This window comes from Granulicella aggregans (genome assembly GCF_025685565.1).
Lineage (GTDB): Bacteria > Acidobacteriota > Terriglobia > Terriglobales > Acidobacteriaceae > Edaphobacter > Edaphobacter aggregans_B.
Map to the genome: position 1 here is coordinate 692,059 of NZ_JAGSYE010000003.1, position 57,671 is coordinate 749,729.

Below are 57,671 nucleotides of genomic sequence, written 5' to 3' on the forward strand. Positions count from 1 at the left end.
TCTCGCAGCAGGCCCGCATCCTCCCACATGATCTTCCGCACTTCAGCAATCCAGACCTCCACCTTCGCAGCGTCCAGCTCAACCAATGGCTCAGCCAACGCAACTTCTCCTTTCTCCCTGATCCCTTCTTCCTGCATCATCGCCTCCGCCGCCAGAGCCCCAAATACCAGCCCTTCCAACAGAGAATTACTAGCCAGCCGATTCGCTCCATGGACACCCGTGCAAGCCGCTTCACCCGCCGCAAACAACCCCGGCAGCGACGTCCGTCCATCCACGTCCGTCTTGATCCCACCCATCAGATAATGTGCCGCCGGTCGCACCGGGATCAGGTCGCGATTCAACTCCAACCCATATCCCTCAAGAAACTTCGAGATCCCCGGAAACCGCGCCTTCATGTCGCGCGTAATATGCCGCATGTCGAGATACACCGGCCCATCGATCGCCTCACGCGTGATCGCCCGGGCCACTACATCGCGCGGCGCAAGCTCCAGCATCTCGTGATACTTGTGCATGAAGCAGTCGCCCTTCGTATTGCGCAGCCACGCACCTTCGCCGCGCAGAGCCTCGCTCAACAAAAATCGCGGCGCGCCTTCCTTTGCAAACGCGGTCGGATGGAACTGGTAGAACTCCATATCGCTCAGCGCTGCTCCCGCGCGGTACGCCATCGCGATGCCATCGCCCGTCGCTACCTTAGGATTCGTAGTGTCGCTGTAGACCTGCCCCGCTCCTCCGCTCGCAATCAGCACCGCGCGCGCATAGACGTTGTGCAGCTTGCCCTCGCGATCGAGCAGCACCGCTCCTACCACCGTCTTCACGCCGTCGATCACCTCCGTGATCAGGTCGACCGTCGTCGTGAACTCCATCAGCGTGATGCCCTTCGTCTCCCGTGCATGGCGCAGCAGCGAGACCGCAATCTCCCGCCCCGTGGCATCGCCATTCGCATGAAGAATCCGCGACCGGCTATGCGCTCCCTCGCGCGTTCGCATCAACTCTCCACCCTCCGCCGCGCTCGCCCGGTCAAACTCCGTCCCCCAAGCCAGCAGCTCCTCGACGCGCCTCGGTCCCTGCTCGACGAGCACTGCCGCCGCCTCTCGATTCACCAGCCCATCGCCCGCATTCACCGTGTCTTCCAGATGCTCGGCGACATCCTCGCCGCCGCCCATCGCCACCGCGATCCCACCCTGTGCATAAGCCGTATTCGACTCCGCCAGCTCTTCCTTCGTCACCACCAGCACCGTATCCACAGCCGCCAGCCGGACCGCCGCGCTCAGCCCCGCGATCCCACCACCTATCACCAGAAACCCAACCTCTTCCATATCAAGATGCTACTCTTTCAGCTCCATCGAATCGCCTGCGATACGATGGAACTACTGTGCCGCAACAAACTTCACGCCGGACCTCCGTTACACTCACAACACCTTCCGCCAGCTACGAGATCGTCATCGCCGCAGGCTTGCTCAACACCCTCGAAATGCGCCTGAAAAAGTTGACCAGCGGGAAGCTTTCGAAGATCTTCGTCGTCACCTCGCCCGAGATATGGGGGCTCTGGTCGAAGACCGTCCTGAGCTCCTTCAAAGAGTCTCCAACAGTCCTCTTCCTTCCACCCGGCGAGCGCCACAAGCGCATGGCCTCGGTCGAATCTCTCGCGCAGCAGCTGGCCGAATCCGGCGCCGACCGCGACTCGCTCCTGCTCGCCCTCGGCGGCGGCGTCATCGGCGACATCACCGGTTTCCTCGCCGCCATCTACATGCGCGGCATCCGCTACGTGCAGCTCCCCACCACGCTGCTCGCGCAGGTAGACTCCGCCCTAGGCGGCAAGACCGGCGTGAACCTCCTCGCCGGCAAGAACCTCATCGGCAGCTTCCACCATCCGCTAGCCGTCCTCGCCGACACCAACACGCTCGCCACTTTGCCCCCTGCGGAGCTGCGGGCAGGACTACAGGAGTCCATCAAGTCCGGCGTCATCTACGACGCCAAGCTCTTCCGCTTCATGGAACAGAACTCCGACGCCATCCTCTCCGGAGATGCAGCCGCGTTGACCCGCGTAGTCACCGCCTCCGTCCGCGTCAAAGCCGACGTAGTCAGCAAAGACGAGCGCGAGTCCGGCCTACGCATGATCCTCAACTTCGGCCACACCCTGGGCCACGCCATCGAGGCCGCCACAGGCTATAAGAAACTCCTGCACGGAGAAGCCGTAGGCTGGGGCTCCATCGCCGCCACGTATGTGTCGCTCCATCGCGGCACGGTCACGCAGAAGGAAGCCGACCGCATCATCTCGACCATCCTGATGTATGGCCCGCTCCCGCGCTTCACCGCCAAAGCCGAAAAGCTGGTCGCCCTTACCTACAGCGACAAGAAGACCCGCAGCGGCAAACGCGCCTTCGTCCTGGCCAAGGGTATCGGCGCAACCGAGATCGCCTTCGACGTCACCGACGAAGAACTCCTCATCGCCGCCAACGAAATGCTCACCCTCATGAAGTCGCAAACCGCATGATCGCCAAGCCCGAACACGAACTCACCACCGGCGCCCGCCCCGTCGGCACGCTCACCGAGACCGACGCCGCCGCAAACGTCCAGCAGATGTTCGACACCATCGCGCCCAGCTACGACAAGCTGAACCACATCCTCTCCGCGGGGATCGATCGCTGGTGGTGGTGGCGCGCGGCGCGCAACTTCCGCGCCGTCCTCGCCCGCCCCGAAGCCGTCATCCTCGACCTCTGCTGCGGCACCGGCGACATGACCATGGCCCTTTACAAACACCGGCCTAAGTCCTCGAACGATGCGCCGATTCTGGCCCTCGACTTCTCGCACCAGATGCTCTCGCGCGGAGCGCAGAAGTTCTCCCCACACAACATCCTCGCTATCGAAGCCGACGCACTCCATCTCCCACTCGCCGACAACTCCGTCGACCTCGTCACCGCCGCCTTCGGCTTCCGCAACCTCGCCAACTACGAGGAAGGCCTAACCGAGCTCCACCGCGTTCTTCGCCCCGGCGGCCAGATCGGCATCCTCGAGTGCAACCAGCCCGAAGGGCTCACCGGCGCGCTGTACTCCCTCTACTTCCGAAAGATCCTGCCCCTGTTAGGCGGCATGATCTCCGGCGACCGGAGCGCCTACACCTACCTTCCCGAGTCCGTAGCCCGCTTTCCGCGCCCGCCACGGATGAAGCAGCTCATCACCGCCGCCGGCTTCACGGACGCGCAATGGACCGGCTACACCTTCGGCACCGCTGGGCTTTATCGCGCCACGAAACCTTAGCCGTAGCGCTCTATCCGGGATTTGCGGCGGACAAAATGCGGGGGTCTCTCCACTGCGCCACGCGATGAAGCCGCGTGGCTTCGGTCGAGATGACGTTTTCGTTATCACACCGTGTGCCCCATTCATCGCGGCTGTACCGCGATGAGTGGGACCGCCACAAAGCTACCCTGAGCGAATCAAGATCGCATCACCGCTGCCACAAGATCTCCCCCGCCTCCAACGGCACCGAAGCCCCCTTGAAATACGGCACAACGCGCGGAATATAAGCCTCCACCGGAAGGTCCGCCGCCACCGAACCGGTAAACACCGTCGCCCCCGCGCTTCCCGTTTCCGTGCTCCTCTCAAGCGCCACAGGTTCCACCGTCACTGCCCAACCCGGCGCGACATATACCTCCACCTTGAAGCTCTCTGGGCTCAGATCCCCCGCGAAGACCTCGATCTTGAACTCATACCGAGTGCCCACGGCCGTCATCTCGAAGGCTCCAAACCGCAGGCCGGCCCACTTCTTATCGATCTCCCCACGCCACGCCACCATCGCAACGCCCATCGCTGAGCCATTCGCTGACCGCTCCGCATATCCATGCGCCGCCGGAATGTAGTGCTCCTCCGTGTACTCCCGAATCGTCCTCGCCGCCGAGAACCGCTCCGTCAACTGCGCCATGCTCTCCCGCATCCGGGCCACCCATCCAGCGGGCGGCGCAATTCCTTCCCGAGTGTAAAAGTCCGCCGCAACCTCAGTCTCCAGCGTCCGGTACATCGCATCGGCCTCCACCGCATCCAGTTCAGCGACCGCCGAATCTCCGGCCTGGTGCTCCTTGCCGTCGCCCAGCGCCCATCCCACCTCGGGCACATACGCCTCGGCCCACCATCCATCGAGCTCCGATAGATTCAACCCGCCATTGACCAGGATCTTCATCCCGCTCGTGCCCGAAGCCTCCCATGGCCTCCGCGGCGTGTTGATCCACAGGTCGATCCCCTGCACCATCTCCTTGGCCACGCGCATGTCGTAGTCGCTCAGAAAGACGATCTTCGACCGCGCATCCTCGCGCTTCAGGAACTTGTTCCACTTCTCGATCAGCGCCTGCCCCGCCATGTCCGCCGGATGCGCCTTGCCCGCAAGGACAAGCTGCATCGGCCGTTCCGGATTTGTCAGCAGCCGCAACAGACGCTCCGGGTCATGCAGCAGTAGGTCAGGCCGCTTGTAGGTCGCAAACCTCCGCGCAAATCCGATCGTCAGCACATCTTCGCGAAAGATGAAGGCAGCCTGTGCAGGATCTTCGCCGTCCAGCGCAAGCTGCCGCGCGTACCGCTCCCGCAGCCATTCGATCAGACCCTTGCGGCACTCCGTCCTCATGGCCCACAGGGCCTCGTCACTCATGCCGCGTATATCTTCCTCCTTGCAAGGAGTGCCTAGCCAGCGCTCATCCCCGCAGGAACCGCTCCACAACTCATCCGCCGCCTTCGACTCCCACGTCGGCACATGTACCCCGTTCGTGACCGAGCCGACCGGCACCTCTTCCTTCGGCCAGCGCAGAAACAGCGGCCCGAAGATCTCCCGGCTCACCTCGCCATGCAGCTTGCTCACCGCGTTCGCCTGGCCGCTCCCGTGCATCGCCAGGTACGCCATGTTGAACGGCTCCTTCGAGTTCGGCGGCTCCGGAGCTCCGGTGTTCGCTCGCCCCATCGCCAGCAGCTCGTTGATCGAGATCCCCAGGCGCGAAGCATACGTTGTCATATAACGCCGGATCAGCTCCGGATCGAAGCGGTCGAAGCCCGCCGCAACCGCAGTGTGCGTCGTAAACAGGTTTCCCGCCCGCGTTACGCTCAACGCCACGTCGAACCCCACGCCGTGGTCCTGCATGTAACTCCGCGCCCGCTCCAGCACCGCGAACGCCGCATGCCCCTCGTTCAGATGGCACACCTCCGGCTGGATGCCGATGGCACGCAGCAGCCTCCATCCACCGATCCCCAGCACTAGCTCCTGCTTCAGGCGCATCTCCGCGTCGCCGCCGTACAACTGGCTGGTGACGCAGCGGTGCTCAGGAGCGTTGGCGAAGTCATTGCTGTCCAGCAGGTAGAGTTTCGCTCGACCAACCGAAACCTCCCAGCAGCGCAGCCAGATCGTCACGCCCGGAATCGGCACCTTCAACCTCAGCCACTCGCCGTTCGCCCGGCGTAATGGCCGGATCGGCAACTGCCCCGGATCGTTCACCGGATACAACGCCCGCTGTCGCCCCGCGCTGTCGAACTGCTGGCGAAAGTATCCCTGCCCGTACAACAGGCCAACTCCGACAACGGGAACGCCGAGATCGCTCGCAGCCTTCATCTGGTCGCCGGCCACATTCCCCAGGCCGCCCGAATAGATCGGTAGCGCTTCGCTCAACATGAACTCCATGCTGAAGTAAGCCACCGCATTCAACCCCGAATCCCTGTGCGTCTTCTGAAACCACGCGTCGCCCTCGTAAGCCGCGCGGTCCGACGCAAGCACCTCGGCCAGCCGCTGTGAGAACTCGGGCTCGCCCAGCGCCTTCACGATGGTCTCCTTCGAAACCGTCTGCAGGATCACCCAGGGGTCCTGTGTCGCCTCCCACAGCTCCGCATCCAGCCGCTCCCAAAGCTCCTCCGAAGCACGGCTCCACGACCAGTGCAGGTTCAACGCCAGGTCCTTAAGATCCCCAAATCCCTTACGTTCCAGATCCCCATTCACGACTTCATTCGTCTTCACACACCCTCACAATCCCCACTAAGTTCAGCAAAAAAAGTCATCTCGACCGGCTCACTTCTACTATCCACATGAACCCGTCATCTCGATCGAAGCATTGCGGTCTCATCGCGATGCGGAGTGGAGAGACCCCCGCATTTCGTTCTTCTCTCAACTTTCAAATCGGCAATACTCCCCATTCAGCCAGAGCACTACGATACAGAAGCCACATGATTCTCAGCCCCTCTCTTTTTTCACCCTGTAAACTCAACTCTATGGAAGTTGCCGTGCCACCGGACAAACTCGCGCCGAAGCCCCCGGTAACTTCGCCGGAGTCGGAACGCGCTGCCCAAAAGCGCTCCGCCGCGCTCGGCTCGGTCATCGCCGCCCTCGGCATCACCCTCCTGAAGCTCGTCACCGGCCTGCTCACCGGCTCCCTGGGGATGTTGTCGGAAGCCGCCCACTCCGGCATCGACTGCGTCGCCGCCGCCCTCACCCTCTTCTCCGTCCAGGTCTCCGACCGCCCCGCCGACGCCGACCACAACTACGGCCACGGCAAGGTTGAAAGCCTCTCCGCCTTTGTCGAAACCGGCCTCATGCTCGCCTCCTGCCTCTGGATCATCGTCGAGGCCCTCCGCCGCATCATCGCCCGCGAGCACCTCGCCGTCGCCCTATCCGTCTGGCCCTTCCTCGTCCTCATCCTCTCCATCGCCGTCGACTTTACCCGCTCCCGCAACCTCCGCAAGGTGGCCCGCCAATACGGCAGCGAGGCCCTCGAAGCCGACGCCCTCCACTTCGGTACCGATATCTGGTCCTCCTTCGCCGTCCTGCTGGGCCTCGCCGCTACGGCTGCAGGGGAGCACTTCCACCTCCCCTGGCTCGAGTTCGCCGACCCCATCGCCGCTCTCGTCGTCTCCGTCATCATCGCCAAGGTCTGCTGGCACCTGGCGACGCAAACCGTAGACGCCCTGCTCGACGCCACCCCCGCCGATGCCAGCGGACAGACTCGCCGCGAAGTCCGCGACGGCCTCATCCGCGATCTCGCCGCCATCGACGGCGTCCTCTCCGTCGACCGCGTCCGCACCCGCCGCTCCGGCTCCAGCTACTTCGCCGACCTCACCCTCGGCATGCCCCGCAACCTCACTTTCCAGCGGTCGGAACAGATCACCATGGCCGCCACCGAGGCCGTCCAGCGCGTCCTTCCCGGCGCCGACGTCGTCGTCCACTCCGTTCCCATGGCCTCGCTCGCCGAAAGCGTCCACGACCGCATCCGAGCCGTTGCATCCCGCGCCAACCTCAACATCCACGACGTCAGCATCCAGCAGTACAACCACGCTCTCCACCTCGAACAGCACCTCGAAGTCGATGAGACCATGACGCTCTCTGCCGCTCACGCTCTCGTCACCCAGCTCGAATCCGAGATTCGCAAAGAAGTCCCAGGCATCGCCACTATCCTCACCCACATCGAGAGTGAACCCGCCACAATCGAGCGCCCCGCTTCGCTCGAACGCGACCGCCAGCTCGAAAGCCGCCTCCGCAACGTCGCCCGCGCCTTCCCGGAGATCCTCGACATCCACGAGGTCATCGTCACCCGCCTCGGCGGCACCTCCAGCCCCAACTCCGATGGCATCCACGAAGACATCGCCCGCGTCCAGGTCACTTGCCACTGCACCCTCCCCGACGACCTGCCCATGTCCCGCGTCCACGCCGTCATCACCGCGCTCGAAAACGACTTCAAGCTCGACTCCCCCGAGGTAAGCCGCCTCCTCATCCATCCAGAACCCGCCACCGACAACCAGCGGTGACCGTTGCTTAACCCCTTGTCATCCTTCGCCGCAGGCGGAGGATCTGCTGTTGCGCTTGCCTTTGCCTTCACTCCCCCAAAAACCGTCATCTCGACCGAAGCGCAGCGAAGTGGAGAGACCCCCGCATTTCTTTTCCTTAGCGATAAAATCCGTGCCCATTCATCGCGACTCTGAGATGTGGAAAGAAGAGCGTATCCGTCCCACAATCATCCGCCCCTAGCGATCTTCATACTCGCGCATCGCATCACCCCACCCGGCACGATATCCTGAACCCGACCATGCGTCGCTTCTTCAACATCGCTCTCGGCGCTCTCGCCATGATCGCCGTCGCTATGATGTCGGCTTTCATCACCATGCGCCTCGCCATCCACGGCCGCGAGGTCGAGGTGCCCAGCGTAGCCGGACTCACCGTGGACGAAGCCCGCTCGCTGGCCGAAGGCCTCGGTCTGAACATGGACCTCGAAAGCCAGTTCTACTCGACAACCATCCCCTCCGGCCACATCCTCTCGCAGTCCCCCACCCCCGGCACCAAGGTCCGCCGCGACTGGGTCCTGCGCGTCGCCGAGAGCATCGGCCCGCAAAAGGTCTCCATCCCCAACGTTGTCGGCCAGACCGAACGTGAGGCCACGGTCACCATCCGCCGCCTCGCTCTCGATCTGGGCACCATCGCTTACGTCCCCTCACCAGGGCCGCCGGGCATCGTCGTCTCGCAGTCCCCCACGCCCGACGCCGCCGGCGTAGACGGCCCGCGCATCAGCCTCCTCGTCAGCGAGCCCATCCCCACCCCCAAACCCCACGTCGCCACATTCGACGACGCCCCCGGCACACCCAGCACCGCACCGGCCTCGAGCGACGACAGTGACTCCGCATCCACCGACACAACCTCAGAGCCCAACGCCGAAGCCTACGTGATGCCCGACCTCATCGGCCTCACGCTGACTGCTGCCTCATCCCGCGTCGCCGCCATGGGGCTGAAGATCTCCAGCATGAATGTTGTTCCCGCCAAGGTCAAAGCGGTCGCCCCGATAGGAGGCTTCACCTCCCCAGCTCCCACGCTGAACGGTCAGCCAGCCCCCATCCGTCCCATCGCGCCGATAGCTCCCATCACCCCCATCGACACCGTCATCGCGCAAAAACCCGCCGCGGGTGCCCGCGTCACCGCGAACGACAAGATCCACATCACCCTAAGCCACTAGACGGCTACAGAACGCTCCACCACCACCGCATAAAAACCATCGCACCCATGCACGCCGGGCAGAGTCCTAAGCGCGCCATCCCGCACCACCGCGCCCAACTCCCCTGAAACCACCCCTGAATCAAGCAAAGAAGTCACCAGTCCCTCCATCGGAACCCGTCGAAATTCGCTACCAGCAAGCACGGCCTCCACCACCCGCTCGTTCTCCTCCGGCTCCAGCGAGCAAGTTGAATACACCAGCCGCCCACCCTCCGCCAGCCGCGACAGAGCCCCCTTCAAGATCAGCTTCTGCCGGTCGGATTGCCTTAGAAACTCCTCGGGTTTGAGGCGATGCCGAATCTCCGGATTCTCCGCCAGCGTCCCCGTCCCACTGCAAGGCACATCGCACAGGATCAGATCGAACTTCTCATCGTTCTTCAACACCGGAACCGCGGCATCGAGCACGAAACACTTCACCTTCTCCGCCAAGCTCGACCGCTTCATCCGGCTCTGCATCTGCGCCGTCCGCTTCGTGCTCACATCCGTCGCGAAGATCTCCGCCTCCGGCTCGCGCATTGCCAGAATCAGCGTCTTCCCTCCCGGGGCCGCGCAGCAATCCCAAACCCGCTTCGCTCCTGGTACAGCCGCCGCCGCAAGCTCCGCCACCAGCCGCGACCCATCGTCCATTAGCGGAATCTCACCGCCCACCTCGGCAAAGATCGACCCCGCCGGATGCTCCAACTGGTCGGCCTCGCAGATCTTCAGCGCAGCCTCGCGCCCATACGCCGCGACCCAACGCTCCACCAGCCACTTCGGATGCCCGAGCCGCTCGGCAAACGCCGCCGTCGACTCAAAGATCCTCGCCGAAGGCTTCTGCGCCGCCGCAACCTTGCGCAGAATCGCATTCACCATCCCGGTCGCATGAGGCTCACCCGCAGCCCGGCAAAGCTCCACGCTCTCACTCAAAGCCGCATGGGCCGGAATCCGATCCATATGCAGCAACTGAAACGCGCCCATCCGCAGAGCCAGTGCGACAGGCTCCGCCAGCCGCTGGTCGGGCCGCTGAAGCAATGTTTTGATGCGGGCATCGAGCGCGATCTGCCACCGGAGCACGCCCATCACCAGAGCCGTCGCAAGATTGCGGTCCTCGCCCGACAACCCATCCGTTAGCGCCGAGTGCAGCAGCTCATCGCTATGCCCCTTGTTCTGCCCCACCAATGTAAGAATTTCGAAGGCCGCCCGCCGCGCCGGTGTCACCTTCGCCAGCGCCTCCTCAGACGAAAGCGTGGGCCCCGCGCTAGCCGGCCTCCCCCGCACCGGCGGTTTTGGCTTCCCTACTCCCTTATCCCGGATCCCTTTTCCCTGCTCTCTCATCCCAGCCGCTCGCCGCTCTTCACCTGGTACCCGCGCAGAAACTCCGCGGCGGCCATCCGCTTCTTGCCTTCCATCTGTACCTCGATCAGCTCCAGCGACGTGGTCTCGCCGCACCCAACAATCAACCGCTCGCCGTCGACAAGCAGCTCGCCCTGCGCAACGTTCACGCCCTCAGCCACCTTCATGCGATGCACAATCAGCTTCTTTCCACGCAACGTCGTATGCGCTCCAGGCCACGGCTGAAACCCACGCCACCGGTCGTAACTCTGCTTCGCCGTCCGGGCAAAATCGATCAGCCCATCCTCCCGCGTCAGAATCGGCGCAAGCGTAGCCAGCGAGTGGTCCTGCTCCACCGGCTTCACGCTGCCATCCTCTAACCCAGCAAGTGTCTCGACCATCAACTCAGCCCCAATCGCCGCAAGCGACACAAACAGATCTTCCGAAGTCTCTTCCTCCGCCACCGGCACCGACCGCGCCAGCAGCATCGGCCCGGTATCGAGCCCCGCCTCCAGCACCATCGTCGTCACGCCGGTCACCAGCTCGCCGTTCGCGACAGCCCACTGGATCGGAGCCGCGCCCCGGTACTTCGGCAACAAAGACCCATGCAGATTGATGTTCCCGAACCGCGGCAGCTCCAGCATCCACTGCGGAATGATCCGCCCATACGCGACCACAAGAATCGCATCCGGCGCAATCCCTTCAAGCCGCTCCCGCAGCTCCAGATTGTTCTTGATCTTCTCCGGCTGCACGACCTCGATGCCATGCTTCAGCGCCGTCACCTTCACCGGCGAGAGATGCACCTCAAGCCCACGCCCTGCCGCGCGGTCCGGCTGCGTCACTACCAGCGCCACCTCATGCCCGGCAGCGATCACCGCCTCCAGCACCGGCACCGCAAACGCCGGCGTCCCACAAAATACGAGCCTCAAAGCAGTGCCTCGCAGTCTTCTCCCTTATCCCTGGGCCCTTCTCTCTGCACTATCACCACTCGCCATTCTTCTGCATCTTCTTGATCTTCCGCAGCACCAACTCGCGCTTCAAACGGCTCAAGTGATCAATGAACAAAATGCCGTCCAAATGGTCGATCTCATGCTGCATACACCGCCCGAGCAGCTCCGTCCCTTCAATCTCGAAGGTCTTGCCATCGGCATCCTGAGCTCGCACCTTAACCCACTCCGCGCGGCTTACCTTCTCGCGGATGTCCGGCAGGCTCAGGCATCCCTCTTCCTCGAGCTGCTTGCCCGTCCGGTCCACAATCTCCGGATTGATCAGCACGATCTTGTCCTTCGGGTTCTTCTTGAAGCTCACGTCGATCACGGTAATCCGCTTCGAGATATTGATCTGCGGCGCGGCCAGCCCAATCCCCTGCGCGATGTACATCGATTCAAACATCTCATTGACCAGCTTCTTCAACTCCGCGTCAAAGACCGTCACCTCCTCGCCGCGCTTCGCCAGCACGGGGTCGGGATACTTCACCACCTCATGAATCTTCACCGGATTCTTCGCCATCTTCTTCGTCGTCACTTTAGAAATTCCGTATCTGTTCGCAATACCCGTCGTAGTTCCGCTTCAACTCCCGCAGCGAATCCCCGCCAAACTTATCGATCACCAGCCGGGCAATCGTCAGCGCGACCATCGCCTCGGCCGCCACTCCCGCCGCCGGCACCACACAAACATCGCTGCGCTCATAAGCCGCCTTGGTCGCCTCGCGCGTCTCGAAGCTCACCGAACCCAGCGGCCTGCGCAGCGTCGAGATCGGCTTCAGATATCCACGCACCACAACATCCTCGCCATTCGAGATCCCGCCTTCAATCCCGCCAGCGTTGTTCTTCTCCCGCGAAAACTTCGTAAACCCTTCCGCCTGGCCCTCATACGCAATCGCATCATGCACGGTCGAGCCCATCGACTCCGCCGCCGTCACTCCGCGCCCAAGCTCCACAGCCTTCACCGCCTGCAGACTCATCACCGCCTGGGCCAGCAGCCCATCCATACGCTCGTCCCAATTGACATGAGTCCCGACTCCGGGAGCCAGCCCATGCACCACAACCTCGAACACACCGCCAACCGTATCGCCCGTCCGCAGCGCGACATCCACCTCAGCCTTCATACGAGCCTCGGCCTCGGCATCGACGCAGTTCAGAAAGACCTCTTCCTTCGCATTCGCCGCCGCAATCTCTTCCCACTTCGCGTCGCGCCCCAGCTCCGCCTTACCCACGCGGATCACATGCGACCCAACCTCGATCCCCAGTTCCCGCAGCAGCAACTTCGCCAGCGCCCCGCAAGCCACCCTGGCCGCGCTCTCCCGAGCCGAGGCGCGCTCCAGCACGTACCGCGCATCCTTAAAGTCATACTTCAGCGCCCCAGCAAGATCCGCATGTCCCGGCCTCGGCGAAGCCACGGCCTTATGCTTCTCCGCATCGCCCGCTTCGACCGGCAGAATCTCCGTCCAGTTCTTCCAATCGTTATTGGCCAGCGTCATCGCCACCGGCGACCCGATCGTCTTGCCATGCCTGATGCCGCTCAAAATATGCGCCGAGTCCCGCTCGATCCGCATCCTTCCGCCGCGCCCATAGCCCTGCTGCCGCCGCCAAAGTTCGCGGTCCACAAACTCCTGCGCTACCGGAATCCCAGCCGGCAGCCCACTCACCAACGCCACCAGGCTCTCCCCGTGGCTCTCTCCCGCAGTCGAAAAACGAAGCATCGATCTCCCGTGCAACTTATTCAGCCAAACGTAAATTGTAACAACTCGGACAAGACCGCTCGAAGCCTCCTATCACTTCCACAATCGCCATCAAGCCAGTCTGGTAAACATTTACGTAGAGGTCTCATGCCCACCATCCGCGCGTTTGCCCTGATTCTGTTTGCCTCGACCCTTACCGTCACCGCCCAATCCGAGGACAAGCCCGTCCGAGTGGTCGCCGATCGTGCCGTTCCCGTTACCCTTGCAGGTGGAAGCGCACTCTTGCCCGTCAACATGACACTGGACGGACGAAACATCGATCTCTCCCACGTTCAGCCCAGCGTCACCCGCGTCATCATCCTCTTCCACGGCCTCAAGCGCAACGTCGAAACCACCAACACCGCCGGACTCGACGCCATCGCCGACGCGGGGCCTGAGCGGCAGACCACTCTGCTTATCGTTCCCCAGTTCCTTGAACAAGTCGACATCGACGCGCACCATCTTCCCGGCAACATCCTCCGCTGGGCACCCGAAGCCTGGATGAACGGCGCCGACGCCATCAACGCCCCGGTCAGCACCTTCACCGCCATCGACAGCCTGCTCGCCCTCGTCGCCAACCGGGCAGTCTTCCCCAACCTCAAGACCGTCATCGTCGCCGGCCACTCTGCCGGCGGCCAGCTCACCCAGCGCTACGCCGTCGCCACTCACGGCAATGATTCCCTAACGCGCAACGGCGTCCATCTCCGCTTCGTGATCGCAAACCGTTCATCATTGGTCTACTTCTCGCCCGAGCGGCCTGTCCTCAGCAACCTATCAGAGTTCACCTTCGCCATTCCCTCCGCAACCTGCTCCGGCAAGTACAACCACTGGAAGTACGGCCTGGTTGATCCGCCGCCTTACCTCGCCAGCGAAGATCTCAGCCAGCTCGAGTCACACTACATCGCCCGCGACATCATCTACCTGCTCGGCACTGCGGACAATGACCCCAACCACCCCGAACTCGACAAGAGCTGCCCCGGAGAGCTCGAAGGCCCCTATCGCTTCTATCGCGGCAAAGCTTATTTCCGCTATCTGCAGGGCCGCCACCACGACCTGACCCAACAGTTGTGGACCGTCCCCGGCGTCGCGCATGACAGCGCAAAGATGTTCGGCTCCGTCTGTGGCCTCGCCGCGCTCTTCGACTCCGGAAGTTGCCCAACATCTTTGCCCGATCCAAAACCTTGAGCCCCCGCCGTCCTTCGCAAACTCCGCCCGGACTTTCTACTCGCTCAATCAAGACGTCACCGCGACCGAAGCCTAGCAGCCTCACGCGAGAGGAGCAGCTGAAAGGCCCTCGCAGTTCGCTCCAACCCGTCACAATCCCCAAACGAAAAGGCCGGACGCTCCCAGCGTCCGGCCCGTTCCCTATTGATTGAGCAATTCCTCAATCTTCGGAGCGTCCGGAAACACCGTCGACAGCGTCAGCTCGCGAAACTTCGCCGCCTCCTCCGCGCGTTCCGTCTCGACGTTATTTACGCGGCTCTCGGCATCCTTCCCAAGGATCAGCCGCTTCGGAACGTCCTCCGAGTTCGCCAGCTTCAACACCACCTCGGCAATCCTCTTCGGATCGCCCTCGGAATGGCCTCGGACCTTGGCCAGCAGTTTGTAGATCATGCCGACCGAAGCCTCATAGTCCGGCATCACCTCCGGCGACTTCTCGGCCGCCTTTGCCGCCCAGTTCGTGCGAATCCCGCCGGGCTCAAGCGTGCACACTTTCACACCAAACGGAGCGACCTCACCCGCCAGCGAGTCGCTGAACCCGCCAACCGCCCACTTCGCCGCGTGATAGGGCGTGTTGCCCGGCATCGCCATCCGGCCACCGACCGAAGACACCTGGAAGATGTGCCCGCTCTTCTGCTTCCGCATCACCGGAACCGCCGCCCGCGTCGTGTACACCACGCCGAACAGGCATGTCTCGATCACGTCGCGGAACTCCTCCGGGGTCATCTGCTCAAACGGCGCAAAGTGCCCATATCCGGCGTTATTCACCAGCACGTCCAGCCGGCCATACGTGTCCAAAGCAGCTTGCACCGCAGCTTTCGCCGCCTCTTCCTCCCGCACGTCGAGCTTCAACGGCTTGATGCGCGCGCCGTACTGTTCTACCAGGGGATTCAGCTCTTCCAGCCGCCGCGCGCCCGCAACCACGCTGTCTCCCGCCGCGAGCGCGGCCTCCGCGATGTCGCGCCCCAACCCATTTCCACTTCCCGTAATCAACCAGACTTTAGCCATTTCTTGGCCTCCTGAAGATCAGATTCATAAATGAGCGAGTGGTTGCTCATTTATTAACGCCAGCAAGAAATTATTTGGCCATCCGCCAGAACGCTTCAAATCCTTTCTCTACCAGCAGCGCCCTCTGCCGCGGCTTCCGTGCGACCGTATCCATCACCGCCTCCTGCATCGCCGCCATCGCCGAAGACGCAAACCCTGCCGGAAGCTCCTTGAACACTCCTCGCGTCTCCACCTCGTTCATCGTCTGCTCCAAAGCTCCGCGTTGCGATCCAATTCGTTCCCGCGTGGCCGCCGTAACCACGTCCGAGACGTTCAATTGCACCGACGCCCTGCGCTCTTCCGGCCTATCGATCGCCCAGGATAGATACTCCGTCCAAATATGCCGCGCACGTTCCCGCAATGCGGCCTTGTACGGAAACTCCGCATTGATCCGCCGGTATGCCTCGCCCTTCAGCTCCAGGTACAGCTCATTCAGCAGTTCATCCTTCGTTGGGAAGTAGGTGAACAAAGTGCCTTCAGCCAGATCCGCGCTCTTGGCGATCTTCGCCGTCGAAGCCCCCAGCCCTGAAGCCGCAATCTCGCGCGCCGCCGCCTGCAGAATCGCCTGCCGCTTCTCCGGACTCTTCGCCCTCGCCATAAGACGATGCTATCCCAGCCACCCCTCTGTATTCCCTTCTGTGCCCCATTCATCGCGGCACCATCGCGATGAGTGGGTCTCGCCACGACTACCGGCTACTCCTCCGCCAGAAACGCCTTCGAGTTCAGCAGCGGACGATCCATGCTCCTCACCCACTCCGTCATCCCCGAGCCGCTCTTCCCATTCGCCAGCTCCTTTGCGAACTCCGCCCGCATGTTCTGCATCTTCGCCTCAAGATCATCGAGCGCGCTCAACAGGATCGCCTCCGGAGTCATCGGCAGCTTCGGCGACCCGAACTCATACTTGCCGTGGTGGCTCAGAATCATGTGCTCCACCAACACCCGCAGCTTCGCCGGAAACGGCTCGAGACCGATCAGTTTCTCGCGCAGCATCCCCTGCGCAATCGAGATGTGCCCGATCATCTGTCCTTCCAGCGTGTACGAGAAACTGCTCTTCCAGGCCAGCTCCTTGATCTTGCCGATGTCATGCAGAATCGCCCCGGTCACCAGCAGGTCCGCATCCACCTCGGGATAAAACGGGACGGTAGCGCGGCAGACGCGAACGAGAGTGAGCACATGCTCCAGCAGGCCGCCCAGCCACGCATGGTGCAGCGACTTCGCCGCCGGAGCCACCCGATACGCTCCGCCAATCTCCTCATCATCCAAAAAGGCAAACACCAGCCGCTTCAAATCCTCATTCGCGAACGCCGAGACGTACCCACGCAGCTCCGCCCACATCTCGTCCACGTCATACCGCGTCGAAGGCTGGTAGTCCCCCGCATCGATCTCCGACTCCGCCGCAAACCGCATCTTCTGCAGCGTGATTTGATACTTACCCTGGTACTTCGAAATCTGCCCCTGCACCTTCACGTAGCAGCCCTCGGCGCAGCTGGCCAGCGCGTCGGCGAACTCGTCCCACATCCGCGCTTCCATCGTGCCGGTCTTGTCCGAAAGCATCAGCGCCAGGAACTGTCCACCCTGCTTCTTCTCCCTCACCTGCAACGTCGACAGCACAAAGTAGCTCGTCACCATCTCGTTATCGAACTTCGCCGCATCCGCAATAAAAAAATCTTTCATAGAGGAACAGGATAGTTCGTTTTCTACAAAAACATCTCAGTCGTACCGGACTACTGAAGATAAGGATCGGTATCAGCTTTGGAAAGAGATTCCCACTCTGCATGAAAGCCGTCGCGCCAGCGCAGTAGTGTGTCATAAAAATCGTCTTGAGCGAGCCAGACGTCGCGCAGGCTTGCTGGGTCAAAGAGAGAATCCGCACGTCGACTAAACGCGATCAAGCGTACTTTATCGTCAACATCGAACTGCAACACGTTACTTGAGTCATCGAACGCCTCGTCACCGTCGGGAGCCCAAACAAGTCGTCTGGAATAAACCAGCTCTTTGAACTGAAGGTCGTACATCCCCAAAAATAACTCGTCCCGATCGTGGTCAGAATAAATTGCCCGGCTAAACGCCATCGCTACATCTTCTGCATGTGCATTGGAGATGGCCGAAGCCTCATGTGTCCCGCGCGCAGCGATCCTTCGGCCCACCTCGTCAAACGAGCATGCAAGCAAAGTCGCGTCCCATGACTTAACTCCATAGCTCCGCCCGCCGACATGTAGGGCGAAGAACCCAAGCGCACGATGGCTCAACCGCTCATAGGCGATGCTTATCTCTGACTCTATGGCCAAGGTTTGGGGGTTACCGACAATCAATTAAGGCTCTCTTCGGATATCTAAAACGACTAATGCTCTCTTCGGATATCTACAACGACAACACCCTTGGTCGGTTTGGCTAACGCGGAAGGCCCTGCTTCTCGCGCACTTCCGCAAAAGAGTCAGCCAGAGAGCGAACACGACCGGCCTTGAAGTCCGCGTATCCACGCCGGATGCCTTCTACCGCCTCTTCGCGATCCAGACGTTCCCAGTCCAAAGCATCGGCCACAATCTCATCGAGGACGGTGCCGGGATCCTGCCCATGACGCTGCGCGTAGTCGGTAAGCTGGGCCTGACGCTCGGGCGAGAGTTGCAATTCCGTACTTCGAGCGTAGGAACAAGCGCGGATCGTGTCAAACAAATTCCACGCGCCGAAGTCCTGCCGTCAGCAAAATCGTCGTGGGTGCCCCATCCATCGCGTCTCTGTTCTTCGCGATGGGTGGGTATCGAGCGCAGCGAGACCGCGATGGGGCATCCGGCGCAGGGGTGACCCGGAGGCCGAGAGACAGACAAATGCGGTGGTCTCTCCACTTCGCTGCGCTCCGGTCGAGATGACGGGTCTAAGAGCTTGTTCAATAAGTCGAAACAAGGCCGAAAAGCGTACCTCAGCGGCTAAAGCCGCATGGCAATCGCAGCACTTACGGCACGGCTAAAGCCGTGACCTTAAGCAAAACAGGTTTTTTTCAGTAAGCTCCTAAGCGTCCCGAGCGGAACCAGCGCACCAGCGATATCCCTGTATCCTTAAGCTTACGACCACAATGAACCGACATCACCGCACAAACCTCCCTGCTTTGCTTCTGCTCTTCGTTCTCGCGACTGCCGCGCTCGCCCAATCCACTCCGCCACCCGCACCGGGCCAGCCCCGCCCCCGAGTCATCGTCTTCGTCCACGGCATCCACGGCGACCGCAACAGCTTCCGCGCCCCCAACGGCGCCTACTGGCCCGACCTCATCCGCTCCGACCCCCGCTTCGCCTACTCCGACGTCGAGGTCGCCGAGTATCCCTCACCCGCCTCGAACGGCAAGATGTCCAGCGTCCAGCTCGCTGACCTCCTCTGGAGCAACCTCCAGAAAGACCACGTCTGGGAACACCGCGAGGTCGTCTTCCTCGCCCATAGTTTGGGCGGCATCCTCGTTGAAGAGATGCTTCTCCGTCACCCCGCCGACGCCGCAAAGGTTCGCTTCATCGTCTCCTACGGCACCCCGCACGAGGGGTCCACCGTCGCGCGAATCGCCTCGCTCTACGACAAAGATCCCTTGCTCAACGACCTCAGCGACGCCAGCAGCAACAACTTCCTCACCCAGCTCGAACACAACTGGCGCAGCCACGACACCGTCAACGGGATCCATCGCTTCTGCGCCTACGAGAACCAGGACACCGTGGACGACGAGGGCTTCATCCGCTTCTTCAAGCCCCACACTCGCGTCGTAAGCTACTTCAGCGCTACCTACGGCTGCGACGTCACCACCCCGCCGCAGGAGATCCCCGCCGACCACATCAGCATGGTCCGCCCCATCAACCGCGCCACCGCCGCCTACGACTTCTTCCGCCGCGTCTACCGCGACAACCCCGTCCTCGAAGAGCAGGTCGTCACCCGCGACATCGTCGTTGGCGGCCTGACTGCAACCTGCACCCAGCCCAGCCAAAGCCCCGACCTCCAGGTCCCCGTCGCCATCGACCCCACCTTCCACGAGCGCGTCGTCTCCGCAACCGCAACGCTTATCGACACGGTCGACGTCCACGACATCAGCCCCAGCCCACCCGTCGTCACCCACATCGACCCCAACGGCGTCGCCCACATCAACTACAGCTTCAAAGGCCCCAGCAAGAAGCTCCTGGTTTGCCTCGGGACTGCGCGTGCCTCGCTGAAGGTCACATTCTCCATCGACCGCCAGGTCCCCCTCCGCGAGCCCCAGAGCTGAGCATCAGACAGCCACCACTCCGGGTGCCCCACATCAGGCAGTTCCACCGCCAGATGTGGGATGGAGCGCCGCCCCTCCTTCACGACAGCGCCACCTAGGCATTGCTAGAATTCCCCCGTCGTCAAACTCGCAAATCTCATCACCCTCAATGAAGGCCGTACAAAGGGAGTTCATGCTCAAGCACCTCATCTGCTGCATCTCCGCCACAGCTCTAGCCGGAACCGCTCTCGCCCAGACACCCCCCGCGAAGCCGCCAGACCCCACCCGCCCCGGCTTCACCAGCTTCTCCTCGCCCAAGCCCGATCTCATCCCCGGCAAGCCCATCGACCATCGCGACCCGGAACTCAAGGGTGACCACCCCGCCTTCCCCGGCCAGACTCGCGCGCCCTACGCGCCGACCACCGCGCCGAAGGTCACCCTCATCACCGACCAGCTGCACAGCCCCTGGGGCCTCGGCTTCCTTCCCGACGGCAAGATGATCGTCACCGAAAAGGAAGGCAAGATCCGCATCGTCTCGCAGGACGGCACCCTCTCCGCCCCGATCACCGGCGTCCCTGAAGTCCTGATGCGCGCTCAACTCGGCCTGCTCGACATCGAACTCGATCCCAAGTTCGCATCGAACCACACGATCTACTTCACCTTCAACGAGCCCGAACCCAACGACACCAGCGCCGTCGTCGCGGCCCGCGCCAAACTCGACGAAGACAAACTCGCTTTGACCGACGTCAACGTCATCTTCCGCGCCAAGCCCGCTCTGCCGCGCGATCACGCCGTCAACGCCGGCAGCCGAATCGCCATCGATCGCCAGGGCAATCTCTTTGTTAGCATCGGCGACCGCTCACAATCGCCGCCGTGGGATTACGCCCAGAAGCTCGACAACGACCTCGGCAAGATGATCCACATCACACCCGAGGGCAAGCCCGCGCCGAACAACCCGTATCTCCACACTCCGGGTGTGCTGCCGGAGATCTGGTCGCGAGGCCACCGCACCCCGCAGGGCCTGACCATCAATCCCGCCACCGGCGAGCTATGGGAGGTCGAGCACGGTCCTCGCGGCGGCGACGAGATCAACAAGCCCGAGGCCGGCAAGAACTACGGCTGGCCCGTCATCACCCACGGTATCGACTATCCCGGCGACCTCATCGGCGCTGGCATCACCGAGCAGGCGGGCATGGAACAGCCTCTTTACTACTGGGACCCCGTCATCGCCCCGTCAGGCCTGCTCTTCTACACCGGCGACAAGTTTCCGCAGTGGAAGAACAACCTCTTCGTCGGCGGCCTGCGTTCAGAGATGCTTGATCGCATCGTCCTCGACGGGACTACAGTCGTCTCCGAGGAGCCGCTGCTGCTCGACCAGAACAGCCGCATCCGCGACGTAAGACAAGGCCCCGAAGGCTTCCTCTACGTTCTCGGCGACAACGGAAAGCTATTCCGCCTGACCCCGCAGTAAGCAAAGAACCGGGTAACCCATCCATGCGGTCTTATCGCATGGGTGGGTTGGCTAACAGCTCAGGACAGCTCATACTCCAGATCGTAAGAGTGCTTTCCCTCCGCGATCGTGATCACGAACGTGCCGGAGATCCCCTTCAACTCCCCCGTCCCCGACCCCGGAACCACCACTACTTCCATCTTCATTCCGCTCGAGCTCATCGTCGCCATCTGCTGCAAGGCAAAGCTCCCCTTTTTGCCGTCGAGCGTCCCGGTCACAACCTCAATCGCCACATACCCCGCCGTGCCCGCCTTCGGATCGCCCCCCGAAAACATCTCGCCCTTGGTCGTGGCCTCGAGATCCCCATGGATCTCCTTGTCGATCGAGAACCGCGCCAGCCCCTCCGCCGGTGCCGGAGTCAGCGGCACGATCTTCACCGTAAACGTTCCCTTTGCGTGATGTATTGCCATGTCCCGAATTCTACTCGGCAGGCCTGCCGTCAGCGAGCAACGAGTTGCGTTGTCCTCCGCCTACCTCGAGATGATCTTGTAGGTCTGCGTCGAAATGGAGACGCTGTTGTTCGATAAAAACGGAATGTTCAGCTTCTGGTTCCAGCTCGCCTGTACGCACACCACGTTGCCAACCACGTTCAAGCTGCTGTTCACCGGGGGGAGGCAAAGATTTGTCGAGCTGGACGAGAGATTGCTTGCATTGAAGTAGTTGACCGAGATCGTAGGCGTGATCGATGCATTCAGGAATAGGCCAGACTGCACCATCGACTGGATCTGCGGCGATGTGCTGGGAGCGAGGCTTGTCGTGCTATGCAGGCTGGCGTAACGCGCCGCATTGCGACAGGCATAGGTGGCGTTGCAATAGGTCTCTAGAAGCAGCGAAGACTGGATCACCCCGAAGACAATGGCGAGGAAGAGCGGCATAGCGAGTGCCAGTTCAAGCGCCGCCTGGCCCGTCTCCGCTTTCAGCCCAGCCAATCTAATGCAAAGCTTCCCACTTCCGTTCCAGGAAGAGGCTACGTGTGCAGTCTGGTTTAGAGGTCCTCTCATGGCGTCACTTCCACCCGGTAGGTTGCTGATCCGCCCAGAGCAAGGCTTGATGAGATTCCACGAAAGCCCAGCAAAGCCCCCTGGGTCGCGCTCGTCGTCACCTTCACGTAGTGGTAAGGAGCGCCGGTGGGGCAGGAGGTCGTCGCCGTCACCTGGGCACCGCCTGGGGAACACGTCCAGAAGTTCGTCGGGGTGACAGTAAACCACGCCGCCCCGCTCGTCGAACCGGTGGCGATATAGTTCGCCAGACTCGTCATCTGGGACGTGTTTGCCGCCTTGCCCGGCATCGCGCCATACGCCGCCGCGGCCATGGCAGCGTCTTGCAGTTGCATCGCCTTCTGTATCCATAAGGCGTAATCCACCATGTACGCCAGCATGAGAACCAGCGGCGGCAGGAGCAGAGCGAACTCGATCAGGATCGATCCGTCTTCGGATTGGGACAGCTTCTTCATCTCGCTTCGCAAGCAGGCTATCCCAAGACCAGAACGGGGGTAACTGACGCTTCCGTTCAATCGATATCACTCAAGTGTCATTTGACCTTAGTCCAGGCGGCAGTAAAGGCGTTGCGAATGTAGACCTTCGTGGTATCACCGAGAGTTTACTTTAGCGATAAAGTAATGGACGGAGAGAGCCACGAGCCATGCTCGAAACAGTTTCCAAGATGAGGGAATTTCCGCCTCCATATAGGGAGGGGCGATGATCCCGCTCTACGCGGTCGTTCTGCCTGTCCTTGTCCTCTTTTGCGGACTCTCCATCGACATTGGCATGCTTGAACTGAAAAAGCTGCAGATGCAGTCCGCAACGGACGCCGCTGCGCTTGGCGCAGAGCTTGAAGCCGAACGCGGCACGAACAACTGGGTCAACATCGGTATCGCCGAAGCGGGCGTCAACGGCTTCACCAACGGATCGAATAACACCACGGTAAGCATCGTGGAGCAAGCCACCTCTGGCGCCTATAACGGTCGTTACGACGCCATCCAGGCCACCATCACTCAGAGTGTCAACACCATCTTTATGGGCGCGTTCAACGGGGGCAAGTTCACTCTGACCACACAAAGCTCCGCTCTCATGACGCCCTGCGTCTACACCCTTGGCAACGGCACGCTCCAGAACCAGAGCCTCGAGGTCTACACCGGCTCCCTGCTCGGCGACAGTTGTCCCATCTACGCGACCACACTGGACGACGAGTCCAGCGGCAATATCGCCGTCGAATCCGTTGACATCTCCGGCTCCTCCAGTACATCGATGGTGGGTGGCTTCGTCTACCCGTCCCCTGTCTACAACGTCCCCACGCTCACCGATCCCCTCGCATCCACCGCATCGCCCACCGCCTTCAACGGAACCTGCAATCACACCAGCTACAGCATCACCAGCGGCTCTGCCACACTCAACCCTGGTAACTACTGCAAGGGACTCAATATCTCGAACGCGACCGTGACTCTCAATCCAGGCCTCTACACCATCACCGGAGGGGCAAGCTGGTCGGGTGCCACGGTCAGCGGCACTGGAGTCACCCTGTTCTTCACCACGGGCGGCGGAGGGGGATACGGACAGTTACTCGTCCTAAGTGGCTCAACCGTCACCTTGTCCGCCGCAAACGATTCGTCCACCGGTACGATTCCTGCGACCCCCGCGATCCTCGTCTTCGCCGATCGCAACTGGACCACCACAGCCGCACAGGACTTCCAGGTCAGGAACTCCAGCTTCACGGGCGACGGCATCTGGTACATCCCGAAGGCAGGACTCAATGTCTGGTCTGATACCGCATTTACCGGAACGAACTACCTTGGCATCGTCGCCGACAACCTCTTTACCGGCGGCACCCAGATAAAGCTCCTTAACAACTACTCCTACATCACCACCGGAAACCCGTTCCGCAAGCTCGGCACGCTCGTTCAATAGATCGAAGCCAGCATCCTTCGCGTGCTGCTCTCCGTGCCGTCTCATCGCAAGGATGGGACATCGGCGCGACGCACGAACAACTCTCGCGATGCAACTTGGCCGGTTGGCCTATCTTCGCGACGGCTTCATCGTCGCTAAGGAGAGACATTCGTGCGCAGCACGAACCGTCTTCATCACCAACCCGCACCCGTGAACCCTGTATCGTTCTTACAGGCATCACCCGGAGCTCCCTTGCCCTACATCTACATCGACAAGATCCTCAACGAGCTCCGCTCCGAACTCCTCTCGGCCATGCACGCCGCCGTCGACCGCGAGGTCCGCGCGGGCCAAAAGGTCGATGTCCAGCGCCTCTACCGCGCCTTTACCCGCGCCGCTGTCGGCCAATGCGCCAACCCCGTCCGCGTCTCCGAGAAATGTGTCGAAACCAACATGTCGCGCCCCAACAAGGGTGCCGGAAAATCAGGAAGCCATGACCACGAACTCTAAGCCCACGAAGTCTAAGTCCTCCAAGTCGATCGCCGCCGTTTCCGAAGCCCCCACCGCCACGCCGGACTCGACACCGATCCCTGCGCTCCCCGGCCACACCACCTTTCGCACTGCCCGCGAGCGCATGGCCCTTGGCCAGGCCCGGCGCAAGCAGATGAAGCGCCTCGCCCACGCTCTCTGGTCCGCCAAAGACCGGAAGCGCGATCCCCTCGACCTGTTGAGAAAATCCACGCAGGGCCGCGTCCCGAAGCTGGTCGCCCTCAAGAACGAGCGCATGGCCTGCTCGCCCTTCGGCTACTTCCGCGGAGCTGTCCCGGTCATGGCCTACGACCTCTCGCTGATCCCCAACACCGGCCTTCTCACCCAGCTCTGCGGCGACGCCCACGTCCGCAACCTCGGCGCCTACGCCGGTCCCGACGGCCGCCTTGTCTTCGACATCAACGACTTCGACGAAACCCTTGTCGCCCCCTTTGAGTGGGACGTCAAGCGCATGGCCACCTCGCTGATCCTCGCCGGCCGCGAAGCCGCCGTCGGCAACCCGCACTGCCGCGAGGCCGCTGCAGCCTTCCTCGCCCGCTACCGGCGCATGATGCACCTCTTCGCCACGATGCCTGTGCTCGAGGTCGCACGCTACCAGGTGCATCGGTTAGGCGAAGTTGGCCCCGTCTCCGCCATCCTGCTCGCCGCAAAGCGCAGCACGCCGCTCACCAGCCTCGCCAGCCTTACTCAGCGCATTCCGGCTCATCCCCAGCAGCGCATCTTCAACCACAACCCGCCCGTGCTTGAGCGCATCACCGGCAAGGAAGCCGATCAGATCGTCGCCTCTCTCGTTCCTTACGCCGAGACCCTCCTGCCCGAACGCCGCCGCTTCCTCGCCCAGTACCGCGTCGTCGACGTCGCCTTCAAGGTCGTCGGCACCGGCTCTGTCGGTCTGCGCGATTACTGCGTCTACCTCGAAGGCAACGGCCGCAAAGATCCCCTGTTCATCCAAATCAAAGAGGAAGCCGTCTCTGCCTACGCCCCTTACGTCACCCGCAACGCGCTGAAGACCTACCATCAGGGACGTCGCGTTGTGGAAGGCGAACGCTCCATGCAGCTTCAGTCAGACCCCTTCCTCGGCTGGACAAAGATCGAGGGCCGCGACTACCTCGTCCGCCAGCTCAACGACCACAAGGGCTCGCTCGACATGGCCACCCTGAAGCCCTCCGGCCTGATGGAGTACGCGTCGGTATGCGGAGAACTATTGGCAAGAGGCCATGCCCGAGGCGGCGACTGCGCGCTCCTCGCCGGCTATATTGGCAACTCTGAACGCTTCGACGAAGCCATCCTCCAGTTCGCCTCCACCTACGCCGACCAGACCGAAAGAGACCACGCCCAGCTCGTGAAGTCCCTCAAGGCCAAAGCATGAAGGTAGTGCAGGCCGTCTTCGGCGTCTTCCATCACTTCGAGCTGGCCCACCAGCTCCGCCGCCGAGGCCATCTCCAGCGTCTTTACTCCACCTGGCCCTGGGCCCGCCTCAAACGCGAAGGCCTGCCGCACTCTCTCGTCCACACATTTCCGTTGCTCCATACGTCCGAGTACCTCCTCGGCCGCACCGGCCACGCCCCGCCAGGGCTGCTCTCGAAGCTCGCTGCCTGGAATGCCCTGGCCTTCGACCGTTACACCCGGTCCCAGATCCCTCGCGACCCTGACGGATATCCCGACGCGTTCATCGCCATCTCTGGCGCCGGACTCCTCACCGGAGCCGATGTCCAGCAGCACGGCGGTGTCTTCATCTGCGATCGCGGTTCAACCCACCAGCGCTTCCAGAACCAGGTCGTCCACGCTGAATACAAACGCTGGGGCCTTCCACTGCCTCTCTCGAAACCCCACATTTTGGCCCGCGAAGAGGCCATCTACGCCCAGGCCGACGCCATCACCGTCCCCTCCACCGTCGCCAAACGCTCCTTCATCCAGATGGGCGTTGCCAGTGAAAAAGTCCACGTCATCCCCTACGGCGTCCGCCTCGACAAGTTCATTGCGGTCGCCGAGCCTCCGTCACAAGATGCCTTCAATCTCCTATTCGCCGGCGGAGTCTCGCTCCGCAAAGGTGTCCCGTACTTGTTGCAGGCCTTCGCCGCCCTTCGTCACCCGCGCAAGCACCTCGCCGTCGTCGGCCATATCTCGGACGAGATCCGCGCCCTGCTCCCCCGCCTGCCCACCGAAGACGTCACCTTCACCGGCTCGCTCCCACAATCCGAATTAGCTCGTCTCATGGCTCGGAGCCACGCCCTCGCCCTGCCGTCGATCGAAGAAGGTCTTGCCCTGGTCCAGGGTCAGGCGATGGCCTGCGGTTGCCCGGTCATCGCCACCGCCGCTACCGGCGCCGAAGACTTGTTCACCAACGGCATCGAAGGCTTCATCCTCCCACAATCGGACGACCCCACCCAGGCCCTCACCGCCCGCCTGCAGCAGCTGGCCGACGACCCCGCCCTCCAACTGGCAATGCGCTCCGCTGCTTTGGTTCGAGTCCACCAGCTAGGCGGCTGGGACCACTACGGCGGCCTCTGGGAATCTCTTCTCCAATCCCTTACCCGAGCCTGACCCACCTCATTCGCCACGCCCCTGTCATCCCGGGGCCGCCCGCCTCATCCTTCGCAGAGCGCCCTTGTGATCCTTCGCGAAGCGGAGGATCTGCTGCTGCCCTTGCTTTTACGGTTGTTCGTTCTTACCCTCTTTGAATCCGTCATCTCGACCGAAGCGAAGCGCAGTGGAGAGCCACCCGCATTTGCATTGTCTGCCTATCCACCCGCAATCGGATCCAGAGCACAAGCCCTTGTCAAGCCCAAACCCTTCCAAAACCTCTCATAAACCCCTACATATCAGCCACTTACCATCCAAAGAAAGTTGCCCAAAGGATCACCTCAACCTGATAGCCTTAAATGAGGATTAGGAAAAAGAAAAAGTGCTAGGAGCTTGCGCCTTTCAGTTTCAGCAAAGCCTTTAGTATGAGCAACTTGAAATAACTCACTCACTTTCAGTCACTTAGAGGCCAGGAGATCCCCTAAGCCTCTATTTTTGAGGACTTTACCCCAAAAATCGCATTTTTTTATTTTTTTCGCCGTCAGCCCGATCTCAGCTTGCCCGGATTGAAATGAAAAAGGGCCAACCCATACCGGATTGGCCCTACTCCTTTTCACTTTCCCCCGCCTTAGAAAGGATTGATCTTCGCCAATCCCTTCTTCTTCTTATGCTTATTCGACGACTCCTCGTTCTTGTCGAACTCCGGCTTCGCCTTCTTTCCGTTCGCCGGAGCAGCAGCCGCAGGCGGTGCCTGTCCAGGTTGAATGTCGTTGACCGTATCCGGAGCATCCGCAGGCTTCTCGATCGCCGGTAGCGGAGTGCTGTCCGCCGGTCCCTTCGGCTTCATGCCGTCGATCGGCGCGGACGAGCCAGGGCTTACGATTTCGATGCCTGTTGAAGCTGCCGGAACTCCGCCGCCGCTCGTCACCGGAGCGACCGTCATCGTCGAACCCGATGCGCCTGTGCTAGTACCGGCTGTTGGAACATCCTGAAACGCCAACGGAGCTGCTGGAGCTTCACTGGCCGGAGCCGTACCCGATCCGTCGGTCACCGGAGCCGCCGGTGTATCCCCAGCAGCGGCTGCCGGAGCGGGCCGCGCATTCGGATTCATCGCCAGCGTAAAGTCCTTCACAATCTGCCGCGTCACGTCCGGCGCGACCGTTGGCTTCGGGTCCACCAGCGTCGGCTCGCCCGTCCTGGCCGCCGTTACCACGTCCGGCTGATGCATCACCAGCAATCTCGCGCGGTCGGAGATTTTATACTGAGCGCGGCTATTTTCAATCTCTTCGCTCCGCGCAATCTGCTCTGCCGTCGGCTTCGGAATGTCGGCGTGAAGCGCGATCAGGCGGTCCTTTGCGTCCTCGACTCCACGCGAAGCCGCGTGCTCGGTCACAATCTTCGAGTACGCTGCGATCGCCTGGTCGTCGTACACCTTCTCCAGCCGCGCCTTGCCGGCCTCGGGCAGCTTCAGGCTGCGTACATACTTCGCTTCGGCCTCGTAGCCATCGCCCAGCCCCAGCAGCACATCGTCCATGTGGCTGTACTGCGGATAGGTGTCCGCCACCGTCTGATACCGGGCAATCGTTGCCGGCCAGTTCGAGTGCGTCGAATAAAACTCCGCAATCGAACTCTCACGCGTCGCCAGAACCTCCTGCACCTCGCGCAGACGCTGCTTCGCGTCCGGCACCAGCGTCGAGTCCGGGAACTGCTGGAGCATCGTGCGGTACTCCTGCTCCGCGTGGACGGCCTTCGCGTAGTCACGGTCCGGCTTGTCCATCTGCCGGAAGTAAATGTCGCCCACGCGCATCTGTGCTTCGGCCGCTTCAGGAGCGTTCGGGAAGAAGGTGATGAAGTCCTTGTACTCCTGCTCCGCCTGGGTCAGGGCCGCGGTTCCGCCCTCCTTGTACCAGGAGTCCGCAATCGCCAGCTTCGCGCGCATCTGGTACTGCGAGTCAGGATAGGTATTCAGCAGCGTCTGCAGATCGAGGCGCGACAGGTCGAAGCGGCCATGCTTGGTCGCATCGAGCGCCTTGTCGTAAAGCTGCTTGTCTGGGAGGCTCGCGTCTTTCCCGGCGAGAGGATCAATCTTCTTGCCCTTCTTGAACGCCGCGCGCGTGTCCTTTGACTGGACGACCTTGTTCGCCTTGCTGTTCTCTTCCTTCTTCTCCGCCTTCTTCTCTTCCTTGGCCTTCTTCTTATCCGCCTTGGTCGTGGGGACGATCTGCCCGGGAGCGGAAACTGGTGCCAGCGGCGCATTCGCCGCCGGAGCCTGGGTCGTAGCAGGAGCCGGCGCGGCATCCTGCGCCCGCAATACGCCCGAAGCGCTGATCATGCCTGCCACGACGAAGCCTGCGGAAACTGCCGCTCGGAAGCTGGGAAAGAAAATACGGCGGCTAGGGAAAAAGGTACGGGAACTCGTCATCCAATCCACTCCATCTGCCCCGCGCGTCGGCGCGAAACATGACACCATTCTAATCGTCCCAGGCAACTCGTGCCTGCCACAGCCCGACGAAAGGCTCCCAGGCCACAAACTCTCTTCTCGGCCGGTTGCCCCATATCTGGCAGCTTCATCGCCAGATGTGGGAACCCAGCCACCAGGGGGTGCCCCATTCATCGCGGTAGTATCGCGATGAGTGAGCCGTCACAAGCCCTCACCCATGCGAGTGCTCGTGTTCGTCTTCTTCATCCATCCGGGCCTCAGCCTCTCTTGCCGCCGCCAGAAAACTTTTCCCGTTGGCCTCTGCCCCGCCCGGACCAAAGATGGCCGACCCCGCCACCAGCATCTCCGCTCCTGCTTCGACGACCGAGCCCACCGTATCGTGAGCCACTCCACCATCGACTTCTATGCGGAAGTTCAACTCCATCTCATGCCGCAACTCGGCGAGATACGCCATCTTCTCCAGTGAAAACGGCAGAAACTTCTGCCCGCCAAACCCCGGGTTCACGCTCATCACCAGAACGTGATGCACCATGGGCAAAACCTCGATCAGCGAGTCCACCGGCGTCCCCGGATTGATCACCACCCCGGGCTTCATCCCATGGTCGGCGATCAACTGCAGCGACCGATGCAGATGCCGGCAGACCTCCTGGTGTACCGAGATCATGTCCGCCCCCGCCGCCGCAAACTCCGGAATGTATGCGTCCGGATTCTCGATCATCAGGTGGCAATCGAGTGGCAGCTTCGTCACCTTTCGCACAGCCTTCACCACCGGCGGCCCAAAGGTGATGTTCGGCACAAAGTGCCCATCCATCACGTCCACGTGCACGATCGTCCCACCACCCCGCTCCGCCGCGGCAATCTCATCCGCCAAATGCGCAAAGTCCGCTGCCAATATCGAAAACGCCAGCTCAACCATCGTCTCTCACCCCTTCAACCTCTACCGGCAAAGTGTATCAGCGCCGCGTCGCTGGAAACTTTCATCAACACCGAAGCGCAGATCAGCGAGTATGGTCGCGTCACTCTACAGTTATGGGCGCTCAACGGGCACTCCGGAGGCACACAAGTTTCGCCCTGAAAAGCGAAACGCCGCGGGGAGCAACCCCGAGGCGGGTTATCAATACTCTGCTATAACCGGTTCACGATGAGGTCCGAAACAATCACACAAGAGAGAGTCGCCCAGATCGACTGGCACGACGATTGCTACCTGTATTGTATTTTCCGTGACTTTGAAATCTGGCCGACCGAGATCGATTCAATTTTCAACAGCTGCTCCTTCGCCAATCTCGACTGGTATGCAGGGTTGTTCAACTGCTGCGTTCTAATCGAATGCACCTTTGAGAATTGTCTTTTTCAGGGCACCGCTTTCACGGATTGCAAGTTTGTTTAGTGCTGTTTCACCAACTGCCGTTTCGTGAAAGACAATATGGATTCCGATTGTCACTTCAACGGGTCAGTCGCATATGCCTGCACATTCAACAATAATGACGGATGCAACATAGCAAACGGATAGACCCTTCGCCCACATCCGGCATGGCAGAAATCTACGACATCGCCATCCGGTAAGCGCGACCGCCCCCACGCGGAGCACTCTCCGAACTGGCGCCATCCACCAGCCGCCCCAGCCCCTCAGCCAGCATCCGCATCTGCTCCGACTGCGCATTCAACTCTTCCGCACCTGACGCGCTCTCTTCCGCCGCCGCTGCGCTCTTCTGGGTCGCCTGCTCCATCTTTACCAGAGCGCGGCCGATCTGGTCGATCGCCTGGCTCTGCTCCCGGCTGTTGCCGACGATCTGCTCCACCAGCGGCTTCATCTGCGAGAAGACCGAACTCACGCTCTTGCTGGCATCCGTCAGGACGCCGATCTTGGTCTTCCCCGCCGCCGCATTGCCCAGCGACTGCTCGATCAGCACGGAGATCTCTTCCGACGCAGCCGAGCAACGCTGCGCCAGGCTGCGCACCTCATCGGCCACCACTGAGAATCCCATTCCCGCCTCACCGGCGCGCGCCGCTTCAACCGAAGCATTCAACGCGAGGATGTTGGTCTGGAAGGCAATCTGAGTAATCACCTGCAAGGTCTTCGCGATGTCGTTGCTGGATTGGCCGATCGCGTTCATCGCAGCGTTGCAGTCTTCCATCGCGCGGTCAGTAAACTCGATATTCTTGACTGCCTCTACGACGAGTCCGGTAGCGGCCCGCGCACTCTCCGCGCTTTGCGAAGCCATCGCGCCGATCTCTACCGCCGATGCAGAAGTCTCCTCAATCATGGCCGCCTGCTGCGAGGCATCGCGAGCCACATCCTGGCTCACTGCCGCCACCTGGGTGGCCGCGTCCGAGACCTGCTCCGATCCGCCTCGCAACTCACTCGTCAACGTGCGCAGGCTCGAATTGATCTGTCGAACGATCACCGCAGCCATCAACCCGGAGACGCAGAACCCAGTCAGGAAGATCACCAGATTGCTGGTCATCGAACTCTGCAGGCTATCGATAATCGACTTCCTCGAACTCCCGCTGACCGTCGAGCACAGCACCTCGAGTTTGCCGGCATCGCCAACCATGATCGCGCCCTTGGCCGCCCAATCCTTCACCTGTGCATCGTACGCATCGCCATGCAGCGTGCCGGACTGGACCATCTTCAGGGTCGCTTCAAGCGCCGGCCTGTAAGCATCCAGATCTCTACCCAGTTGCTCGGCGCCCGGCCGCAGCTCACGCAACTCCTCGCTGCCATTCACAAACGTCAGCAGGTCTTTTTGCTGCTTCTCCGCCTGGTTATATCGTTCCCAGCCCTTGTCCAGAGAGCCGGGCTTTTGGATCGTTACGAAATAGATGAAGAAGATGCGGGCGTTCAGAACGTCACGCTCAAAGTCCGTGGCCATCTGCGTCGCAGGCACATAGCTTTTGGCGTGCGCGTTCTCGCTTGCCAGCACCGAACGCATCGTATGGATCGCCAGCCCGCACAAGCAGGCCATGAAGACCAGCACCAGAGCGAAGCCGGCGGAGATACGAAGCGAGATAGACCAGTTTTTCACGAATCTCTATCGGCACTTTTGCTGGGATTTTTCAGCTCGAGCATCAGTATTCTTCGGCAGAGCCCCTATGAATCCAGCGTGGCATCTATCTTCCGCCCGACCTGCGGCTGGTAAATGGCTCTAGCGACGGGACTTTTTTCAGCGACCTCGACCACCCGCTCCACATCCGGCCTCCCTTCGTGGAGCACCTTGATCTTCGCTCCAGCGTTGATCTTCTTCGCCCCTTCGCGGTCGGTCTCGGCCATCGCCATGGGCTCGCCCAGGGCCATCCGTGCCGCGCCACGCAGAATCCGACGCACCGGCCATCCGCCGTCCGCATAGGGAAAGAACACCTCGCCCGAACGCTGCTTCTCCGGACGGTAGTACCACCGCCGCAGCAGGGAGAGATGATCGCTCAGCAATGCCATATCCGACGGCACTCCCGCCTTGGCTTGGAGCCGCGCCAGCACTTCGCTCGCCCGCACCTCTGGGCTCTCCACCGCCTCAGTCGCTGAGCCCTCAAGCGGCACCGCCTGCAACATCAGCGGCTGCGCAAACAGCGAGCTACCCACGCTCGTCTGCTCCTTGACCGCGCGAACGCCGAGGGTCGACATGCGCTCCGGCCCCGCGATGCACCCCGCCTGAACCATGAAGACCGCAGCCTCCTGCAAGTCGTCCGCTTCTGTCCTAGCAGGCGCTGCCTTTTGCACCACTACCGCCCGCACTTCGAGCACGGGCCTGACGAGTTCGTCCGCCAGCGCGGCGGCCGCTTTCACCTTCTGATACTTCTCGTGCAGAGCCGCCGCCTGTTCGAACTCCATCGCCTCGGCTGCGACCTCGCGCTCGGCTGCGATCTTCGCCATCAGGCTCTCGCCCCGCGTCGCGAAGAAGGCGTCCACCGCGTCCGCTTCCGCCTTATACTCCTCCGCCGTGCAGGCGATGTTGCACGGCGCGAGACACTTCTTCATCTCTTGATACACACAACCAGGATGCTCTGGATAGGGCTTCAGATCCTCATAACACCGGCGAATCTTGAACAGATCAAGCACCGCATCGCAGTACCGCTCCGCAGCCGCACGCGAAGGAAATGGCCCATACATCTGCGCCAGCCCGCGCTTGCTCAAACGGTTCGTCGCGTAGACGCGGGGAAACGCGTTCTCCGCCGTGAACCGCAGAAAGTATGGCGTGTGCAGCTTCAATCTTCGCCGCGCCTCAGCAAGTCCGAAGAGTGCCGCAGCGGCCTCATACAACACCAGCGACGACTCGAACTCCGACCCGGTCACGGTGTACTCGATCCGCGCCACGCGCTCGCGAAGATTCAGGCGCTTCGACTGCGACTCCGGAGGGTCGAGCAACCGCCGCATCCTGCGCCGCAGGTCCGCTGTCCGGGTAAGGTAAGGTTCGTCTGTCTCCTTGAATCCACGAAGAGCGAACACCCCCGGCCCAGCCGGTACGGAGCGCAGAATCTCCTCAGCCCGCGAAGGTTCGAACGATGCCGCTACCGCGAATTGAAAGCTCGCCGCCACAGACAGATTGTAGCCGCGCGACCATTTCGTCGGCGTCGGCGATAATCTCCACCAGCGTCGACGGCGGCATACGGTTTGGCGTCACGGACCACTCCGCCAGCGTGGGAACCACTTTCGGTCTCATCCTTGGCAGGAAATTTCGCGGCAAATCCTATTAATTTTTTGTATCCAATCTCGTCTACAATTCTCAGCATGGTTGAAACTGTACCTGCGCCGAGCCGAGTTCGCGCCATTGATTCCCATACCGAGGGCGAGCCGACGCGCGTCATCGTCGAAGGCGGCCCGGATCTGGGTACCGGCACTCTGGCCGAGCGCGTACAGATCTTCAAGACGCGCTTCGACCACTTCCGCTCGGGCACGGTCTGCGAGCCACGCGGTTCCGAAGTCGTCGTCGGGGCTCTGCTCTGCGAACCTCAAGACCAAGCAGCCGTCGCTGGAGTCATCTTCTTCAACGATGTCGGCTACCTGGGCATGTGCGGCCACGGGACGATGGGAGTCGTCCGCACGCTGGCGTATCTTGGCCGCATTGGGCCCGGCAGTCATCTCCTCGAAACGCCCGTCGGCATGGTGCAGGCAGAGCTGCACAGCGACATGAGCGTCTCGGTCCGCAACGTTCCCAGCTATCGTTACCGCGCTTCAGTACCGGTTGAAGTGCCCGGCATCGGCCCGTTGCCCGGCGATATCGCATGGGGCGGAAACTGGTTCTTCCTCATCGGCGAACATCCCTTCGAGCTGGTGGCCAAGAACCGCGATCAGCTTGTCGGAGCGACCAAGGCGATCCGTTCCGCGCTCGAGCAGCAAGGCATCACAGGCAAGGACGGCGCGCCCATCGACCACATCGAACTCTTCGCTGCGCCCGTTTCATCGGTAGCCTCAAGCCGAAACTTTGTACTCTGTCCCGGAGCGTCCTTCGACCGCTCGCCCTGCGGCACCGGCACCAGTGCAAAGATGGCCTGCCTCTACGCCGATGGAAGGCTGGCAGCGGGCGAGGTGTGGCAGCAGGAGGGCATCCTCGGGACATGCTTTACCGGTTCCGTGCAGCCCGAAGGAGATTGCGTGCTGCCCACCATCACTGGCCGCGCATGGATCACAGCGGACACCACCCTGATCTTCGATTCATCCGATCCCTTCGCGGGAGGCATCGACTTCTGATGGAATCACGCGTTGCTATCGAGACTTTCGACGTCCTGATTCTAGGGGCAGGCATCGTCGGTTCAGCCTGCGCGCTGGAGTGCGCGCAGGCGGGGCTTCGCGTTGGCATCGTGGAGTGCGCGGTCCCCGGCGGCGCGACTACGGCTGCCGGCATGGGCCACGTCGTAGTGATGGACGACTCTTCCGCACAGTTCGCGCTTACCTGCTACTCGCGCAGTCTTTGGCAGACACTCGCTCCACGCCTTCCGCAAAACGTGGAGTACGAGCAGTGTGGCACGTTGTGGGTAGCCAATGACGACGAGGAGATGGCCGAGGTCGAATCGAAGCATTGCGCTTACCGTCGCTGCGGAATTACCGCAGAGATATTGACCTCGGTGGACGTGGCGCAGGAGGAACCGAACCTGCGCGCGGGCCTCGCGGGCGGTCTTCTGGTGCCGGACGACGGGGTGATCTATCCTCCGCCAGCAGCGGAGTTCTTTCTTGCCTCTGCTCAGCTTCTGGGCGCGGTCCTGCTTAGGGGTAAAGCCGCTGCCGCGCTCGACGCCGGCGACGTCGTCCTCGAAGATGGGACACGGCTGGCGGCCAGGCAGATCGTCGTCGCGACAGGCACGGACCTCCGGCTTCTGCCATGGCTGCCGCTGCAGAAGCGTAAGGGGCACCTCGTCATCACGGACCGCTATCCGGGATTTGTCCGCCATCAACTTGTGGAGCTTGGCTACCTGAGGAGCGCGCACAAGTCGACCGCAGACTCGGTTGCCTTCAACGTGCAGCCGCGACGCACCGGACAGTTGCTGCTTGGCTCGTCGCGGCAGTACGGCGATGAAGATCCGGGGATCGACACGGGCATCCTGAACCGCATGATCGAGCGCGCGCAGAGCTACATGCCCGGGCTCGCCAACCTCTCGAGCCTGCGCGTGTGGACTGGCTTCCGCGCCGCCACTCCGGACAAACTTCCGCTGATCGGGCCAACGGATGAGCCGGGTGTCTTCGTCGCCGTTGGGTTTGAAGGTCTCGGCATCACCAACGCCCCGGGAGCAGCACGGCTGTTGACCGATCATCTGCTGGGGCGGCCATCGGTGATCGACCCGACGCCTTACCTGCCGTGCCGTGTGCATGCGATGGGGGCGAGCCATGACTAAACGCGCCGTCTTTACCGTCTGGCTGAACGGCGCAGCAGTCCGCGTGCCGGCAGGGACGATGGCGAGCTCAGTATTTCTAAACTCCAGCACCCCCTCGCGCGTCTCCATCCTTGGGGAGAGGCGTGCGGCCCTCTGCGGCATGGGCATATGCTTCGAGTGTCGCGCGGTTGTCGATGGCGTTCCGCATCGTCGTACCTGCCAGCTTCTGTGTTGTGAAGGCATGAGGCTGGAGTCGCAGCCATGACCGCAACTGTGGCCTTCGCGAGAGAGGTGGATGTACTGGTCGTGGGCGCAGGTCCGGCAGGACTTGCCGCCGCGACGGCTGCGGCTAACAGCGGGGCCGAGGTGCTGGTGCTCGACGACAACTCTGCAGCGGGCGGACAAATCTGGCGTAACGGTATCGACATCTCAAAGAAGAGCGGCTCGTCTCTGCGTAGCAAGACCATCGCGGAATTTCAACGCTCGGAGGCTGAAGTTCTCTATGGCAGAGCGGTCTTCGACGCGCCCCATGCGAAGACGCTGCGGACCTACTGTGAGGCATCCGGCGAGATCGAGACATACGTGTGGAAGCGGTTGATTCTTGCGACCGGAGCGCGGGAGCGTTTCCTTCCCTTCCCCGGCTGGACACTGCCTGGGGTCTTCGGCGCGGGTGGTCTACAGGCGCTGGTGAAGGGCGGCTACTCGGTTGCGGGAAGGCGCATCGTCGTAGCGGGCACCGGGCCGCTGCTACTCGCGATCGCTGTCTATCTGCAGGATGCAGGAGCGGAGATCGTCGCCGTGGCGGAGCAGGCTAGTCTGAGCGCTCTTGTTCCATTTGCCGCCGGTTTGCTTGGCCAGCCTTCAAAGCTGTTACAGGGGGCGCGCTATCGTGCCGCACTTGGCAACGTGCCGTATCAAACCGGCTGTTGGCCCGTCGCCGCAGAAGCCAACACTGCGCTAAGAGCTGTACGGCTTACCGATGGCAACGAGACATGGACTGAGCCCTGCGATCTGCTCGCGTGCGGCTTTCACCTGGTTCCCAACACGGAGCTCGCAGTGATGCTGGGATGCGCTCTTGCCGGGGACTTCGTCGCGGTCAATGACACGCAAAAGACGTCCCAGGAGCCTATCTATTGCGTGGGAGAGCCAACGGGTATCGCCGGCCTTGATGCGGCGCTGGTGCAGGGACGGATCGCCGGTCTGGCCGCAACTGACAAGCTCGACGAGGCGACAGCACTCTATGGACTCCGTGACCGCGAGCAGAGCTTCGGCCGTAGACTTGACCGCGCCTTTACGCTGCGCCCGGAGCTTCTCAACCTTGCGCAGCCGGACACCATCGTCTGCCGCTGCGAGGACGTCCGCTACAAACAGCTTCAGCCCTATTCCACATGGACGGACGCGAAGCTGCAGACACGCTGTGGCATGGGCCCGTGCCAGGGGCGCATCTGCGGACCGGCGGTGCAGACGCTCTTCGGCTGGCGCAACACCTCGGTGCGACCACCTCTCTTTCCTATCCCTCTTGCGGCGTTGACGACCTCCGCCTCTACAACATCACACGAAATCACTGAACTTCAGGAGACTTTATGAACTGGTACGGCGTTATGCCCGCAATGACGACTCCCTTCAACAGCGACCTCACCGTCGATCACGCCTTCCTCGCGCAGCACGCCGCATGGCTGCTGGAGAATGGCTGCACTGGCCTGGTCATGCTGGGCTCGCTTGGCGAAGGCGCGACGCTTGAGCATGAGGAGAAGCTCGCCATTCTGAAGACCGCCGTAGAGGTCTCCGAGACGACGAAGACGCCGGTCGTTGCGGCGATCTCAGCACTGTCCACCAAACATGCCGTGCAGCTTGCGCGGGAGGCTGAAGCGGCCGGATGCAGCGGCCTGATGGTGTTGCCGCCTTATGTCTACACCTCCGACTGGCGCGAGATGAAGCACCACGTCTCCACCGTCATCGCCGCGACGAAGCTGCCTTGCATGCTTTACAACAACCCAGTCGCGTATAAGACGGACTTCCTTCCCGAACAGATCCTTGAACTTGCGAATGAGCACGCCAACCTCGAAGCCGTAAAAGAATCGAGCGCGGACGTACGCCGGGTTGCCGCCATTCGGTCACTGCTTGGCGATCGCCTCAGCATCTTTGTCGGCGTCGACGATCTGCTGGTCGAAGGCGTCGCAGCGGGAGCCGTGGGCTGGGTCGCGGGGCTGGTCAACGCCTATCCTGCGGAGTCTGTCGAGCTCTTCAACTTGGCACGCGCGGGCAAGCATGACGAGGCGTTCGCTCTCTATCGCTGGTTCCTCCCGTTGCTGCGCATGGACACCGTGCCGAAGTTCGTGCAGCTTATCAAGTGGGTGCAGGGCCAGACCGGCACGGGCACAGCGACGGTGCGCGCTCCCCGGCTTGAGATCGCTGGAGCAGATCTAGAAGAAGCACAGGCAGTGCTGAAGGCTGCGCAGGCGAATCCGCCCGCGATTAAGTCCACACCGTTGGCCGCATTGCAGGAGGCATAGCCATGAGCAACGCAATCGCAGCAGAGCTTCAAGGAAGATCGTTGATCGCCGGGGAGACGGCACAGGCAGGCGGCGCTGCTTTCACTGGATACAATCCCGTGGATGGCCGCGCGCTTGAGCCATCGTATCTCTCCGCAAGCACCACAGACGTAGACAAGGCCGTCGCAGCGGCCACGTCAGCCATCGACATCTTTGCGAACACTTCGGGTGTAGAGCGGGCCGCGTTGCTTCGCGCCATCGCGGATGGCCTTGACGCTGCCGCGCCGGAGTTGATCACACGAGCCAATCTTGAGACTGCTTTGCCAATCCCTCGGCTCACCGGCGAAGTCGCACGCACCAGCGGGCAGATGCGGCACTTCGCAACGGTGCTTGAAGAGGGATCCTGGGTGTCGGCGCGCATCGAGACGGCTGATCCCGCGCGGACGCCACCGAAGCCAGACCTCCGCTCGATGCTGCGTCCGCTTGGGCCGGTAGTTGTCTTCGGTGCCAGCAACTTTCCGCTGGCATTTTCAGTCGCGGGTGGCGATACCGCATCGGCGCTTGCAGCGGGCAATCCCGTCATCGTCAAGGCACATCCCGCGCATCCCGGCACCAGCGAACTCGCGGGCATCATCATCAACGAAGCTATCGAGAAGTGCGGGCTACCCAGTGGCGTCTTCTCTCTGCTCTTCGACGCGGGACACGATGTGGGAGCGACATTGGTGCAGCATGCGGACGTGAAGGCTGTCGGCTTCACCGGCTCGTTTCGCGGAGGACGAGCACTGATGAATCTTGCGGCGAAGCGCACCGTGCCTATCCCCGTCTATGCGGAGATGGGCAGCACCAACCCGGTGTTCATCCTTCCGGGCGCACTTGCCGAACGCAGAGAGGCGCTGGCCAAGGGGCTGCATGGATCGTTCACGCTGGGCGGAGGGCAGTTCTGCACCAAGCCGGGGCTGGTCTTCGCCGCGCAGGACGAGGTCTTCACCACGACGCTTCGCGCGAGCGTAGAGTCGACAGCACCGTTCTCTCTGCTGACCAAGGGCATCTCGCAGAACTTCGCGACTTCCGTCGAAGAACGCGGCGGTCTTCGCACATCGCACGGTTCACAGGCAGGAGAGGGCTTCTCCGCGCAGGTTGCGCTACTTGAGACGACGGGGGATGTCTTCCTCGCTGATCATTCTCTCGCGGAAGAGGTCTTTGGGCCGGCTACCTTGCTGGTCCATTGCAGCGGCAGCGAACAGATGCTCGAGGCCGCACGTAGCCTTGGAGGTCATCTCACAGCGACTGTTCTCGGCACTGAGCAGGACTTAGCCGATCGTGCAGACTTACTGCGTGTGCTGGAGACGCGCGTGGGCCGTGTGATCTTCAACACCTTCCCCACAGGCGTCGAAGTGAATCATGCCATGGTGCACGGGGGCCCGTACCCGTCTACCTCCGACGGACGCTCCACCTCTGTTGGCAGCCAGGCGATCTTTCGTTTTACACGGCCCGTTTCCTATCAGGGGCTGCCGCAGTCGGCCCTGCATCCCGCGTTGCAGGACGGCAACCCGCTTGGCATCCTTCGCCTGTGGAACGGGGCGTGGCAGAGATGACGATCCCCCCGGCCAGGGTCACCGAAGGGCTTCCGCCGCAGAACAATCAAGCCACTCCGCAATTTGTAACCGGAATGGGACTTTATTCGGCGACCGCCATCGTAATGGGGTCGATGATCGGTTCGGGCATCTTCATCGTCCCGGCAGATATGAGCCGGACGTTGGGTTCGCCTGTGTTGTTGATCGGGGCGTGGTTGCTGACCGCGGTGATGACCCTCATCGGGGCTCTCAGCTATGGCGAGCTGGCGGCCATGATGCCCAAGGCAGGCGGGCAGTATGTCTATCTGCGCGAGGCGCTTGGGCCGATCTGGGGATTTCTGTACGGCTGGACGCTCTTCCTCGTGATTCAGACAGGCACGGTCGCGGCGGTGGGCGTGGCCTTTGGCAAGTTCCTAGGCGTCTTCTTTCCCGCAGTGAGCAAGAGCAACTGGCTTTGGCATCACGGTACGGGCAACGTCGGGTTGAACACGGCGAATCTCGTCGCCATCGCCATGATTACGCTGCTCACACTGTTGAATACCTTCGGTATAAAGTTCGGCGCGCTGGTGCAGAACATCTTCACCTCGGCCAAGGTATTGGCGCTCTTCGGTGTGATCGTGGTGGGGCTCGTCGCGCGCAATGCCACAGCGATTGCGTTGAACTTCGGAGCAGGATGGCAGCAGTTCTGGTCGGGCGCGGGATGGCATACGCTTCATGCGGTGCAAGTGGGAGAGCACGGCCCGACCGCGCTGGTTGGGCTCCTAACGGTGGTTGCGGTCGTGCAGGTCGGCTCGCTCTTCTCTTCGGACTCATGGCATAACGTCACCTTCACGGCGGGCGAGATCAAAGACCCGAAGCGCAACCTGCCGTTGTCCCTGGTTATCGGCACCGGCGTCGTATTGCTGCTCTACCTGCTCTGCAACTTCGTTTATCTCGCTGTGCTGCCGTTGGCGGGCGATGCCCACGCAGCTACTATCGCCGGACGCGGCATCCAGTTCGCCACGGAAGACCGCGTTGGCACTGCGGTGATGGAATCGGCGTTCGGCAGCATGGGCGCGAGGCTGATGGCTGCGGTCATCCTCGTCTCGACCTTCGGCTGCATGAACGGCCTGCTACTTGCCGGGGCGCGTGTCTACTACGCGATGAGCCAGGATGGTCTCTTCTTCAAGTCCGTCGGCAGGCTCAGTCCGAAGTCGAAGGCACCGGTCAACTCGCTTTGGCTGCAGTGGGCGTGGACGTGCCTGCTGTGCCTGAGTGGAAGCTACAACGATCTGCTGGACTACGTCATCTTCGCTGTTCTGATCTTCTACATCCTCACCATCTTCAGCTTATTCGTTCTGCGCCGCACGCGGCCCGATGGGCCACGGCCATACCGGGCGATCGGCTACCCTGTACTGCCCGCGGCGTACATCGTGATGGCCGCATGGATCTGTTACGTGCTGCTGCGCTACAAGCCGCAGTACACCTGGCCGGGGCTGATCATCGTGTTGCTGGGAGTGCCGGTCTACCTGCCGTGGAAGTGGCGCATCTCCGCAAAGCTCGCGGCTTCGCAGGAGCTGCGATGACAACACGCAAAGGCAACCTGCCCGCTTTGAAGAGCAGGCCGACCCGAACTGCGAAGCAGCCCGCGAAGGCACAGCACGGCACCAGCCTGGCCACCGCGTTCCGCGATATTCGTGATCTGATCGTGCACGGCAAGATGTCGCCGGGAACGTGGATCGTCGAGTCAGATGTGGCCGAGCGTCTGAATATGAGCCGAACGCCGGTGCGCGCCGCCATCCAACGACTACAGCGTGAAGGTTACGTGATGGAACATCGCAATGTGGCCAAGTCTCGGATGATCGTTGCGCCATTGACGAAGGAGGATGCGAACGAGCTGTATACGATCGTTGGTCACACGGAGGGCGTCGCAGGACGGAACCTCGCACAGATGCCTGTCGCCGCGAGACGAGAGATTGCGGCGAAGCTGAAGGCGATCAACGAGAAGCTGCTCGCGATTGCAGAGGGACGCGGGGGCAGGCAAGGTGAGATCTTCGAGCTTGATCGCGACTTCCATAAACTGATCGTCGAGGCCGGCGCAGGTCCGCGACTCGCCACGCTTCACGCTGCCATCATTCCGCAGACCGAGCGCTACTGGCGGCTCTACGCGAGCTCCATCATCAACGATCTTCACCTTTCGGTGGCGGAGCATGCGGGCATCATCGCGGGCGTGGTCGCAGGAGACGCGGACGCGGTAGAGCTCGGCCTGCAACAAAACTGGATCAAGGGCGCCGCGCGGCTCGGCCGTGTCATCGATATCTTCGGCGAACGCGGAAGCTGGTAGACAGGCTAACGCGCAGAGGCCGCCTCAAAGGGCGGCCTCTACGCATGGATTGAAGCGGGTTCGTTAGTAGAGAAGCGGAGAGATCGAAGCCGAAGGATCGATCGGGCCGGAGTTGTCCTTGCCCCACAGAGCGGTTGCGGCATCGGGCGTTCCCTTACCCCAGAGAGCTGTCTTGCCCCAGAGAGCGGTGAAGGCGTTCGGATCTTCCTTGCCCCAGAGGGCCGTCTTGCCCCAGAGTGCCGTCTCACCGTTGACTGTCTCAAAGGCAGTCGCGCCGTAGACGCTTGACGCGCTCCAGATGTCAGCCTTGCCCCACAGAGCCGTCTTGCCCCAGAGAGCCGTCTGGTCCGTGATGATGTAGGTGTTGCCGGTGTTGGGATCGAAGCTGGCGATGGGAGACATCGCGGTGCCGGAGGGAACGTTACCATTGTGGACACGAGCAGCGTTGATGGCCGCGTTGATGTCCAGGTAGCCAGCGCCGATGGTGAAGATGTCGTAGTTCGCCGTGTAGAGAACGCCGCCATCGGTAACGCTGCTGGTCTGCGGGAAGTAGGAGCGGTCTGCATTTTGCATCAGCAGTGCCTTCACCTGGTCGGGACCGAGGCTGGGTGCTGCCTGGATCATGTCGGCCACGGCGCCGCTGGTGACGCCTGCAGCCATGCTGGTTCCGCTCAGCGGGAAGTAGGTCGCCGACGGAGTGGTCGCACTGCCGTTGCGCTCATAGAACGAGAGCGGCGTGATGAACGTCGGGTTCGCGATCGAGAGAGGATCGTTGGGGAACTTGCTGCTGATGACCAGGTTGCCCGGAGCGACGATGTCCGGCTTCACTACCTGGTCCATGAACGACGGGCCCTTGGAGCTGTAGCTCGCGATCAGGTCGTCCTGCACGGTGGGAGTCTGCATGGTGCGCATCGCGCCCACGGTGACGACGTAAGGATCGTTGCCCGGAGCGTTGATGGTGCCGTAGCCTTCGGGGTTGAGGTTCAGGTCGCGGCCATCGTTACCGGCGGCGACGACGACCACGATGCCAGCCTTCCATGCCTGCTCCACCTCCTGGCAGAGGGGGTCCTGGGTGTAGCTTTCGAAGATGGGGCGGCCCAGCGAGAGGTTGATGACGCGGATGTTGTAGACATCCTTAAGGGCGATGGCGCGGTCGATGGCGGCGATGACCGAAGAGTCCGTGCCTTCGCCGTTGGCATCGAGAGCGCGAAGGTTGATCAGGTGCGCGTTCGGAGCGGAGCCGAAGAAGGTGCGGAAGTAGCGGAGACCAAGCGAGTTCGAGCCATTGCCTGCAATCAGGCCAGCGACGTGGGTGCCATGGCCGTACATGTCGTTGGTCGTGTTGTCCGTAGTAACGAAGTTCTCGTTGTAGACGACGCGATTGCCGAGCAGGTTGTTGAGAAATGCCGGAAGTAGGGGGCTGAGGGAGAGATCGTTGACGGCGTTGATGCCGCTATCGATGACGGCGATGCCGACGCCGGTGCCGATGTATCCCTTGGCCCATGCCTGAGGCGCGTTGATGGGCTCGATGGTGTACTCGGGCGCGGCGAAGGGGACTTCGCGGGCGCTGACCTTGCGGTCGATCGAGATGTAGCTGACCTCGGGATCGTTCGCGACGGCAGCCAGCATATAAGCAGGCATATCGGCGGAGATACCGTGGATGAGGTGCATCTGCTGCTTTACGGAGCCGCCGTTCAGGCGAATGCTGTCGGCTTGCGACTGGGTCGTGTCGTGCTTGTACTGAATGATGACCGGGACCTTCTGGAAGGGTGCGGCCGAAGTCAGGTCACGGGAGAGCTTCGACGCCTGAACGCCCTGGCCGAACGCAATGGCCGCCGATGGGAGAGAGACCAATACAGTCATGGAAAGGAGAAGACGCTGCAAGCGATTCATAAGTGCTCCTGAATTTCTCATTCGGATATCTGATTTCGGATATCTGATTCGTCGTGTTGATCTAAGACGTTTAAGTTTGCTTGCTGCACGCACTGGAGTGGCCAGTTGCGCATTCAGCGGCGCGGCATGGCGACAGTTAGAGATCGCAACTTACCTATTCACCAGGCAACGAATGAAATCGTTTGCAGTTGCTCCTACCTGTTGCACTTTAGTGCATGCCTATTGGTGCGACCAATGGCTCCGAGGTGGGAGCACCACCCCGAAAGGTGTAAGTCCTAACTATTTTTGGGAGATTGCGGGCGAATTTTATGCGGACTTAGAGAGTTCTTTCGCGCCGCTCTGTCCCTGGCACGTCAGGAGGACATCGACGGGCACGGGAAGAGCGCCAAGGAGTGCGCGCGTCATAGGATGACGCGCCAGCCCAAGGTCTTTTACCGCAAGCGTCTCTACGATCTCTCCGGCGTCGAGCACAGCCATCCGGTCGCATAGTTGAACTACAGAGACTAGATCGTGCGAGATATAAAGCAACGCGGTTCCGTGCAACCGCGTGAGATGCCGGAGAAGCTCGACGATCTGGTTCTGCGTCACCGGATCGAGAGCGCTGGTTGGCTCATCGGCGATGATGATCGCGGGCCGATGCAGCAGCGCAAGCGCAATCAGGATGCGCTGCGCCTGTCCCACGCTGATCTGTGAGGGCCGGCGCGAGAGAAACTCCGCGTCGGTGGGTAGCTGGACCTCCGTGAGCACGGTAACGAGACGCTGCTTGAAGACCGACTGGCCGCCCTTGTTGTGAGCCTTCCAGGCATGGCTGAAGTGGTCGAGCAGACTGAGCGCGGGATTCAGTGCGGATAAAGGACTTTGCGGGATGAGAGCGATGCGATAGCCGCGGCGCTTGCGCCACTCGCGCTCCTTCAGCGTCAAAAGATTAAGACCGTCGAGAAGGACTTCGCCCTTCACCGTGCCTCCTCGCCATGGAAGCAGTCCCAGCAGCGAGAGGACGATGGTGCTCTTGCCTGCGCCGCTTGTTCCTACCAAAGCGAGTGCTTCACCCGGTTCCAGTTCGAACCGAACATCGTTCAACACAGCGCGATCCCCATACCGCGCCTGCAGGTCTACCTTTAGCAAGAGATGTCGCTTCATCGCGCCCCCTGCAGGTGGAGGCTTTCCACATTCCACACCACGCCGGGCTTCAGCACCGCTGGCTTCACGCCTTCGAGCTTCGGTGAGATTGCGTAGAGCGCGTTCGGATAGACAAGGTAGATGAAGGGCTGCTGGTCGGCAACGATCTGCTGGACGCGATCGACTGAGCGCTTGCGACCGGCCTCGGTCGGCGAGGTGGCCTGCTGCTGCATGGCCTTGTCGATCTCGGCCTCCCATGGGGTTGCGGGCGTCTTCTCAGAAGGGTTCCATTGGTGGTTTGGAGAGGAGCTCAACCACACGTTCATCATAGCGTTCGGGTCGGGGTCGACGTTTGAGATACCAAGCAGGCACGCCTCATAGTCCTGCGTATGCATCATGCGCTCGATGAGGGCGGGAAAGTCCAGGGCGACGACGGTCACGCGGATGCCCAGCGCGGCGAGGTCCTGCTGGATAAGCGTCGCCATCTTCATGCGCGCGGCGTTGCCTGAGTTGGTGAGGATAGAGAAGGCGACGGCGTGGCCCGTTGCATCCTCCAAATGTCCCGCGTTCATACGGAATCCGGCGTGGGCAAGGCCTGCCTTCGCCGCGGCAACGTCGAAGTGCGGCGCCGAGACGCTGCGGTTATACCAGGTAGCGTTTGCGGGCGAGATGAAGTTGTAAGCGGGAGTCGCGTGGCCTTCGTAAGCTACGCGCGCGAGATCTGCGCGATGGATCGCCTGCGAGATGGCAACACGGAAGGCCTGGCTTTGGAACCACGCCTTCTCCCATGCGGGGATGGGCGCGGCCGGGGACTGGTTGAACCAGATCTGTTCCGTGTTCAGCGAGGGTCCAAGATCGCGAACGCTTGAAGGAGACTTCTGTTTCAGCAGGTCATAGTAGTCCGGGGCCAGATCGTTGATGACGTCGTACTCTCCGCGTTGGAAGAGCCTGATCTCTTTCTCTGCGTTGTCCAGCACGTCGAGGCGAATGCTGCTCGCGGCTGCGGGACGGTCGCCTTCTTTGCCTTGAAAGTGCTCGTTCCTGCGCAAGCGAACGTACTGCGAGCGGCGATAGTCAGCGACTACATACGGGCCAGAGGTGACGCGGCCTTCGCTGGGGCGGTTGGCGGGTTCGATGGCAATCTCATCGAAGACCTTGCCGATGCCAACAACGGGCTTCGGGAGATGAACGACGACGGTGTGATCATCAGGCGTTGCGACCGTGACCCCAGCGGGCTCGACAAACTCTTCGGCGACCGGAGCGGCAGTTGCGGGAAGCAGAACGCGACGGATCGACCATGCGACGTCGTTCGCGGTGAGTTTGCTGCCATCAGAAAAGGTGAGATTGGGGCGGAGGACAAAGGTGATGTTCTTGCGATCCGGTGACAGGCTCCAGTTCTTCGCAAGCTGCGTCTCCACCTGCTGGTTGTAGCGATTGAAGCGAAGCAGCACGCCGGCGGTGAGATAGCGCACCTGCTCGGACTCTTCTTCATCCACCTTGGCGGGATCGAAGGATTTGGGATCGTAGCCGATGGTCCAGGCGAGTTCACCGGGCAGTCTTGGCGCGGCCTGCGCGCTCGCGACTTGCGCCACAGTTGCGGCTGTAAGCAATAGAGCGACGGAGCGGCCGAAGCGGAGAGCGTGCAACATCATGCCTCCCTCGCGGTGGATTCGAGAAGCAGCAAGGCCATGACGAGAACCGCAATGGGGAGATAGACCCAAGCTGTCCGCATCAGGATGGCGGAGTTGCCGAGTTCAAGCAACATGCCTCCCCATGACGGGAGCGGTTCGCCAACTCCAAGGCCGAGCGTGCCAAGGTTCGCCTCCGCGACCACGAAGGCGGGCACGCAGATGAGGAACTGAGGCAGCAACAGCGGCAGCAGGTTAGGCAGAACCTGCTTAGGAATCTGCCGAAGACGCATGCCGCCTGCGCGCGCATGGATCATCCACTCGGAGTTTCTAAGGCGCAGCGCTCCCTGATAAACCGCGCGGGCGCATGCCGGCCATCCAAGCGCGGCCAGAACTACGAACGTGATCAGGGCAGAGTGAGCGGGAGATGTGCTCAACGGCAGCATCGATCGCACCATCATCAGCAGGAAGAGCCACGGCAGCGCGAGAAAGACATCGCAGACCAACATCGTGAGTGTGCCGATACCTGCCGTGCTGAAAGCTGCAAGCAAACCCACACCCGCTGCCGCTGCAGTCGAGATGAAGGATGCAGCGACCGCGCCGGTGAGGCTCAAGAGAAACGCTGCGGAGACGCGAACGAGTCTATCGCGGCCCAGGGTGTCGGTGCCCGCGAGGTGCTGATGCGAAGCTCCTTCGAGAAGAGCGTTGCGGTCCTGCTCTGAGATTGCCCGGCCTGAGAATGTAACGATTCCAGTTGCAATCAGGATCATGGCGAGAAGCAGCCAGCCGGCGATGGAACGGAGTTTCATGCGCTCTGCCACTCCGTCGCACGACGCGATCCTGTACCGAATCCGCTGGCCGTAACCGCGATGGCCATCATCACCGTCACCGCAAGCAGGACGGGGAGGTCGCGATTCATCGCCGCGTTCCACGCAAGTTGCCCGATGCCCGGCGTGCTGAAGATCACCTCGACCGGGACCATCGCGCCGAGCGCCGTCAGGATCGAGAGCGTTGCCAGCGAGCCAAGCTGTGGCATGATTCCAGGCAATAAGTGAACGCGAATCAACTCCGGCGTGGGCACTCCCTGGGCGCGAGCGTGCAGCAGATGGGGATCGTTCCAGGCCTTGCGCAACATGCGGTCGAGAAACTTGAAGTCGCGCGCGGCAAGCAGCGTGGTCAAGACCAGCAGCGGGCCGCCGCTGTCTGCCAACAGGCAGACCGTTGCCATGGCACCGATCGGGACAGCGAGTAGAAGTGTGGATGTGAGGTGGCAGAGTCTGCCCGGAAGCGAGACCGGCGATCTTCCCCAGTTGGAGATCGTCGCGGTGCATCCGGCGATAAGCCATGCCAGAAGCATTGACTTCAGAAGCAGGCCTACGGTGACCGCCAGACGGGGCCGGACCAGTTCGACAACGGGGACCTCATACTGGCGTGAGACGCCAAGGTCCCGGCGCAGCAGACCACGTACTTCCGACCACAGCATGCCTCCGACCGAAGCACTGCGGGCCGCCTCTGCGGCAAGCTCATTGCGCGCGCCGTCCGCGTAGCGGGCATCCATCTCACGGGCATCGCTAAGGTAACCGGGAGCAAACCGCACCAGGACAATGGATCCAATCACCACCAGCAGGACTACCGTGGCCATGCGAAGCAGGCGACGAAGGAGGGTGCAGATCAGGTTCATACTGCGACGACCGGCTCCAACACAGCGCTTCGTTCGTCTGTTGAGCGGCTCCCGTGGAAGGCCCGTTTACTGCGGTACATCTTGCGATCGGCGACGCCAAGCAGCTGCTCTGCGTTCTCTCCATCGGCGGGGTAAGAGGCGAGGCCGATGCTGACCGAGACATCGTTATAGAGCTTGAGATCGATGCAGGCGCGCTGCACTGCCTTCTCCAGCATGTCGGCACAGGCCGCAGTCGAAGCGCCGTCCATTGCCGGGAAGAGGAAGACGAACTCGTCTCCGCCCATGCGGACGACGGTGTCCTGGTCGCGGCAGCACTGGCGGAACTCTTTCGCTACGAGCTTGAGCAGATCGTTGCCGACGAGATGTCCGTGGCGATCGTTGACGGCCTTGAAGGAGTTGAGATCGCATACGACGAGGGCGAAGCTTTGCATACTCAGCTGCGCGATCTCGATCTGCGCGTCCAGCTTCTGGAAGAAGTGGCGCATATTGCCAAGCTGCGTGAGGTGATCGACGTTCGCGTCCGACTCGGCAGAGCGGAAGCGCAGAGCGTTCTGCAGCGAGAGCGAGAACTTCGATTCGGTGGCCTGAAGGATACGGAGGTGGTCCTTGTGAAATGCGGCGTTGCCTTCCGCGTACAGCGAGAGCGCTCCAAGGACTGACCCATCGAGGTTGAACAGCGGGATCGAGATGGCGGAGCTGGTCGCGGTGAAGAGGCCGGTCTCGACGATGTAGTGCGGCTCGACGGTCGGATTGCCGTTGATGATCGGCCGCTGGTTCTCCGCCACCCAGCCGGATAGACCTTCACCCATGGGGACGAGCTGGGAGGTGAAGGCGCGGGCGAGCTCGCCATCCATATATTGCGTTGTCAGGAATTCATCCTGTCTGATGTAGACAGCGAAGCAGTTGAACGGGATGAGCAACCGGAGCTGCGTCGACATCATGGAGCTGGTCTCACGCGCACTCAACGAGCTTCCGAGCACCTGGCCCAGTTCGAAGATCGTGCGGGCCTCGCGGCTTGCGGCGGCGATGAGATTAAGCGAGTTCTGATGGTTGCCGGCAGCTTCGCGGATCTTGGAGTTCTTTTCGGCCGCGATGCTCTCCGCCTGGGTCGGCGCAAAGCCAGCGCCCGGCGCGAGACCGCGCGCGATCACGAGATCGACATTCAGCGGGGCCATGTCATGAATCTGCTGCCGCGCCATCTCTTCGAGCTGCAGATAGTTGGCATCGAGCAGGGCGACGATCTCCGGATCGAAGTGGATGCCGGCCTTGCTTCTGACCAGGTCCATGGCCTCGTTCAGCGGCAGCGGCTTGCGGTAGGGGCGCTCGGAGGCGAGCGCGTCGAAGCAGTCGACGACCGAGAGCAGACGAGCGCCGATGGGAATATCTGTCCCCTTCAGGCCGTCGGGATAGCCGCTTCCATCCCACGCTTCGTGATGCGAGCGCACGATGGGCACAACGGGATAGGGAAAGCGCACGCGCTCGAGGATGTCCGCACCCACGACGGGGTGGATCTTCATCTTTTCGAACTCTTCGAAGGTCAGCTTGCCGGGCTTGTTGATGATGTGCTCGGGCACCGCAAGCTTGCCGATGTCGTGCAGGAACGACGCGGTCAGCAGGGCCTGCATCATCGAGTGCTCGAGCTTCAGCATCTTGCCCAGTTCAGAGACATAGACGCGGACGCGCATCAGGTGGCGATGCGTGTTCTGGTCCTTGGCCTCGATAGCCATGGCGAGGCCTTCGATGGTCCGCAGATGCAGTTCCTCGGTGTCGATAGCGTGCTGTTCTCGATCGCGGATAATCGCCATCTGCGCGTTGTAGGCGCGGAAGATGGTGTAGACCATCGGGATCAGGAGCAGCGAGGTGAGCCAGCCGAAGCGCTCGCCGATGATATCTGCTGCGAACGCCAACATCGCGCCCACAAGATAGAAAGGAAGGTACCAGGTGAAGTTATTCCGCCACATCGTGTAGGGAGCTTCACGGAGATCCCAGGCGATGATGAGCGCAACTGGGATGGTATTGGCGAGAAAGTAGACCACCGCAGCGCAGGTGAGCGACGGAGCGATAGCGATGTGCCGCGCGAAGAGCTCAGAGTAGGTTACCCGGGCAAGTGCCGTGGCGGTGATTACGTTCGATACGTTGAAGACAATCTGGACCAGGGTGAAGGGCTTGAGAACTTTGAAACGGCACTGGGCGAGCACGCTCATCATCGCCAGCAGTAAAGCCTGCATGGGAGAGAGCTGGATGATGCCCAGGAAGATGAACGGGAAGTTCACGGACATGGTTCCGTCGGAGTTCGGCATCCCCACCTTCATGCCGGAGCTGAGAAGGACGGCGACGAGATAGACGGAGAAGTAGATCCAGTCACCGCTTGCGCCCCCACGGAACAAGTAGAGGCTCAGGCCGCCACTTGCGACGATCAGGGTCAGAAGAATCTTGGCGCGGAGCAGCAAGTCACACCTCGGGGAGTTCGTGAGACTGAGATCGTTATCGCGCCACCCTATTCCGGCGGCACTGGACGGCATATTCAGGCGACGAGGCAAAGAGCCTTATAGCCCTTAAGAAAAACACATAGGGTCACCAATTCGAATGTTTCTTTAGTTGTAGGGTGTACCGCTGGCGACTGACCGCCGGGTAACGAAACTGGCGGTAGCGGCTGTCTCCGCTCCCCGCAAACTGCTGCTGCACGTTACACTTATGGCATCAAGACGAACTTCAGACTGGAACCCCGGCGCGTAACTCCTGCATGGGGCTGATCTTCTTTTTTCGGGGCGAAAGCATCCCGCTGGAAATCATGGAGCGAATCATGTCACGTCGTCTGCCGCACGTCGTCTCTCTTCTCGCAGCCTTCATCGCTATCACAAGCTCCAGCTTCGCAGCTCCGCCGGTGCTGCTACGCAATCCTTCGATGAACAAGGACAAAGTCGCGTTTGTGTACGCCGACGACATATGGACAGCGCCGCGCGATGGCGGCGAGGCGGAGCGGCTTACGGTCGAGGGCTCCGTCACGGCTGGGCCGTACTTCTCTCCGGATGGAACCCGCATCGCTTACTCGGCGCGCGTGGGCGGGGCGAGCGATGTCTACCTGATCGACGCCAGCGGCGGCGTGCCAAAGCGGCTAACCTGGGACCCGGCGGGCAACCTCGCCAAGGGATGGACCGCGGATGGAAAGAGCGTCCTCTTCGCATCCGGCCGTACCAGCTATAGCGATTTCCCGCGGCTGTTCACCGCACACGCCGATGGCAGCGGCGTACCCGATACGCTGCCGCTACCGAGCGCCATCGACGGCTCCTACTCCGGCGATGGCAGGGCGATCGCCTACGTGCCGGTCGCACAGTGGCAGAACGCCTGGAAGCGTTATCGCGGCGGTCAGACGACGCCGATCTGGCTGATCGACCTGAAGTCGCTCGACCTGGTGAAGATTCCTCGCGAGAACTCGAACGACAGCCATCCGGTGTGGGTGGGCGATGTCGTGTACTTCCTCTCGGACCGCAACGGGCCCGTTTCGCTCTTCGCTTATGACACGAAGAGCAAGGCGGTCACCGAGTTGGTGCATAACAAGAGCTACGACATGAAATCGTTGAGCGGCGGCGCTGGCGGCCTGGTCTACGAGCAGTTCGGGTCGCTGCACATGTTCGATCCGGCGTCGAAGCAGGACCGCACCCTGTCAATCACGCTGCACGGCGATCTGCCGAAGCTGCGTCCGCACATCGCGGCGATTGCACCGCAGGAGATCAATAATGCGGCGCTCTCGCCGACCGGAGCTCGCGCGGTGTTTGAGGCGCACGGCGAGATCTTTACCGTGCCCGGCGAAAAGGGCGACACGCGCAACCTGACGCGGACGTCAGCCGTTGCGGAGCGCGATCCGGCGTGGTCGCCGGATGGCGAATCGATCGCCTACTTCAGCGACGCCTCGGGCGAGTATCAGCTCTACATCCGCGACCAGAATGGGCTGGCCTCTCCGAAGGTCATCGACCTCGGCCCCGATCCTTCGTACTTTTACAACCTGTCGTGGTCGCCGGACTCCAAGCGCATCGCCTATACCGACAAGCATCTTCGCCTCTTCTACGTCGACGTGGACGGCGGCAAGCCGGTTAAGGTGGACACGGCGATCTATGGCACCTTCGACCGCCCATTTGGCAGGGTCTCCTGGTCGCCGGACTCGAAGTGGATTACGTACTCTCGCGACCTTGAGAACCAGATTCACGCGATCTGGCTGTACTCCTTTGAGACGCACAAGTCGACCCAGGTGACCGATGGCATGAGCGACGCGCTGCGCCCGGTCTTCGATCCGAACGGCAAGTTCATTTACTTCCTTGCTTCGACCGACAATGGCCCGTCGACGGCGGGAATCGACCTCTCCTCGCTCGATCGCGCGACGACGAGCAGCCCGTACGTTGTGGTGCTGAAGAAGTACGGCACCTCGCCAGTTCCCCCGGAGAGCGACGACGAGAAGGACAAGAACGCGAAGAAGGACGACGACGGCAAGAAGGACGATAAGGCCGGCGATAGCGACAAGAAAGAAGGCGATAAGAAGGATAAGGACTCCAAGGACAAAGAGAAGGATTCCAAAGACGCGAAGAAGGACGACAAGCCGGTAGAGGTGGAGATCGAACTCGAAGGCATCGGCAATCGCATCCTCTCGCTGCCCGTGCCGGCACGGAACTATCTTGACCTCGCCGTGGGCAAGACCGGGGTTCTCTATCTTGGCGAAGGTGGCCCGGTCGGCCGGTCCTCGAGCGAGGACGATGCTCCGAACCTCCGTTCGTTATGGCGCTTTACGGTGGAGAAGCGAGACACGGAGGAGTTGCTGCGGAATCTGGACGCCTTCAATGTCTCCGCCAACGGGGAGAAGGCGCTCTACTCGCGGCATGATGGGTGGTTTGTCGTTTCCACCGGGGAGCTGAAGCCGGGATCACCAGACGGTTCCCCAGGCAAGCCGCTGAACCTCGGCGGCATGACGACCGAGATCGATCCCCGCGCGGAGTGGAAGCAGATGTATCACGAGACCTGGCGTATTGAGCGGGACTTCCTCTACGACCCGAAGACGCACGGCCTGAGCATCCCGAAGATCGAAGCGAAGTATCAACCTTATCTCGATGGCCTGTCTTCGCGCTCGGAGTTCACCTATCTCTCTGAGGAGATGCTGGGTGAGATCAGCATCGGCCACATGTTTGTCGGTGGCCCGCATGTGCCGGACAAGTCGCCACGGGTCGGCTTGCTGGGCGCCGACTATAAGGTCGAGGGGGATCGCTACAAGTTCGCCAAGATCTACAACGGCCAGAACTGGGAACCATCGCTGACCGCACCGCTCACGCTTCCGGGTATCAACGTCCGGGAGGGGATGTATCTCTTTGCGGTGAATGGGCGAGAGCTGCACGCCAGCGATAACCTTTACAGCTTCTTCGACGGCACGGCCGGCAAGCAGACCGTGCTGCACGTCGGCTGGAAGGCGGACGGTACCGGCGCGCGCGATGTGACCGTGGTGCCAACAGCGTCGGAACATGGCCTGCGAAATCTCGAGTGGATTAACGAGAACCGGCGCAAGGTCGACAAGATGAGCGGCGGCAAGGTCGCCTACATCTACATGCCGAACACGGCGGGCGCGGGTTATACCAACTTCAACCGGTACTTCTACGCACAGTTGAACCGGCAGGCGCTGGTGCTGGATGAGCGCTACAACGAGGGCGGCCTCATCGCCGACTACGTCACCAACGTACTGAGCCAGAAGCCACTGAGCGGCGCGATCGAGCGCGACGGCAAGCCGGTACACGATCCTGTCGGCGCGATCTTCGGGCCGAAGGCGATGATCATCAACCAGTCAGCGGGCTCGGGTGGTGACGCCATGCCGTGGTACTTCCGCAAGGCCAATCTGGGAACTCTGGTCGGGGTGAGGACCTGGGGCGGACTGGTTGGCATCGGTGGCTATCCTCAGCTGCTGGATGGCGGAGGCGTAACCGCGCCGCGATACGCGATCTACGGGCTGCACGGCGATTGGGAGGTAGAAGGCCATGGCATCGCGCCGGATGTCGAGGTGGAAGAGCTTCCCAAGGAGGTTGCCGCAGGCCACGACGCGCAGTTGGAGAAGGCGGTGCAGGTAGTGCTCGACCAACTGAAGGAACATCCCGTGCCGGAGATTCCGATCCCATCAGCGCCCAACTATCACCCCAACGACGGACTAGGAGTGCAGTGACGCTGGAAACGTTTCCGGAGGACAATTTCATCGAAAACTTTTCGGGATTTTCAACCGGCGCGTGACGCAAGTCACATCTGATGGCAGCGAAGGAGTTTAGACTGTAGACATAACTTCGTCTGTTTCTTCGTTGCTACCTCCACCCTAACCGGCTTTGTGGAGATATATGCCGATTCATCCAGTGTCGTCCGGCCTTGCGTTCGCCGTCACCTCGGACTTCCTGCAGAGCCCTACCACTACCTTTGCGCCTGCAGGAACGCCGGCTCACTCGGTCGTTGGTCTATCGTGGTTGGTCTATGGGATTACGGGCGGCATCTTCCTCGTCGTCGGCGGGCTGCTTGTCTACGCTCTCCTTCGGTTTCGGCACCGCCCCTCCTCGCCGAACGCGGATCAGGAGCCGGCGCAGGTGTATGGCAGCAACCAGATTGAGCTCTCCTGGACGGTCATTCCCATTTTGATCACGGTGATGCTCTTCCTGGCGACGACGCGTGTCATCTTCAGCACGGAGCACGCCGGGAAGTCGCCGGAGGCGCTCGACGTCACGGTAATCGGACACCAGTTCTGGTGGGAGTACCGGTATCCCAAGCTCGGCATTGTGACCGCGAATGAGCTTCACGTGCCGGTCAGCGACCCGAAACATCCGACGCCAACGTACCTGACGATGTCGTCGGCCGACACGGACCACAGCTTCTGGATTCCGCGGCTCGCCGGGAAGATGGACCTGATCCCGAACAAGGTTAACACCATGTGGATCGATCCAGAGGTGGCGGGACTCTATCTTGGCCAGTGCGCGCAGTACTGCGGCACGCAGCATGCCAAGATGCTGCTGCGGGTCTATGCGGATACGCCGGAGCAGTTCGCGGCGTGGGTCGCTCACCAGCAACAGACCGCTTCGCAGAGCCCTGACGCCGTCGAGGGCAAAGCGGTCTTCGAGCATAACGCGTGCATCAGTTGCCACACGGTCGCAGGCACGGTTGCGAACGGCCGGTTCGGGCCGGATCTGACTCACCTGGCCAGCCGCGACACCTTCGCCTCGGGCGCTGTTCCCCTCACCCGCGAGAATCTTCGGACGTTTGTCGACGACCCATCGCACTTCAAGCCCGGGGTTCTGATGCCGCCGATGCACCTGAACCAGCACGATCTTGACCTTGTGACCTCGTACCTCGTCACCTTGAAATAGTCGCTGAAGAGAAGTAGACGTTGAAGAAAGGAAGCCCATGGCCACGCAGACTCCAGTACCGGCAGCCGTAGACCAGACTACAGAAACGGCTCCGCGCCGCCTTGTATTCGAGGTATTGCAGGACTGGATCTCGACCACCGACCACAAGAAGATCGGCATGCTGTACATCGGCTATTCGCTGATCTTCCTCGTCATCGCTGGATTTGAAGCCATGCTGATGCGCATCCAGCTGGCGTTTCCGAACAATCACGCGGTCTCGCCGCAGGCCTTCAACCGGCTGTTCACGATGCACGGCACGACGATGGTCTTCTTCGTCGGCATGCCGATTCTGTTTGGCTTCGGCAACTATCTTGTGCCGCTGATGATCGGCGCACGCGATATGGCGTTTCCCCGGTTGAACGCCTTCAGCTTCTGGATCTCTGCGTTCGGCGGACTGCTGCTCTACTTCAGCTACATAGGCGGCGACGGCATGTATGGGGCGGGCAGCGCTCCGGATGTGGGGTGGTGGGCCTACGCACCGCTGACGGCGCATGCGTTCTCGCCGGGTCACAGCACGGACTACTGGACGCTGGCCGTCTTCCTGAGCGGAATCGGAAGCGTGGGCACGGCGCTGAACATCGTCACCACCATCATCAGCATGCGCTGCCCAGGCATGAAGATGAACCGGCTGCCGCTGCTGGTCTGGCTCTACCTGAGCATGTCACTGCTCACCTTCGTCGCTGTCGGCCCCTTGACCGCAGCGCAGATCATGCTGATGCTGGACCGCTACCTAGGCTCACACTTCTTCGACGCGCAGGCGGGCGGCTCGGCGGTGCTGTGGATGCACTTCTTCTGGATCTTCGGCCATCCCGAGGTGTACGTGCTGGTCATGCCGGCCTTCGGCTTCGCCAGCGAGATCATCCCGGTCTTCTCGCGCAAGGCCATCTTCGGCTACACAGCGATGGTCGCCGCTTCGATCGGCATCTGCTTCGTGAGTCTCAGCGTCTGGGCGCACCACATGTTTACGGTCGGCCTCGGACCTGCGGGCAACGCCTTCTTTACGCTCTCGACGATGGCCATCGGCGTCCCGACCGGCATCAAGATCTTCAACTGGCTCGCGACCATCTGGGGCGGCAAGGTCCACTTCACCACCGCGATGCTGTTTGCCGTGGCGTTTCTCTTCCAGTTCATGCTGGCCGGTCTGACGGGAATCATGCTCTCGGTGGCTCCGCTGGACTGGCAGCTTGGCGGCTCCTACTTCGTCGTCGCCCACTTCCACTTCGTACTGGTCGGGGCGATCCTGTTCATGCTCTTCGCCGCCTTCTACTATTGGTATCCGAAGATGACCGGTCGCCTGCTCAGCGAGAAGATCGGCAAGTGGCACTTCTGGATCTTCCTCAT

At 61.6% G+C, this 57,671-nt stretch carries 46 protein-coding genes (2 of these 46 only partly in view); 22 read left to right on the forward strand and 24 right to left on the reverse strand.

The window, feature by feature from the left end; translation table 11 throughout:
- A protein-coding gene (gene nadB / locus OHL18_RS18155; protein WP_263376287.1) for an L-aspartate oxidase crosses the window boundary here: on the reverse strand, positions 1-1,316 show its 5' portion. Its footprint begins 241 nt before the window's first position; the window shows 1,316 of its 1,557 coding nt (coding positions 1-1,316); its start codon is at positions 1,314-1,316; the stop codon falls past the left edge of the window.
- Positions 1,317-1,372: 56 nt separating this feature from the next.
- Here nadB and aroB point away from each other — a divergent pair, with 56 nt between their 5' ends.
- The gene (gene aroB, locus OHL18_RS18160; RefSeq protein WP_263376288.1) at positions 1,373-2,494 is read left to right on the forward strand and encodes a 3-dehydroquinate synthase; all 1,122 of its coding nucleotides are present in this window, start codon (positions 1,373-1,375) and stop codon (positions 2,492-2,494) included.
- Positions 2,491-3,258, forward strand: coding sequence for a bifunctional demethylmenaquinone methyltransferase/2-methoxy-6-polyprenyl-1,4-benzoquinol methylase UbiE (gene ubiE, locus OHL18_RS18165; RefSeq protein WP_263376289.1), 768 nt, complete (start codon positions 2,491-2,493; stop codon positions 3,256-3,258). Before aroB ends, ubiE begins: the two co-directional genes overlap by 4 nt.
- Positions 3,259-3,445: 187 nt before the next feature.
- Here the strand turns inward: ubiE and glgP are convergent, their stop codons facing one another.
- A complete protein-coding gene (glgP, locus tag OHL18_RS18170) occupies positions 3,446-5,983 on the reverse strand; it encodes an alpha-glucan family phosphorylase (RefSeq protein ID WP_263376290.1) in 2,538 nt (845 codons plus the stop codon).
- Positions 5,984-6,246: 263 nt separating this feature from the next.
- Between glgP and OHL18_RS18175 the strand changes: the two genes are divergently transcribed.
- Together OHL18_RS18175 and OHL18_RS18180 are read left to right on the forward strand one after the other, a co-directional pair.
- On the forward strand, positions 6,247-7,764 hold the full coding sequence (locus OHL18_RS18175; RefSeq protein ID WP_263376291.1) for a cation-efflux pump: 1,518 nt from the start codon (positions 6,247-6,249) through the stop codon (positions 7,762-7,764).
- A 278-nt stretch (positions 7,765-8,042) separates the two neighbouring features.
- Positions 8,043-8,960, forward strand: a complete 918-nt coding sequence (locus OHL18_RS18180) for a PASTA domain-containing protein (RefSeq protein ID WP_263376292.1) — start codon at positions 8,043-8,045, stop codon at positions 8,958-8,960.
- Here the strand turns inward: OHL18_RS18180 and OHL18_RS18185 are convergent.
- Genes OHL18_RS18185 through aroC form a run of 4 tightly spaced genes read right to left on the reverse strand, consistent with a single transcriptional unit; the run spans position 8,957 to position 13,010 of the window.
- The gene (locus tag OHL18_RS18185; protein ID WP_263376293.1) at positions 8,957-10,312 is read right to left on the reverse strand and encodes a transcription antitermination factor NusB; all 1,356 of its coding nucleotides are present in this window, start codon (positions 10,310-10,312) and stop codon (positions 8,957-8,959) included. The two genes, OHL18_RS18180 and OHL18_RS18185, sit on opposite strands and share 4 nt — an antisense overlap.
- A complete protein-coding gene (gene fmt / locus OHL18_RS18190) occupies positions 10,309-11,238 on the reverse strand; it encodes a methionyl-tRNA formyltransferase (protein ID WP_263376294.1) in 930 nt (309 codons plus the stop codon). Before fmt ends, OHL18_RS18185 begins: the two co-directional genes overlap by 4 nt.
- A gap of 52 nt (positions 11,239-11,290) precedes the next feature.
- Positions 11,291-11,818 carry a peptide deformylase gene (def, locus tag OHL18_RS18195; protein ID WP_263376577.1) on the reverse strand — a complete coding sequence of 176 codons (528 nt, stop codon included), beginning with the start codon at positions 11,816-11,818 and terminating at the stop codon, positions 11,291-11,293.
- Between the two features lie 16 nt (positions 11,819-11,834).
- The gene (aroC, locus tag OHL18_RS18200) at positions 11,835-13,010 is read right to left on the reverse strand and encodes a chorismate synthase (RefSeq protein ID WP_263376295.1); all 1,176 of its coding nucleotides are present in this window, start codon (positions 13,008-13,010) and stop codon (positions 11,835-11,837) included.
- A gap of 126 nt (positions 13,011-13,136) precedes the next feature.
- On the opposite strand from aroC, the gene OHL18_RS18205 reads away from it, so the two are divergent.
- On the forward strand, positions 13,137-14,213 hold the full coding sequence (locus OHL18_RS18205; RefSeq protein ID WP_263376296.1) for a hypothetical protein: 1,077 nt from the start codon (positions 13,137-13,139) through the stop codon (positions 14,211-14,213).
- A 180-nt stretch (positions 14,214-14,393) separates the two neighbouring features.
- Here the strand turns inward: OHL18_RS18205 and OHL18_RS18210 are convergent, their stop codons facing one another.
- From OHL18_RS18210 to OHL18_RS18230, 5 genes are all read right to left on the reverse strand, one after another.
- Positions 14,394-15,257 (reverse strand): SDR family NAD(P)-dependent oxidoreductase, encoded by an 864-nt coding sequence (locus OHL18_RS18210; protein WP_263376297.1) that lies wholly within the window; start codon positions 15,255-15,257, stop codon positions 14,394-14,396.
- A 70-nt stretch (positions 15,258-15,327) separates the two neighbouring features.
- Complete coding sequence (locus OHL18_RS18215) at positions 15,328-15,894, reverse strand: TetR/AcrR family transcriptional regulator (protein WP_263376298.1); 567 nt, start codon at positions 15,892-15,894, stop codon at positions 15,328-15,330.
- Positions 15,895-15,989: 95 nt separating this feature from the next.
- Positions 15,990-16,970 carry a 3'-5' exoribonuclease YhaM family protein gene (locus tag OHL18_RS18220; protein ID WP_263376299.1) on the reverse strand — a complete coding sequence of 327 codons (981 nt, stop codon included), beginning with the start codon at positions 16,968-16,970 and terminating at the stop codon, positions 15,990-15,992.
- Positions 16,971-17,020: 50 nt separating this feature from the next.
- Positions 17,021-17,608: an immunity 42 family protein gene (locus tag OHL18_RS18225; protein ID WP_263376300.1), complete on the reverse strand. Its 588-nt coding sequence runs from the start codon at positions 17,606-17,608 to the stop codon at positions 17,021-17,023.
- 79 nt (positions 17,609-17,687) lie between these two features.
- Positions 17,688-17,924: a hypothetical protein gene (locus OHL18_RS18230; protein ID WP_263376301.1), complete on the reverse strand. Its 237-nt coding sequence runs from the start codon at positions 17,922-17,924 to the stop codon at positions 17,688-17,690.
- Positions 17,925-18,366: 442 nt separating this feature from the next.
- Between OHL18_RS18230 and OHL18_RS18235 the strand changes: the two genes are divergently transcribed.
- Entirely contained in the window at positions 18,367-19,530 is a 1,164-nt protein-coding gene (locus OHL18_RS18235) for an esterase/lipase family protein (RefSeq protein WP_263376302.1), read from the forward strand.
- A 172-nt stretch (positions 19,531-19,702) separates the two neighbouring features.
- Complete coding sequence (locus tag OHL18_RS18240; RefSeq protein WP_263376303.1) at positions 19,703-20,980, forward strand: PQQ-dependent sugar dehydrogenase; 1,278 nt, start codon at positions 19,703-19,705, stop codon at positions 20,978-20,980.
- Between the two features lie 59 nt (positions 20,981-21,039).
- On the opposite strand, the gene OHL18_RS18245 is transcribed toward OHL18_RS18240, so the two are convergent.
- The 3 genes from OHL18_RS18245 to OHL18_RS18255 form a co-directional block, all read right to left on the reverse strand.
- Positions 21,040-21,429, reverse strand: a complete 390-nt coding sequence (locus tag OHL18_RS18245) for a DUF3224 domain-containing protein (protein WP_263376304.1) — start codon at positions 21,427-21,429, stop codon at positions 21,040-21,042.
- A gap of 60 nt (positions 21,430-21,489) precedes the next feature.
- Positions 21,490-21,948, reverse strand: coding sequence for a TadE family protein (locus OHL18_RS18250; RefSeq protein WP_263376305.1), 459 nt, complete (start codon positions 21,946-21,948; stop codon positions 21,490-21,492).
- 68 nt (positions 21,949-22,016) lie between these two features.
- A complete protein-coding gene (locus OHL18_RS18255) occupies positions 22,017-22,472 on the reverse strand; it encodes a TadE/TadG family type IV pilus assembly protein (protein WP_263376306.1) in 456 nt (151 codons plus the stop codon).
- 244 nt (positions 22,473-22,716) lie between these two features.
- On the opposite strand from OHL18_RS18255, the gene OHL18_RS18260 reads away from it, so the two are divergent.
- The 4 genes from OHL18_RS18260 (at position 22,717) to OHL18_RS18275 (ending at position 26,991) form a co-directional block, all read left to right on the forward strand.
- Positions 22,717-23,922, forward strand: coding sequence for a pilus assembly protein TadG-related protein (locus tag OHL18_RS18260; protein WP_263376307.1), 1,206 nt, complete (start codon positions 22,717-22,719; stop codon positions 23,920-23,922).
- Between the two features lie 150 nt (positions 23,923-24,072).
- The gene (locus OHL18_RS18265) at positions 24,073-24,408 is read left to right on the forward strand and encodes a hypothetical protein (protein WP_263376308.1); all 336 of its coding nucleotides are present in this window, start codon (positions 24,073-24,075) and stop codon (positions 24,406-24,408) included.
- Complete coding sequence (locus OHL18_RS18270; protein ID WP_263376309.1) at positions 24,392-25,816, forward strand: DUF2252 domain-containing protein; 1,425 nt, start codon at positions 24,392-24,394, stop codon at positions 25,814-25,816. Before OHL18_RS18265 ends, OHL18_RS18270 begins: the two co-directional genes overlap by 17 nt.
- Positions 25,813-26,991, forward strand: coding sequence for a glycosyltransferase family 4 protein (locus tag OHL18_RS18275; RefSeq protein WP_263376310.1), 1,179 nt, complete (start codon positions 25,813-25,815; stop codon positions 26,989-26,991). The genes OHL18_RS18270 and OHL18_RS18275 overlap by 4 nt, the downstream gene beginning before the upstream one ends.
- Positions 26,992-27,598: 607 nt before the next feature.
- Here the strand turns inward: OHL18_RS18275 and OHL18_RS18280 are convergent.
- The 4 genes from OHL18_RS18280 to OHL18_RS18295 form a co-directional block, all read right to left on the reverse strand.
- Entirely contained in the window at positions 27,599-29,392 is a 1,794-nt protein-coding gene (locus OHL18_RS18280; protein WP_263376311.1) for an outer membrane protein assembly factor BamD, read from the reverse strand.
- Positions 29,393-29,621: 229 nt separating this feature from the next.
- Entirely contained in the window at positions 29,622-30,326 is a 705-nt protein-coding gene (gene rpe / locus OHL18_RS18285; protein WP_263376312.1) for a ribulose-phosphate 3-epimerase, read from the reverse strand.
- Positions 30,327-30,951: 625 nt separating this feature from the next.
- Entirely contained in the window at positions 30,952-32,436 is a 1,485-nt protein-coding gene (locus OHL18_RS18290; protein WP_263376313.1) for a methyl-accepting chemotaxis protein, read from the reverse strand.
- Positions 32,437-32,501: 65 nt separating this feature from the next.
- Positions 32,502-33,941: an excinuclease ABC subunit UvrC gene (locus OHL18_RS18295; RefSeq protein WP_263376314.1), complete on the reverse strand. Its 1,440-nt coding sequence runs from the start codon at positions 33,939-33,941 to the stop codon at positions 32,502-32,504.
- A gap of 192 nt (positions 33,942-34,133) precedes the next feature.
- On the opposite strand from OHL18_RS18295, the gene OHL18_RS18300 reads away from it, so the two are divergent.
- From OHL18_RS18300 to OHL18_RS18335, 8 genes are read left to right on the forward strand one after another with little or no spacing between them, the layout of a single operon-like run.
- A complete protein-coding gene (locus OHL18_RS18300; RefSeq protein ID WP_263376315.1) occupies positions 34,134-35,093 on the forward strand; it encodes a proline racemase family protein in 960 nt (319 codons plus the stop codon).
- Entirely contained in the window at positions 35,093-36,232 is a 1,140-nt protein-coding gene (locus OHL18_RS18305) for an NAD(P)/FAD-dependent oxidoreductase (RefSeq protein WP_263376316.1), read from the forward strand. Before OHL18_RS18300 ends, OHL18_RS18305 begins: the two co-directional genes overlap by 1 nt.
- The gene (locus OHL18_RS18310) at positions 36,225-36,476 is read left to right on the forward strand and encodes a (2Fe-2S)-binding protein (RefSeq protein ID WP_263376317.1); all 252 of its coding nucleotides are present in this window, start codon (positions 36,225-36,227) and stop codon (positions 36,474-36,476) included. Before OHL18_RS18305 ends, OHL18_RS18310 begins: the two co-directional genes overlap by 8 nt.
- Positions 36,473-37,798, forward strand: a complete 1,326-nt coding sequence (locus OHL18_RS18315; protein ID WP_263376318.1) for an NAD(P)/FAD-dependent oxidoreductase — start codon at positions 36,473-36,475, stop codon at positions 37,796-37,798. Before OHL18_RS18310 ends, OHL18_RS18315 begins: the two co-directional genes overlap by 4 nt.
- On the forward strand, positions 37,795-38,724 hold the full coding sequence (locus OHL18_RS18320; protein ID WP_263376319.1) for a dihydrodipicolinate synthase family protein: 930 nt from the start codon (positions 37,795-37,797) through the stop codon (positions 38,722-38,724). The genes OHL18_RS18315 and OHL18_RS18320 overlap by 4 nt, the downstream gene beginning before the upstream one ends.
- A gap of 2 nt (positions 38,725-38,726) precedes the next feature.
- A complete protein-coding gene (locus OHL18_RS18325; RefSeq protein WP_263376320.1) occupies positions 38,727-40,298 on the forward strand; it encodes an aldehyde dehydrogenase (NADP(+)) in 1,572 nt (523 codons plus the stop codon).
- Positions 40,295-41,842, forward strand: coding sequence for an APC family permease (locus OHL18_RS18330; RefSeq protein WP_263376578.1), 1,548 nt, complete (start codon positions 40,295-40,297; stop codon positions 41,840-41,842). Before OHL18_RS18325 ends, OHL18_RS18330 begins: the two co-directional genes overlap by 4 nt.
- The gene (locus OHL18_RS18335) at positions 41,839-42,600 is read left to right on the forward strand and encodes a GntR family transcriptional regulator (protein ID WP_263376321.1); all 762 of its coding nucleotides are present in this window, start codon (positions 41,839-41,841) and stop codon (positions 42,598-42,600) included. The genes OHL18_RS18330 and OHL18_RS18335 overlap by 4 nt, the downstream gene beginning before the upstream one ends.
- A gap of 63 nt (positions 42,601-42,663) precedes the next feature.
- Here OHL18_RS18335 and OHL18_RS18340 read toward each other — a convergent pair whose 3' ends face one another.
- The 6 genes from OHL18_RS18340 to OHL18_RS18365 all read right to left on the reverse strand — a co-directional run bounded on the left by OHL18_RS18340 (position 42,664) and on the right by OHL18_RS18365 (position 51,371).
- Positions 42,664-44,493, reverse strand: coding sequence for a S8 family peptidase (locus OHL18_RS18340; protein WP_263376322.1), 1,830 nt, complete (start codon positions 44,491-44,493; stop codon positions 42,664-42,666).
- A 306-nt stretch (positions 44,494-44,799) separates the two neighbouring features.
- Complete coding sequence (locus tag OHL18_RS18345) at positions 44,800-45,633, reverse strand: ATP-binding cassette domain-containing protein (protein ID WP_263376323.1); 834 nt, start codon at positions 45,631-45,633, stop codon at positions 44,800-44,802.
- Complete coding sequence (locus tag OHL18_RS18350) at positions 45,630-47,264, reverse strand: ABC transporter substrate-binding protein (RefSeq protein ID WP_263376324.1); 1,635 nt, start codon at positions 47,262-47,264, stop codon at positions 45,630-45,632. Before OHL18_RS18350 ends, OHL18_RS18345 begins: the two co-directional genes overlap by 4 nt.
- Positions 47,261-48,049: an ABC transporter permease subunit gene (locus OHL18_RS18355; RefSeq protein ID WP_263376325.1), complete on the reverse strand. Its 789-nt coding sequence runs from the start codon at positions 48,047-48,049 to the stop codon at positions 47,261-47,263. The genes OHL18_RS18350 and OHL18_RS18355 overlap by 4 nt, the downstream gene beginning before the upstream one ends.
- Positions 48,046-48,921 (reverse strand): ABC transporter permease subunit, encoded by an 876-nt coding sequence (locus OHL18_RS18360; protein ID WP_263376326.1) that lies wholly within the window; start codon positions 48,919-48,921, stop codon positions 48,046-48,048. Before OHL18_RS18360 ends, OHL18_RS18355 begins: the two co-directional genes overlap by 4 nt.
- Positions 48,918-51,371, reverse strand: a complete 2,454-nt coding sequence (locus OHL18_RS18365) for an HD domain-containing phosphohydrolase (protein ID WP_263376327.1) — start codon at positions 51,369-51,371, stop codon at positions 48,918-48,920. Before OHL18_RS18365 ends, OHL18_RS18360 begins: the two co-directional genes overlap by 4 nt.
- Before the next feature lie 353 nt (positions 51,372-51,724).
- On the opposite strand from OHL18_RS18365, the gene OHL18_RS18370 reads away from it, so the two are divergent.
- From OHL18_RS18370 to ctaD, 3 genes are all read left to right on the forward strand, one after another.
- Positions 51,725-55,111 carry a S41 family peptidase gene (locus OHL18_RS18370; RefSeq protein ID WP_263376328.1) on the forward strand — a complete coding sequence of 1,129 codons (3,387 nt, stop codon included), beginning with the start codon at positions 51,725-51,727 and terminating at the stop codon, positions 55,109-55,111.
- A 166-nt stretch (positions 55,112-55,277) separates the two neighbouring features.
- Positions 55,278-56,291 (forward strand): cytochrome c oxidase subunit II, encoded by a 1,014-nt coding sequence (gene coxB / locus OHL18_RS18375; protein ID WP_263376329.1) that lies wholly within the window; start codon positions 55,278-55,280, stop codon positions 56,289-56,291.
- 37 nt (positions 56,292-56,328) lie between these two features.
- Positions 56,329-57,671: the 5' portion of a cytochrome c oxidase subunit I gene (gene ctaD, locus OHL18_RS18380; RefSeq protein ID WP_263376330.1), read on the forward strand. Its footprint extends 346 nt past the window's final position; the window shows 1,343 of its 1,689 coding nt (coding positions 1-1,343); its start codon is at positions 56,329-56,331; the stop codon falls past the right edge of the window.

Coding starts and splice junctions, on each gene's coding strand:
- ubiE (WP_263376289.1), top strand. CDS start 2,491: ATGATCGCCAAGCCCGAACACGAACTCACCACCGGCGCCCGCCCCGTC.
- OHL18_RS18180 (WP_263376292.1), top strand. CDS start 8,043: ATGCGTCGCTTCTTCAACATCGCTCTCGGCGCTCTCGCCATGATCGCC.
- OHL18_RS18185 (WP_263376293.1), bottom strand. CDS start 10,312: ATGAGAGAGCAGGGAAAAGGGATCCGGGATAAGGGAGTAGGGAAGCCA.
- def (WP_263376577.1), bottom strand. CDS start 11,818: ATGGCGAAGAATCCGGTGAAGATTCATGAGGTGGTGAAGTATCCCGAC.
- aroC (WP_263376295.1), bottom strand. CDS start 13,010: ATGCTTCGTTTTTCGACTGCGGGAGAGAGCCACGGGGAGAGCCTGGTG.
- OHL18_RS18205 (WP_263376296.1), top strand. CDS start 13,137: ATGCCCACCATCCGCGCGTTTGCCCTGATTCTGTTTGCCTCGACCCTT.
- OHL18_RS18210 (WP_263376297.1), bottom strand. CDS start 15,257: ATGGCTAAAGTCTGGTTGATTACGGGAAGTGGAAATGGGTTGGGGCGC.
- OHL18_RS18215 (WP_263376298.1), bottom strand. CDS start 15,894: ATGGCGAGGGCGAAGAGTCCGGAGAAGCGGCAGGCGATTCTGCAGGCG.
- OHL18_RS18220 (WP_263376299.1), bottom strand. CDS start 16,970: ATGAAAGATTTTTTTATTGCGGATGCGGCGAAGTTCGATAACGAGATG.
- OHL18_RS18235 (WP_263376302.1), top strand. CDS start 18,367: ATGAACCGACATCACCGCACAAACCTCCCTGCTTTGCTTCTGCTCTTC.
- OHL18_RS18240 (WP_263376303.1), top strand. CDS start 19,703: ATGCTCAAGCACCTCATCTGCTGCATCTCCGCCACAGCTCTAGCCGGA.
- OHL18_RS18245 (WP_263376304.1), bottom strand. CDS start 21,429: ATGGCAATACATCACGCAAAGGGAACGTTTACGGTGAAGATCGTGCCG.
- OHL18_RS18255 (WP_263376306.1), bottom strand. CDS start 22,472: ATGAAGAAGCTGTCCCAATCCGAAGACGGATCGATCCTGATCGAGTTC.
- OHL18_RS18260 (WP_263376307.1), top strand. CDS start 22,717: ATGATCCCGCTCTACGCGGTCGTTCTGCCTGTCCTTGTCCTCTTTTGC.
- OHL18_RS18270 (WP_263376309.1), top strand. CDS start 24,392: ATGACCACGAACTCTAAGCCCACGAAGTCTAAGTCCTCCAAGTCGATC.
- OHL18_RS18275 (WP_263376310.1), top strand. CDS start 25,813: ATGAAGGTAGTGCAGGCCGTCTTCGGCGTCTTCCATCACTTCGAGCTG.
- OHL18_RS18280 (WP_263376311.1), bottom strand. CDS start 29,392: ATGACGAGTTCCCGTACCTTTTTCCCTAGCCGCCGTATTTTCTTTCCC.
- rpe (WP_263376312.1), bottom strand. CDS start 30,326: ATGGTTGAGCTGGCGTTTTCGATATTGGCAGCGGACTTTGCGCATTTG.
- OHL18_RS18300 (WP_263376315.1), top strand. CDS start 34,134: ATGGTTGAAACTGTACCTGCGCCGAGCCGAGTTCGCGCCATTGATTCC.
- OHL18_RS18305 (WP_263376316.1), top strand. CDS start 35,093: ATGGAATCACGCGTTGCTATCGAGACTTTCGACGTCCTGATTCTAGGG.
- OHL18_RS18310 (WP_263376317.1), top strand. CDS start 36,225: ATGACTAAACGCGCCGTCTTTACCGTCTGGCTGAACGGCGCAGCAGTC.
- OHL18_RS18315 (WP_263376318.1), top strand. CDS start 36,473: ATGACCGCAACTGTGGCCTTCGCGAGAGAGGTGGATGTACTGGTCGTG.
- OHL18_RS18320 (WP_263376319.1), top strand. CDS start 37,795: ATGAACTGGTACGGCGTTATGCCCGCAATGACGACTCCCTTCAACAGC.
- OHL18_RS18325 (WP_263376320.1), top strand. CDS start 38,727: ATGAGCAACGCAATCGCAGCAGAGCTTCAAGGAAGATCGTTGATCGCC.
- OHL18_RS18330 (WP_263376578.1), top strand. CDS start 40,295: ATGACGATCCCCCCGGCCAGGGTCACCGAAGGGCTTCCGCCGCAGAAC.
- OHL18_RS18335 (WP_263376321.1), top strand. CDS start 41,839: ATGACAACACGCAAAGGCAACCTGCCCGCTTTGAAGAGCAGGCCGACC.
- OHL18_RS18340 (WP_263376322.1), bottom strand. CDS start 44,493: ATGAATCGCTTGCAGCGTCTTCTCCTTTCCATGACTGTATTGGTCTCT.
- OHL18_RS18345 (WP_263376323.1), bottom strand. CDS start 45,633: ATGAAGCGACATCTCTTGCTAAAGGTAGACCTGCAGGCGCGGTATGGG.
- OHL18_RS18350 (WP_263376324.1), bottom strand. CDS start 47,264: ATGATGTTGCACGCTCTCCGCTTCGGCCGCTCCGTCGCTCTATTGCTT.
- OHL18_RS18355 (WP_263376325.1), bottom strand. CDS start 48,049: ATGAAACTCCGTTCCATCGCCGGCTGGCTGCTTCTCGCCATGATCCTG.
- OHL18_RS18360 (WP_263376326.1), bottom strand. CDS start 48,921: ATGAACCTGATCTGCACCCTCCTTCGTCGCCTGCTTCGCATGGCCACG.
- OHL18_RS18370 (WP_263376328.1), top strand. CDS start 51,725: ATGTCACGTCGTCTGCCGCACGTCGTCTCTCTTCTCGCAGCCTTCATC.
- coxB (WP_263376329.1), top strand. CDS start 55,278: ATGCCGATTCATCCAGTGTCGTCCGGCCTTGCGTTCGCCGTCACCTCG.